General features: G+C 67.6%; 54 protein-coding genes (2 of these 54 cut by a window edge). 25 read left to right on the plus strand and 29 right to left on the minus strand.

Annotation, left to right across the window (positions count from 1 at the left end; translation table 11 throughout):
* Both ACLJPD_RS15655 and ACLJPD_RS15660 read right to left on the minus strand, forming a co-directional pair.
* Nucleotides 1-815 carry the 5' portion of an acyl-CoA dehydrogenase family protein gene (locus ACLJPD_RS15655; protein ID WP_410873425.1) on the minus strand. 415 nt of this gene lie to the left of the window's left edge, so the window shows 815 of its 1,230 coding nt (coding positions 1-815); its start codon is at nt 813-815; the stop codon falls past the left edge of the window.
* A 29-nt stretch (nt 816-844) separates the two neighbouring features.
* Entirely contained in the window at nt 845-1,981 is a 1,137-nt protein-coding gene (locus tag ACLJPD_RS15660; protein ID WP_410872845.1) for an acyl-CoA dehydrogenase family protein, read from the minus strand.
* A gap of 142 nt (nt 1,982-2,123) precedes the next feature.
* Between ACLJPD_RS15660 and ACLJPD_RS15665 the strand changes: the two genes are divergently transcribed.
* A complete protein-coding gene (locus ACLJPD_RS15665; RefSeq protein ID WP_410872846.1) occupies nt 2,124-3,419 on the plus strand; it encodes a cytochrome P450 in 1,296 nt (431 codons plus the stop codon).
* Nucleotides 3,416-3,604, plus strand: coding sequence for a ferredoxin (locus ACLJPD_RS15670; RefSeq protein WP_410872847.1), 189 nt, complete (start codon nt 3,416-3,418; stop codon nt 3,602-3,604). The genes ACLJPD_RS15665 and ACLJPD_RS15670 overlap by 4 nt, the downstream gene beginning before the upstream one ends.
* Nucleotides 3,605-3,724: 120 nt before the next feature.
* On the opposite strand, the gene ACLJPD_RS15675 is transcribed toward ACLJPD_RS15670, so the two are convergent.
* From ACLJPD_RS15675 to ACLJPD_RS15715, 9 genes are read right to left on the minus strand one after another with little or no spacing between them, the layout of a single operon-like run.
* Nucleotides 3,725-4,546 (minus strand): NAD(P)-dependent oxidoreductase, encoded by an 822-nt coding sequence (locus tag ACLJPD_RS15675; RefSeq protein WP_410872848.1) that lies wholly within the window; start codon nt 4,544-4,546, stop codon nt 3,725-3,727.
* An 8-nt stretch (nt 4,547-4,554) separates the two neighbouring features.
* Nucleotides 4,555-5,391 (minus strand): NAD(P)-dependent oxidoreductase, encoded by an 837-nt coding sequence (locus ACLJPD_RS15680; protein ID WP_410872849.1) that lies wholly within the window; start codon nt 5,389-5,391, stop codon nt 4,555-4,557.
* Entirely contained in the window at nt 5,391-5,906 is a 516-nt protein-coding gene (locus ACLJPD_RS15685) for a DoxX family protein (protein WP_410872850.1), read from the minus strand. The genes ACLJPD_RS15680 and ACLJPD_RS15685 overlap by 1 nt, the downstream gene beginning before the upstream one ends.
* Before the next feature lie 5 nt (nt 5,907-5,911).
* A complete protein-coding gene (locus ACLJPD_RS15690; protein WP_410872851.1) occupies nt 5,912-6,889 on the minus strand; it encodes an alpha/beta hydrolase in 978 nt (325 codons plus the stop codon).
* Entirely contained in the window at nt 6,889-8,586 is a 1,698-nt protein-coding gene (locus tag ACLJPD_RS15695; protein WP_410872852.1) for a thiolase C-terminal domain-containing protein, read from the minus strand. The genes ACLJPD_RS15690 and ACLJPD_RS15695 overlap by 1 nt, the downstream gene beginning before the upstream one ends.
* A 37-nt stretch (nt 8,587-8,623) precedes the next feature.
* Entirely contained in the window at nt 8,624-9,985 is a 1,362-nt protein-coding gene (locus ACLJPD_RS15700; protein WP_410872853.1) for a cytochrome P450, read from the minus strand.
* Between the two features lie 11 nt (nt 9,986-9,996).
* Complete coding sequence (locus ACLJPD_RS15705) at nt 9,997-10,191, minus strand: ferredoxin (protein WP_410872854.1); 195 nt, start codon at nt 10,189-10,191, stop codon at nt 9,997-9,999.
* A gap of 11 nt (nt 10,192-10,202) precedes the next feature.
* On the minus strand, nt 10,203-11,063 hold the full coding sequence (locus tag ACLJPD_RS15710) for a mycofactocin-coupled SDR family oxidoreductase (RefSeq protein ID WP_410872855.1): 861 nt from the start codon (nt 11,061-11,063) through the stop codon (nt 10,203-10,205).
* A 31-nt stretch (nt 11,064-11,094) separates the two neighbouring features.
* Complete coding sequence (locus ACLJPD_RS15715; RefSeq protein WP_410872856.1) at nt 11,095-11,802, minus strand: SDR family NAD(P)-dependent oxidoreductase; 708 nt, start codon at nt 11,800-11,802, stop codon at nt 11,095-11,097.
* Between the two features lie 261 nt (nt 11,803-12,063).
* Here ACLJPD_RS15715 and ACLJPD_RS15720 point away from each other — a divergent pair, with 261 nt between their 5' ends.
* The 4 genes from ACLJPD_RS15720 to ACLJPD_RS15735 are packed head-to-tail and all read left to right on the plus strand — an operon-like array spanning nt 12,064 to nt 17,099.
* Nucleotides 12,064-13,530: an aldehyde dehydrogenase family protein gene (locus ACLJPD_RS15720; protein ID WP_410872857.1), complete on the plus strand. Its 1,467-nt coding sequence runs from the start codon at nt 12,064-12,066 to the stop codon at nt 13,528-13,530.
* Nucleotides 13,527-14,735 carry a CaiB/BaiF CoA transferase family protein gene (locus tag ACLJPD_RS15725; protein ID WP_410872858.1) on the plus strand — a complete coding sequence of 403 codons (1,209 nt, stop codon included), beginning with the start codon at nt 13,527-13,529 and terminating at the stop codon, nt 14,733-14,735. The genes ACLJPD_RS15720 and ACLJPD_RS15725 overlap by 4 nt, the downstream gene beginning before the upstream one ends.
* 19 nt (nt 14,736-14,754) lie before the next feature.
* Nucleotides 14,755-15,948 (plus strand): OB-fold domain-containing protein, encoded by a 1,194-nt coding sequence (locus ACLJPD_RS15730; protein WP_410872859.1) that lies wholly within the window; start codon nt 14,755-14,757, stop codon nt 15,946-15,948.
* A complete protein-coding gene (locus tag ACLJPD_RS15735; RefSeq protein ID WP_410872860.1) occupies nt 15,945-17,099 on the plus strand; it encodes a thiolase C-terminal domain-containing protein in 1,155 nt (384 codons plus the stop codon). The genes ACLJPD_RS15730 and ACLJPD_RS15735 overlap by 4 nt, the downstream gene beginning before the upstream one ends.
* A 51-nt stretch (nt 17,100-17,150) precedes the next feature.
* Here ACLJPD_RS15735 and ACLJPD_RS15740 read toward each other — a convergent pair whose 3' ends face one another.
* The 5 genes from ACLJPD_RS15740 to ACLJPD_RS15760 all read right to left on the minus strand — a co-directional run bounded on the left by ACLJPD_RS15740 (nt 17,151) and on the right by ACLJPD_RS15760 (nt 23,017).
* Nucleotides 17,151-17,453 carry a hypothetical protein gene (locus ACLJPD_RS15740; protein ID WP_410872861.1) on the minus strand — a complete coding sequence of 101 codons (303 nt, stop codon included), beginning with the start codon at nt 17,451-17,453 and terminating at the stop codon, nt 17,151-17,153.
* 15 nt (nt 17,454-17,468) lie between these two features.
* On the minus strand, nt 17,469-18,716 hold the full coding sequence (locus ACLJPD_RS15745) for an amidohydrolase family protein (protein WP_410872862.1): 1,248 nt from the start codon (nt 18,714-18,716) through the stop codon (nt 17,469-17,471).
* Between the two features lie 85 nt (nt 18,717-18,801).
* Complete coding sequence (locus ACLJPD_RS15750; protein ID WP_410872863.1) at nt 18,802-20,229, minus strand: FadD3 family acyl-CoA ligase; 1,428 nt, start codon at nt 20,227-20,229, stop codon at nt 18,802-18,804.
* A complete protein-coding gene (locus tag ACLJPD_RS15755) occupies nt 20,226-21,422 on the minus strand; it encodes an amidohydrolase family protein (protein WP_410872864.1) in 1,197 nt (398 codons plus the stop codon). The genes ACLJPD_RS15750 and ACLJPD_RS15755 overlap by 4 nt, the downstream gene beginning before the upstream one ends.
* Nucleotides 21,419-23,017: an AMP-binding protein gene (locus ACLJPD_RS15760; protein ID WP_410872865.1), complete on the minus strand. Its 1,599-nt coding sequence runs from the start codon at nt 23,015-23,017 to the stop codon at nt 21,419-21,421. The genes ACLJPD_RS15755 and ACLJPD_RS15760 overlap by 4 nt, the downstream gene beginning before the upstream one ends.
* Nucleotides 23,018-23,336: 319 nt before the next feature.
* Here ACLJPD_RS15760 and ACLJPD_RS15765 point away from each other — a divergent pair, with 319 nt between their 5' ends.
* The 14 genes from ACLJPD_RS15765 (at nt 23,337) to ACLJPD_RS15830 (ending at nt 38,000) form a co-directional block, all read left to right on the plus strand.
* Complete coding sequence (locus tag ACLJPD_RS15765) at nt 23,337-23,948, plus strand: hypothetical protein (protein ID WP_410872866.1); 612 nt, start codon at nt 23,337-23,339, stop codon at nt 23,946-23,948.
* Nucleotides 23,949-24,276: 328 nt separating this feature from the next.
* The gene (locus ACLJPD_RS15770; protein ID WP_410872867.1) at nt 24,277-25,170 is read left to right on the plus strand and encodes an MlaE family ABC transporter permease; all 894 of its coding nucleotides are present in this window, start codon (nt 24,277-24,279) and stop codon (nt 25,168-25,170) included.
* Entirely contained in the window at nt 25,170-26,024 is an 855-nt protein-coding gene (locus tag ACLJPD_RS15775; protein ID WP_410872868.1) for an ABC transporter permease, read from the plus strand. The genes ACLJPD_RS15770 and ACLJPD_RS15775 overlap by 1 nt, the downstream gene beginning before the upstream one ends.
* A gap of 4 nt (nt 26,025-26,028) precedes the next feature.
* Nucleotides 26,029-27,306, plus strand: coding sequence for an MlaD family protein (locus ACLJPD_RS15780; protein ID WP_410872869.1), 1,278 nt, complete (start codon nt 26,029-26,031; stop codon nt 27,304-27,306).
* On the plus strand, nt 27,303-28,340 hold the full coding sequence (locus tag ACLJPD_RS15785) for an MCE family protein (RefSeq protein WP_410872870.1): 1,038 nt from the start codon (nt 27,303-27,305) through the stop codon (nt 28,338-28,340). Before ACLJPD_RS15780 ends, ACLJPD_RS15785 begins: the two co-directional genes overlap by 4 nt.
* A gap of 7 nt (nt 28,341-28,347) precedes the next feature.
* A complete protein-coding gene (locus tag ACLJPD_RS15790) occupies nt 28,348-29,397 on the plus strand; it encodes an MCE family protein (RefSeq protein WP_410872871.1) in 1,050 nt (349 codons plus the stop codon).
* Nucleotides 29,394-30,497, plus strand: a complete 1,104-nt coding sequence (locus ACLJPD_RS15795; RefSeq protein WP_410872872.1) for an MCE family protein — start codon at nt 29,394-29,396, stop codon at nt 30,495-30,497. The genes ACLJPD_RS15790 and ACLJPD_RS15795 overlap by 4 nt, the downstream gene beginning before the upstream one ends.
* Entirely contained in the window at nt 30,494-31,600 is a 1,107-nt protein-coding gene (locus ACLJPD_RS15800; RefSeq protein ID WP_410872873.1) for an MlaD family protein, read from the plus strand. Before ACLJPD_RS15795 ends, ACLJPD_RS15800 begins: the two co-directional genes overlap by 4 nt.
* Complete coding sequence (locus ACLJPD_RS15805; RefSeq protein ID WP_410872874.1) at nt 31,597-32,877, plus strand: MlaD family protein; 1,281 nt, start codon at nt 31,597-31,599, stop codon at nt 32,875-32,877. Before ACLJPD_RS15800 ends, ACLJPD_RS15805 begins: the two co-directional genes overlap by 4 nt.
* A gap of 48 nt (nt 32,878-32,925) precedes the next feature.
* The gene (locus ACLJPD_RS15810; RefSeq protein WP_410872875.1) at nt 32,926-33,597 is read left to right on the plus strand and encodes a hypothetical protein; all 672 of its coding nucleotides are present in this window, start codon (nt 32,926-32,928) and stop codon (nt 33,595-33,597) included.
* A gap of 93 nt (nt 33,598-33,690) precedes the next feature.
* Nucleotides 33,691-34,968, plus strand: a complete 1,278-nt coding sequence (locus ACLJPD_RS15815) for a cytochrome P450 (RefSeq protein ID WP_410872876.1) — start codon at nt 33,691-33,693, stop codon at nt 34,966-34,968.
* Between the two features lie 27 nt (nt 34,969-34,995).
* Nucleotides 34,996-35,829: a mycofactocin-coupled SDR family oxidoreductase gene (locus ACLJPD_RS15820; RefSeq protein WP_410872877.1), complete on the plus strand. Its 834-nt coding sequence runs from the start codon at nt 34,996-34,998 to the stop codon at nt 35,827-35,829.
* Nucleotides 35,830-35,842: 13 nt separating this feature from the next.
* A complete protein-coding gene (locus ACLJPD_RS15825; protein WP_410872878.1) occupies nt 35,843-36,841 on the plus strand; it encodes an acyl-CoA dehydrogenase family protein in 999 nt (332 codons plus the stop codon).
* Nucleotides 36,825-38,000 carry an acyl-CoA dehydrogenase family protein gene (locus tag ACLJPD_RS15830; RefSeq protein ID WP_410872879.1) on the plus strand — a complete coding sequence of 392 codons (1,176 nt, stop codon included), beginning with the start codon at nt 36,825-36,827 and terminating at the stop codon, nt 37,998-38,000. The genes ACLJPD_RS15825 and ACLJPD_RS15830 overlap by 17 nt, the downstream gene beginning before the upstream one ends.
* A gap of 77 nt (nt 38,001-38,077) precedes the next feature.
* Here ACLJPD_RS15830 and ACLJPD_RS15835 read toward each other — a convergent pair whose 3' ends face one another.
* The 3 genes from ACLJPD_RS15835 to ACLJPD_RS15845 form a co-directional block, all read right to left on the minus strand.
* Nucleotides 38,078-38,626 carry a carboxymuconolactone decarboxylase family protein gene (locus ACLJPD_RS15835; protein WP_410872880.1) on the minus strand — a complete coding sequence of 183 codons (549 nt, stop codon included), beginning with the start codon at nt 38,624-38,626 and terminating at the stop codon, nt 38,078-38,080.
* Between the two features lie 151 nt (nt 38,627-38,777).
* Nucleotides 38,778-39,947 (minus strand): CoA transferase, encoded by a 1,170-nt coding sequence (locus tag ACLJPD_RS15840; protein WP_410872881.1) that lies wholly within the window; start codon nt 39,945-39,947, stop codon nt 38,778-38,780.
* Nucleotides 39,944-40,945: an enoyl-CoA hydratase/isomerase family protein gene (locus ACLJPD_RS15845; RefSeq protein WP_410872882.1), complete on the minus strand. Its 1,002-nt coding sequence runs from the start codon at nt 40,943-40,945 to the stop codon at nt 39,944-39,946. Before ACLJPD_RS15845 ends, ACLJPD_RS15840 begins: the two co-directional genes overlap by 4 nt.
* A gap of 138 nt (nt 40,946-41,083) precedes the next feature.
* Here ACLJPD_RS15845 and ACLJPD_RS15850 point away from each other — a divergent pair, with 138 nt between their 5' ends.
* Nucleotides 41,084-42,610, plus strand: a complete 1,527-nt coding sequence (locus ACLJPD_RS15850) for a class I adenylate-forming enzyme family protein (protein ID WP_410872883.1) — start codon at nt 41,084-41,086, stop codon at nt 42,608-42,610.
* Between the two features lie 21 nt (nt 42,611-42,631).
* A complete protein-coding gene (locus ACLJPD_RS15855; RefSeq protein WP_410872885.1) occupies nt 42,632-42,931 on the plus strand; it encodes a hypothetical protein in 300 nt (99 codons plus the stop codon).
* A 66-nt stretch (nt 42,932-42,997) separates the two neighbouring features.
* On the opposite strand, the gene ACLJPD_RS15860 is transcribed toward ACLJPD_RS15855, so the two are convergent.
* Complete coding sequence (locus ACLJPD_RS15860; RefSeq protein ID WP_410872886.1) at nt 42,998-43,804, minus strand: acyl-CoA thioesterase; 807 nt, start codon at nt 43,802-43,804, stop codon at nt 42,998-43,000.
* Between the two features lie 69 nt (nt 43,805-43,873).
* Here ACLJPD_RS15860 and ACLJPD_RS15865 point away from each other — a divergent pair, with 69 nt between their 5' ends.
* The 3 genes from ACLJPD_RS15865 (at nt 43,874) to ACLJPD_RS15875 (ending at nt 46,555) form a co-directional block, all read left to right on the plus strand.
* The gene (locus tag ACLJPD_RS15865; protein ID WP_410872888.1) at nt 43,874-44,755 is read left to right on the plus strand and encodes an acyl-CoA thioesterase; all 882 of its coding nucleotides are present in this window, start codon (nt 43,874-43,876) and stop codon (nt 44,753-44,755) included.
* Nucleotides 44,756-44,768: 13 nt separating this feature from the next.
* A complete protein-coding gene (locus tag ACLJPD_RS15870; RefSeq protein WP_410872890.1) occupies nt 44,769-45,161 on the plus strand; it encodes a DUF427 domain-containing protein in 393 nt (130 codons plus the stop codon).
* A gap of 566 nt (nt 45,162-45,727) precedes the next feature.
* Nucleotides 45,728-46,555, plus strand: a complete 828-nt coding sequence (locus ACLJPD_RS15875) for an HpcH/HpaI aldolase/citrate lyase family protein (protein ID WP_410872892.1) — start codon at nt 45,728-45,730, stop codon at nt 46,553-46,555.
* A gap of 81 nt (nt 46,556-46,636) precedes the next feature.
* On the opposite strand, the gene ACLJPD_RS15880 is transcribed toward ACLJPD_RS15875, so the two are convergent.
* From ACLJPD_RS15880 to ACLJPD_RS15920, 9 genes are all read right to left on the minus strand, one after another.
* The gene (locus tag ACLJPD_RS15880) at nt 46,637-47,269 is read right to left on the minus strand and encodes a DUF305 domain-containing protein (RefSeq protein WP_410872893.1); all 633 of its coding nucleotides are present in this window, start codon (nt 47,267-47,269) and stop codon (nt 46,637-46,639) included.
* Complete coding sequence (locus ACLJPD_RS15885; RefSeq protein WP_410872895.1) at nt 47,266-48,807, minus strand: LVIVD repeat-containing protein; 1,542 nt, start codon at nt 48,805-48,807, stop codon at nt 47,266-47,268. Before ACLJPD_RS15885 ends, ACLJPD_RS15880 begins: the two co-directional genes overlap by 4 nt.
* Nucleotides 48,808-49,008: 201 nt before the next feature.
* Nucleotides 49,009-50,280: an MlaD family protein gene (locus ACLJPD_RS15890; RefSeq protein WP_410872896.1), complete on the minus strand. Its 1,272-nt coding sequence runs from the start codon at nt 50,278-50,280 to the stop codon at nt 49,009-49,011.
* Nucleotides 50,277-51,377 carry an MlaD family protein gene (locus tag ACLJPD_RS15895; RefSeq protein WP_410872897.1) on the minus strand — a complete coding sequence of 367 codons (1,101 nt, stop codon included), beginning with the start codon at nt 51,375-51,377 and terminating at the stop codon, nt 50,277-50,279. The genes ACLJPD_RS15890 and ACLJPD_RS15895 overlap by 4 nt, the downstream gene beginning before the upstream one ends.
* A complete protein-coding gene (locus ACLJPD_RS15900) occupies nt 51,374-52,474 on the minus strand; it encodes an MlaD family protein (protein ID WP_410872898.1) in 1,101 nt (366 codons plus the stop codon). Before ACLJPD_RS15900 ends, ACLJPD_RS15895 begins: the two co-directional genes overlap by 4 nt.
* The gene (locus tag ACLJPD_RS15905; protein ID WP_410872899.1) at nt 52,471-53,535 is read right to left on the minus strand and encodes an MCE family protein; all 1,065 of its coding nucleotides are present in this window, start codon (nt 53,533-53,535) and stop codon (nt 52,471-52,473) included. Before ACLJPD_RS15905 ends, ACLJPD_RS15900 begins: the two co-directional genes overlap by 4 nt.
* A gap of 4 nt (nt 53,536-53,539) precedes the next feature.
* Complete coding sequence (locus tag ACLJPD_RS15910; protein ID WP_410872900.1) at nt 53,540-54,577, minus strand: MCE family protein; 1,038 nt, start codon at nt 54,575-54,577, stop codon at nt 53,540-53,542.
* Nucleotides 54,574-55,809: an MCE family protein gene (locus ACLJPD_RS15915; protein WP_410872901.1), complete on the minus strand. Its 1,236-nt coding sequence runs from the start codon at nt 55,807-55,809 to the stop codon at nt 54,574-54,576. The genes ACLJPD_RS15910 and ACLJPD_RS15915 overlap by 4 nt, the downstream gene beginning before the upstream one ends.
* Nucleotides 55,810-55,813: 4 nt before the next feature.
* A protein-coding gene (locus ACLJPD_RS15920; protein ID WP_410872902.1) for an ABC transporter permease crosses the window boundary here: on the minus strand, nt 55,814-56,410 show its 3' portion. Its footprint extends 258 nt past the window's final position; only the last 597 of its 855 coding nucleotides appear in the window; the start codon falls outside the window, past its right edge — the gene reads right to left on this strand; its stop codon occupies nt 55,814-55,816.

Consider the following 56,410-nt stretch of genomic DNA (forward strand, 5'->3'; position numbering starts at 1 on the left):
AGGCGGAGCAACTGGTCGGCTTCGCCGCCGAGGTGCGGGCGCGCGCCGCTGGTATAGGGCGAGGTGCCGCCGAGTGCCGCCCGTTCGTGGAAGAGCAGGCGCGAGGCGGCTGCCCAGCCCCCGTCGACCTGACCGACCACCGCGTCCGCCGGTAGCTCGACATCGTCGAAGAACTCCTGGCAGAACTCGGTCGATCCGGTGACCTGCTTGATCCGTCGCACCGTAACGCCCTCGGCATGCACCGGTACCAGGAACAGTGTCAGGCCTTGATGTTTGGGCACCGACCAGTCGGTGCGGGCCAGGCACAGGGCGTAGTCGGCGGCGTAGGCGCCCGAACTCCAGATCTTGGAGCCGTTGAGGATCCAGCGATCACCGTCGCGGTCGGCGCGGGAGGTGAGGCCGGCCAGATCCGAACCGCCGCGCGGCTCGGAGAGGAACTGCACCAGGATCTCGTCGCCGCGCAACACGGCAGGCAGATGAGTTCGCTTCTGTTCCTCGGTGCCGAGGTCGAGCAGGCTGGCAGCGCAGATGGCCAGGGTCGGCACATTCAGCAGCACTGGCATCTCGTAGGGGATGGACTCGTCGGTGAACGCGTCCTGATGGTCGGCGGTCAATCCGAGCCCGCCGTACTCGGCGGGGAAGCAGATGCCGGCGAAGCCGCCGTCGTGCAGCATCCGCTGCAACTGGCGCGCGCGATCCCATGCCGCCTCGGTGTCGGACGGCGGCGCCACCGACGGTGCCGGGGGCATGTTCGCCCGCAGCCAATCCCGTGCTCTGGTGCGGAATTTCTCGACGGGCTCGATATCGGTGGTCATACTGCTGCCTTCCTCGATGGACGGTGCGGTCATGCCGCGGTGTCGAGCAGATCGGTGATGTGGCGGCGGTGCTCTTCCGGCGTGCCGTACAGCGCGCGACCGAGGGTGATCCGGCGCAAATACAGGTGCAGATCGTGTTCCCAGGTGACGCCGATACCGCCGTGCAACTGCACGCAATCCTGGGCGATCACCGGCGCTTTCGAACCGACATAGGATTTCGCGATGCTGATGTACTCCGCCGTTTCCGGTGCACCGGCGTCCCAGGCGGCCGCGCCGGCGAACGCGGTGGCGCGGCAGGCCTCCAGCCAGGTCTTGTTGTCGGCCATCCGGTGCTTGAGCGCCTGGTACGAGGCCAGCGGTCTGCCGAAGGTGTAGCGCTCGAACAGCCAAGTCAGCGTGCTGGCCAGCGCTCGGTCGGCGGCACCGGCCGATTCCGCCGCGGTGAGCAGCGCGGCGACTCCCGCTTGGGCGCCTACGGCGGTGACGGCCTCGGTTCCGGTGTGGGTCACCGCCCCGGCTCCGACGACGACGTCGTCGAAGGCGACCCGGGCGGTGCGCCGGGTGAGATCCACGGTCCAGCTGGGGCTGACGGTCACACCCGGCGCATCGGCGGGCACCAGCAGCTGTACCGGGCCGTCATCGCTGGTGGCCGTGACCAGGAACAGGTCCGCCTGATCGGCCGCCTCCACTCGATCCTTCACGCCGGTCACCCGAAAGCCGTCACCGGAGGCCACCGCACGGGTGCCAGTGCCGGTGCCGGTGAGCGGGGCGAAACCCATCCCCGGCTCGTAGATAGCCCAGGTCGCGATGGTTTCGCCGGCCACGATGGTGCGCACGGTCTCGGCGAAGCGATCGTCGGCACCGGCCAGCCCGGCGAGAACCGCGCTGGTGGTGACGAACGGTCCGGGCGCCGCGCCGCGGCCGAGTTCCGCTGCCACCAGGGCGAGTTCGGTCATCGGGTGGCCCGACACCGAGCCGCCGCCGAGACTCTCGGGCGCGAGCATGGCGGTCCAGCCCAGCTCGGCGCCGCGCCGCCACCAGTCCCGGCCGAAGCCGGTACCGGCTTCGGCGAGTGCGCGCACGGTGGCGATGGGAACCGTTTCGGCGAGGAAATCGCGGGTGGTCATCTGGAAAAACCGCTGGTCCGCGGTGGGATCGTGGGGCATGGGGTCGGTCCTCCGGTTGACGCGAAGCTGCCATTGTGGAAATCTCATACTCACATGTGAGAGGCTTATTCTCAATCACGGAAGTCAACCGGCACTGACAGCCTCTGGGTGGCGTCGGCCGGAATCTCGAAGGGACCGTCGCGTGGTGCAAAACTTCCAGGATCTGGACTTCTTCCTCGGACAGGAATTGGTCACAGATCCCTACCCCTACTTCGATTCGCTGCGGGAGCAGTGCCCGGTGATGCGGGAGCCCCATCACGAAGTGATGATGGTGACCGGCTACGACGAGGCGCTCGAGGTCTACAACGACGTCGAACGGTTCTCCTCCTGCAACGCTGTCACGGGTCCGTTTCCCGGGTTCCCTGTCCCGCTGGACGAGAACAGCGATGTCGCCGCGCTGATCGCCGAACATCGCGACAGTCTCCCGATGAGCGATCAGCTGCCGACGATGGATCCGCCGATGCACTCCGAGCACCGGGCGCTGCTCATGCGGCTGATCACCCCGAAGCGGCTCAAGGAGAACGAGGAGGCGATGTGGTCGATGGCCGACCGCATGCTCGATCACTACCTGGCCAACGGCGGTGACTACATGCGGGAGTTCGCCGGTCCCTTCACGCTGTACGTGATCGCGGATCTGCTCGGTGTGCCCGCCGACGACCAGGAGGAGTTCCTGCACGCGCTACAGCGCGACCCCCATCGTGAAGGTGGCAGTGTCGGCAGCACCGAGGGGGAGGGCATGTCCCACAACCCGATCGAGTTCCTGTACGGCAGGTTCTCGGCCTATATCGAGGATCGCCGACGTAACCCGCGCAACGACGTGCTCACCAGCCTGGCCACCGCGACGTTCCCGGATGGTTCTCAGCCGGAGGTCCTCGATGTCGTGCGGGTGGCCGCCAACGTCTTCTCGGCCGGCCAGGAGACCACGGTCCGATTGCTGAGTGCGGCAATGAAATTGATCGCCGAACGCCCTGACATCCAGGCGCACCTGCGCGAGGACAAGAGCCGCATCCACAATTTCATCGAGGAGGCGTTGCGGATGGAGAGCCCGATCAAGGGCGACTTCCGGCTCGCGAAGTCGACCACGACGGTCGGTGGCACCGACGTGCCGGTGGGGACGGTGCTCATGGTCGTCAACGGAGCCGCCAACCGTGACCCGCGTCGCTTCGATGACCCCTCGACCTTCGATCCGGCGCGGTCGAATGCCCGCCAGCACATCGCGTTCGGGCGGGGGGTGCACACCTGCCCCGGCGCGCCGCTGGCTCGCGCGGAGGCCAGGATCGCCATCGAGCGACTGCTGGATCGCACCACCGACCTGCGGATCGATGAGAGCGTGCACGGACCGGTGGATGCGCGCGAATATCAGTATCTGCCCACCTACATCCTCCGGGGGCTCATGTCCTTGCATCTGGAAGTGGACGTGGTCGAGGACGCCCGATGAAGGTGACTGTCGACGCGGATCGCTGCCGTGGCCACGGTGCCTGTCTGGGGTTGTGCCCGGAAGTCTTCACCCTGACCGACAGCGGATACGCCGAAGCTGTCGCGGGCGCGGTGCCCGAACATCTGGAGGACGCGGTGGCCGATGCCGTCTCCGCCTGTCCGGAGAGTGCGATCGTCGTCGAGTGAGCGATCACCACCAAGGGCCGGGTGGATCATGCTGTAGCGCAGCGTGATCCACCCGGCCCGATCCGTTCGTAGGCTGAGTGGGTTGATCGCCAGGCGGTGATGTTCTGAGCGGTTCGGCGACTACGCGGTCGGAGCCTCGGGTGCACTCGGCGCGACCCCTGCCCGGATCGCCGGTCCCAGCAAGCCGAGGTCCGCACCGAGTGCCGCGACGAGATCGTGCGCTACCGCGATGTCCTTGCGCAGGAATTCACCGACGGTGGAACGGAATTCATCGACCGATCCGCGGGACGCGACGCTCGCGATCGCCCGCCCGCCACTGCTGGCATGGGGGAGCGCGGCGAGCAGAGCGGGCTCGGGCAGGCCGAGCTGCGCGCCCAGGCGCACTGCCTCGGCGACCAAGCCGATCTGTGCCGCGAACAAGATGTTGTTCACCAGTTTGACGCGCTGCCCGGCCCCGAGTGCTCCGACGTGCAGCACCGGATCGGCATACGCGCGCACCACTGCCCTGGCAGTGGCGACATCGGGGTCGGCGCCACCGAGGAAGACGGTCAGCGTGCCCGCGGCGATATCGTGCGGGCCGCCGCTGACCGGGGCATCGACCACGCCGATACCCCACTCGTGCGCCGTGGCGGCGACGACAGCGGCAGTGGCGGGGCTGCCGGTGGTGTGGACGACGATCAGCGCACCGCGCGGCAGTTCCGCGAGAAGTGGTCCGTCCAGACATATCTCACGAACCTGCTCGTCGGTGAACACGCAGACGAGCACCACCTCCGAGGCCCACGCCAACTCGATCACCGAGGTCGTGGTGATGGCACCGATCGCCGCCAACTCCTCGCGCGCCCGGTCCGTGCGGGCGAGGGCGCACACCGTGTGTCCGGCCTCGACCAGTCGTGCGACCATCGGGCGGCCCATCCGCCCGGCACCGATGAATCCCACGCGCATGTCGACTCCTACCGGCTCGGCAGTGTCGCGCGCTCGCGCTTCATCAGTGTCAGCGCGGCGTCGGCGGCACCGAGTTCGATGCCCGGTGCGGCGCCCGCCGCGTCGGCCAGCTCGGCGATCAAGCCGATATCTTTGCGCAGCAGGTCGCCGGCGTGGGCGGCCAGCGCGTCGAGGGTGCCGCCCGCGGCGACGACTCGGCCCAACGCGAAACTGTGGGCGGTTCCGTGGGTGATGACTTCCCCGAGCCGTCCAGGGTCGACGCCGAGTTCGGCGCCGAGACGCAAAGTCCCGTGCGCGGTAGCCAGATTCGCGGTGAAGAGCAGGTTGTTCAGCAGCTTGGCGAACTGTCCGGCACCCACCTCGCCCAGATGCACGATCGGATCGGCGTAGGTCGCGAAGACCGGCCTGGCAGCCTCGACCGCTTCGACCGCACCGCCGACCATCACCAACAACCTGCCATCGGCGGCCGCGGGCCCACCACCGCTCACCGGTGCGTCCAGCACCGAGATGCCGAGGGGTGCGGCGATTTCCGCCAGCTCCCGGCAGGTGTTCGGGTGCACCGTCGAGTGGATGGACAGCACCGTTCCGGGTGCCATCGCGGCGAGTACCCCCTTGTCGCCGGTCACGACCTCGCGGACATCGGCGTCGCCGACCACGCAGACACACACCAGGTCGCTGACCGCGGCCAGCTCGGCCGGGGAGTGCGCGGTACCTGCCGCGGTATCGGCGTAAGGCTCGAGCGTGGCAGCCCGGCGCGCCCACAGCGTGGTCGTGAACCCGGCGTCGATGATGCGGCGGGCCATCGGCCCGCCCTGACTGCCCAATCCGATGAATCCGACGCGCATCAGTGCGCCTCCTGTCCAGTGGTGTGTGTCGCCGGGCGATAGAAGGCCGCGAGCAGAGCGGCTGTGGAGGCGATCCCCAGTCCGAGGGCGACCGCGCCGCCCACCCACCCGGTGACCGTGATGTCGAGGGCGTGATCGAGCGAGATCCGGCCGGGGCCGAGAATGCCGAGGGCGACCGCGGCGACCGCGAGCACGAGGACGTACTCGTAGCCCTCCTTGAACACGAAGAATCCGTGCGTGCGGTGCGCGAGCAGCCCGGCGACGAGCATCACGCCCACCACCGCGCCGGCACCCAGCGGCGTGCACAGGCCGAGGACCAGCAGTGCGCCTGCCCCGATCTCGGTGATCACACTCAGCCACGCCTGCAGCAGGCCGTTGCGCAGGCCGAGTCCGGTGAACCAGCCGGCGGTGCCGACTATTCCGCCGCCACCGAGCCAATGGTTGACTCCGTGCGCGATCATGGTGCCGCCGAGGACTACTCGCAGCAGCAACAGTGCGACATCGGTCGCGTCCATGGCATTCACTTCCCTGGCGACACTGAGCCGCCGTCGAATTGTGTAGTGGGACCGGTAAATTCACCGTATTCTGCGGCTACTATGCACTCCTCGGCGAAGGCGAGCATGCCCAGGTGATAGGCAATGGCGGTATGGCCCACGCTGATGTTGTGTGCGGTATTGGGCTGGCTGTTGAGCACGACGCGAGGTGCGGCCGTGAACATCGCCCCCACCTCCGCCAGCGCCGCCGCGTCGTTGCACCAGACCCGCTCGTGATCGCCCGCGGTGAAGCGCACCGGCACCCGAATCCCGGCCGCCAGCTCGGGAAAGACCTTCGAACCCCAATCGGCGACGGCCTCGGTTTCGGACGGCGGGGCAGGCACCGCGATCGACGCGCCACGGTGGGTGCCCGACGGATAGAGTCGCGCCGGATTCCAGATGAGGTCACCGACGCCGGGCGGTCGTGGGCTGTCGGGGCCGACGGTGCGCAGGATGCCCGCGCCGTCCGGGTGGTAACGACAGCCGGTACCGGCCAGTTCCACGCCGAGCAGGTCGGCGAACCGCGGATCGCCCGCCATCCGCATCGCGAGTTCGGACCCCGCCGAGTGGGCGGTGAGGAAGACGCCGGCGCCGCGCGGGCGGTCACGCAGGAACGCGCTGATCGCCTCGAACATCAGGTCAACGCGAACATCCGCCGGAACGAGACGATCGGCATACGGTGCCGAGCTGCCGTACCCGGGTCGGTCCGGTGCGAGCACCGTGTAGCCGAGCCGGTGCGCCAGGCGGACCAGCGACAGCTCCGGATGGCCGGGGCAGTCGAAGTACGCCGAGGTGGTCGAGCCGCCGTGCAGCGCGACGAGCACCGCGCGCGGCGACGGTGTCTCGGCCAGCAGCCCGGAGACGGGGACCCCGCCGACCTCGGTGACCACGGCCTCCGGGGCATCGTCATCGACGTCGCGGAGTTCGGAATGGATGAGCGTCACGGTGTCTCGCTTTCTGGCCATCACGATTCGGTGCGCAGCAGCATCGCGCCGCCGGGGGTGAGCCCGCCGCTGGAAACCACCGCGACCCTGGCACCGGCCACCTGTCGCGGCCCGGCCTCCCCGCGCAATTGCGTCACCGCTTCGTGGATCAGTCCCATGCCATGGGTGCGGCCGTGGGAGAGCTGTCCGCCGTGGGTGTTCACCGGGATCAGCCCGTCGCGGGCGATGTTCTTGCCGCCGTCGAGAAAGTCCTTGGCCTCACCGATTCCGCAGAATCCGAGAGCCTCGATCCAGGACAGGCAGTTGAAGGTGAAACCGTCGTAGAGTTCGGCCACGTCCACGTCGCGTGGACGCAGATCGGTGCGGGTCCACAGATGCGCGGCCGGGCCGAGGACCTGCGGTTCGTGGGTGAGTGTGCTCTGGTCCCATTCGATGCGCTCGAGGATCTGGGTGCCGACCGCTTCGACGAACACCGGCGTGCTCGGCAGGTCGGCGACCGTGTCGGCGGCGGACACGATGACGGCGACCGCGCCGTCACACGGCACGTCGCAGTCGTAGAGCCCGAACGGGCTGGTGACGGGGCGCGCGTTCAGATAGTCGTCCATGGTCATCGGATCGCGATAGACCGCGCTGGGGTCGAGTGCGGCGTTGGCGCGCTGGTTCAGCGCGATCCAGCCGAGCGTCTCCCTGGTGGTGCCGTACTCGTGAAAGTGCCGCTGCGCCTTCTGCGCGAGGGTGTGCGCCGCCGAGGTGGCGCCGAACGGAGTCAGCCAACTGGTGGTCCGCCCACCGGTGGGGCTGATCCGGCCCGCTTTCATCAGCTCGCTGAAGGTGGATTCCCACACCGTGCGAAAGCACAGGACGTGTCGGGCCAGCCCGGCGGCCACCGCGGTCATGGCGGCGATCACGGCGCCGCCGGGGCCGAAGGTTTCGATTCCGCCGTTGTGCCAGGTCGGCCGGATGCCGAGGGCGGCCTCGAGCGCCGTCACGCCGCCCTCGGCGAAACCGCCGAGATTGCCGCCACCGGGATAGGACGACAGGCCGTCGATATCGTCGAAGGTGAGTCCGGCGTCGGCCACCGCGCGCTCGCAGGCCGCCACGGTCAGTGACAGGGCGGGCACCATGAGTCGGCGGCCGATCTGCGACATCCCGATGCCGGTGAGCGCGACCTCGTCCTCGAACTTGTTGCCGCGCAGCATCGGCCGCACGCGCTGGGCGAAGGTGTCGGGCGCGATCTCGTCGGTGGGCAGCTCGGCCGGTTCCGGCTGGTCGGCGACCGGCCGGAACAGGGGCAGCCACACATCGCCGTCCTGGTGGAAGACCACCTCGACCCGCATCCCGAGCTCGAGTGTGTCCGGGTCGGCCTCGATGATGTTGGTGGTCAACCGGACCCGCGGATCCTCGGTCAGCGCGACGGTGGCCACCACATATGGCGGATCGAGGCCGGGGACGGCGAATCGGTGGTTCACGGTGAAGCCGATGAGCGTCGCGAGGCCGGACACCGCGCGGACGCCGAGCTCGTGACCGCGACAGTAGCGGCACAGTGGCTGCGGGGGATGCACCAGCGCGGCGCAGCCGAGGCACTCCTGGATCCGCAGGACGCCATCGGCTCCCGCGGTCCAGAAGAATTCGGTGTCCAAGCCGAGCAGGGGTAGGGGCCGCCCGGACGCGGGTGCGGCCGTGGCTTTCCCGCGTTCTCCGGTGCTGTCCGCCGCCACGGGCGCCTCCTTCGTCTTCGCCGCGCGAGCGGGATGGTCAGATTTGCGCGCTGGCGCGATTGACTGTCACCGGCTCGGCGAGCCGCTGTTCGTCGACGACCTTCTGCAACTTCGCCAGCGTCTCGTCCAGGCCGGGCCCCAGCCGCTTGCCTGGCGTGAACGTGGCAGGCAGATGCCGCATGCCCTGGATCACCGCGATGGTGTCGTAGTGGACGGTCTCCGCCGCGACAGCCTGGTAGTCGGGCATCCGGTCGAGTACCGCGACGAGCATCCGCTTGAACACCACGCGCGCCACATTGGAGCCGATGCAACGGTGAACGCCGAGCCCGAAACTGTAGTGCCGGTTGCCTTTCCGATCGAGCACAACTTTCTCGGGGTCCTCGAACACGGCGGGGTCGCGGTTGGCCATCGCCCACGACAGCCACAGTCGATCGCCTTCCTTGAACGACGCGCCCGCCACGTCACAGTCGGCTGCGACGGTGCGCCCGTCGCCCGGTGCCGGCGTGTAGTAGCGAAGGAATTCCTCGGTCGCCGGGTCGAGCAGCACATCGCGTTCGCGGCTGAGCATCTCGCGCTCGGTCGGATTCTCCGAGAGCCATTCCAGCGCATGGGCGGTGAGCGCGGTGGTCGTGTCGAACCCGCCACCGATGAGCAGACTGAGCATGCCCAGGCTCTCCATGTCCGGCAGCGGCTCACCGTTGAGCGTGGCACCGAGCACCGCATGGATCAGGCCGGGACGTGGGGTGGCCCGGATCTCGGCCATATTGGTGAGCAGGTCGATGCCCAGTGTCCGGTGCATTTCCGCGACACGCGGGTAGTCCGGGGAATCCGGTGGGGTGTACACCGCCGCGTGCACCGGCTCGTTGTAGATGGTCCACTTGGCCAGCGGAATGCCGAGCATGCCGAGGGTGAGCACGGCGGGCACGACATTGGCCAGGTCGTCGACGAAATCGATACGCCCGCTCTCGATGTGCTCGTCGATCGCGGCCCGCACGACCTCGTCCACGAACGGCACCCACCGCTTGACGGCGGCGGGGGACAGATAGGGGTTGAGCACCGAACGCAACTCCCGATGCTCGGGCTCGTCCATTTCGAGGATGCCGCCGCGAATACCCCTGGCGCGCGGCGCGGGTGGGATCGAGATACCGCGGTAGCCCTTGCGGACGCCCTGGGTGTCGTGGTCGTTGGACACGTGCGGGCAGCGGGCGAGTTCGAAGACCTCGCGATTGCCCGCGGCGACCCAGTGGCCGTCGTAGGTGTCGGTCCAGGCGAGCGGGCACTCGCGCTGCATCGTCTCGGTGATCTCGGAGAACTCTTCGCGATACTCCGGTGCGTATCGGTCGAAGTGGAACGTGGGCTGTTTACGCTCGGCGTCGTGGCCGAGGTCGTCGACGGTCATGTCATGTACCTCTATTCCGCCAGGGTGATCGCGCGCTCGGGGCACGAGTGCACGGCCTCGCGCACCTGTTCCTGCTGATCCGACGGCACGGCCTCGCCCAGCGGCGAGGAGTGGCCGTCGATGTCACTGAGTTCGAACGACTGCGGCGCGATCATGGCGCACAATGTGTGCCCCTGGCAGCGCTGCTGATCGACGTGGACCTTCACAGTGATTCCTCTCAGATGTGGTATTCGTGCCACTTCAGATAGCCGCCGCCGTCGACGCGCAGCTGCGTTCCGGTGATGAAGCGCGACTCGTCGGAGGACAGGAACAGCACGGCCTCGCTGATGTCACGGGGGTCGATGAAGGGGATCGGCATGGCCTGCTGGACACCGAACACCGGCTCGGCGTCGGCGCGGGTCGGATGCTCGAGGTCGGGGCGAAACGATCGGTACATCGGCTCGCTCTGCAGCATCGGAGTGTCGCAGTTGGTCGGGTGGATCACGTTGGCGCGGATCTTTTGTGGCGCGATGTGCAAGGCCAGGTGGTGCACATACTCGGACAGGCCGCGCTTGGCCACCACGTAGGCCACGCCGCCGGGGTCGCGGCCCGGCTGATCCACCTTGGCGATGTCCATCAGCGCCGCGACCGAACCGGTGGCGATGATGGACGCGCCCGCCTTCAGGTGCGGCAGTGACACCTGGATGGTGTTGATGACGCCGATCAGGTTGGTGTCGATCACGTCCGACCACGCCTGCCACTGCGGCGTGCCCTTCATCCCGGCGATGCCGGCCTGGGCGATGACGACATCGAGGCGACCGAATTCGGCCACACCCCGGTCCAGGACCGCCCGCAGCTGGGCCACGTCGCGCACGTCGGCCTGCTCGGCCACGATGCGACGCCCTGTCTTCTCGACCAGCCGTGCCGTCTCTTCGAGGTCCTCGGGCCGCGACAGCGCGTAGCCGATGGTCTCGATATCGCGGCAGATGTCCACAGCGATGATGTCGGCGCCTTCTTCGGCCAGCCGGACAGCGTGACTGCGGCCTTGGCCGCGTGCCGCTCCGGTGACGAAGGCGACCTTGCCCTCTACGCGTCCCACGGGTCTTCCTCTCGTTCAAGGTGATCGGTGCTCATGTGTTGCGGCCGCCGTTGACACCGAAGATCTGTCCGGTGATGTAGGCGGCTTCGTCGGAGATCAGGAAGGCGCACATGGCGGCGATATCGGCCGGGGTGCCGATCCGGCGCACGGGCGTGCGCTGGATGTGGTCCTCGACCGTCCCGCCGAGCCGGCCTGCCTGTTCGTTCTTGCGCAGCATCGGGGTGTCGATGAAACCGGGGGGCACCGCGTTCACGGTGATGCCGGACGGGCCGAGCTCCAGCGCAAGCGCTTTGGTGAGTCCGTTGACAGCCGACTTGGCCGCGACATAGTGCGCCATGAACGGCTGGCCCGAATGCGTGCTCGACGAGGAGATGTTGACGATGCGGCCCCAGCCCGCGTCGAGCATGTCGGGCAGCACGGCCTGGATCGTGTGGAAGACGCCGTGCAGGTTCACGTCGATGACCCGCTGCCACTGCTCGAACGACATCTTCTTGAACCGCTGGAAGCCGTCGAGCCCGGCGGAGTTCACCAGGATCGTGATCGGCCCGAGTTTCGCCCGGACCGCATCGAGGGCCGCCGCGATCTGGATCGGGTCGGTGACGTCGGCGCGATAGGCGAAGTCGTCGTCCTCGGGCGGGGCGAGATCCAGGGTGGCGACATGGAATCCGCCGCTGCGTAGGCGTTCGGCGATCCCGAGCCCGATGCCGGATGCGCCTCCGGTGACTACCGCCGTCTTCACGCGCGGCCCTCCGTTCCGGCCTTCGCTACCGGTGTAATGCGGAACACAAGAATCTCCCTTCCGAATGCGAGAACCGTACTCTCGGGAAGTCGTGGTTCGCAAGAGCCGAACAGGATCCGACGTGTGTCAGGCGCGTTCGGAAATCGGGCCCGATCGGGCCATCTCGGTGGATCCTTGCCGCGATCCACTCTGCGGCAGTACCATTCTCACCGCAAGAGAATTGTATTTCCATGGGGAGGCACTCCCCAGCGAGGAGGCGGGATGTCAACGCAGGAAGTGGCGGAGACGGTGACACGTCGATTGCTTGTCGACGGGCAACTCCGGGAGACCGGGCGCACGCTCGCTTCGCTCGATCCGGCGACCGGTGAGGTGTACGGCTACGCGCCGGAAGCCGGCGTCGCCGACGTGGACGAGGCCGTTGCCGCCGCGCGCCGCGCGTTCGACCGAACCACCTGGGCGACCAACCCACGGTTCCGTGCCCGCTGCCTGAAGCAGCTGTATCGCGCACTGCGCGACAATGTCGAGGACCTGCGCGCGCTGACCATCGCCGAAGTGGGTGCCACGCGGGCGCTCACCCAGGGCAACCAGCTCGAGACGCCGTTCGAGATCGTTCGCTACTACGCCGACATGCTCGATGACTACGCGTGGACCGAGGATCTCGGCAACGTGGAGATCCGGGGCCAGCAGCACCACCGATGGGTCGAGAAGGAAGCGGCCGGTGTGGTCGCCGCGATCGCCGCCTACAACTATCCGCACCAGCTCGCGCTGGCCAAGCTGGCGCCCGCACTGGCGGCAGGCTGCACCGTGGTCCTCAAGGGCGCGCCCGACACTCCGCTGTCCACGCTGGCGCTGGGCGAGATCATCGCGAACCACACCGAGATCCCGGCCGGCGTGGTGAACGTACTGGCGTCCTCCGATATCGAGGTGGGCAAGCGGATGACCACCCATCCCGACGTGGACGTGGTCACCTTCACCGGGTCGACGCCGGTGGGCCGCGAGATCATGGCCGCCGCCAGCGCCACCCTCAAGAAGGTGTTCCTCGAACTGGGCGGCAAGTCGGCGATGATCCTGCTCGACGACGCGGACTACACCACGGCGGCGATGTTCGCGGCGTTCAGCGTCGTCACCCACGCCGGACAGGGCTGTGCGCTCACCACCCGGCTGCTTGTCCCCGCGCAGGCCCACGATCAGGTCGCCGAACTGGTCGCGGGGAACCTCGCCCACGTCCGCCACGGTGACCCGAACGACCCGAAAACCTATATGGGACCGCTCATCAGCGAAAAGCAACGCGACAAGGTGGACGCCATGGTGCAGCGCGCGGTCGCCGCCGGCGCCACCCTGGTCACGGGTGGACACAAGCTCGACCCCGGCTTCTTCTATGCCCCCACGCTGCTCGCGAATGTCGACCCCGACAGCGAGATCGCGCAGGAGGAAGTGTTCGGTCCGGTCCTGGCGCTCATTTCCTACACCGATGACGATGACGCGGTCCGCATCGCCAACAACTCGATCTACGGGCTGTCCGGTGCTGTGTTCAGCGCCGACGCGGATCGGGCCAAGGCCGTGGCGCGTCGGGTGCGCACCGGAACCTTCAGCATCAACGGCGGCAACTACTTCCACCCGGATGCTCCGTTCGGCGGGTACAAGCAATCGGGGATCGGCCGGGAGATGGGCAAGGACGGGTTCGAGGAGTTCCTCGAGCGCAAAACCCTCGCGGAAGTCGTCGCGTGAGCGGGCCGTTGGCGGGCATCAAGGTGCTCGAGGTCGCGATGTACGGATTCGTGCCCTCGGCCGGTGCGGTGCTGTCGGACTGGGGTGCCGACGTGGTGAAGGTGGAACACGCGAGTGGGGGAGATCCGCAGCGCGGGTTGCGCCGGGTCGGCAACTTCACCGTCGAGGGCGACCCGAATCCGAATGTGGAGCACGCGAACCGGGGCAAGCGCAGTATCGGCATCGACATGTCGGTGCCGGAGGGACGCGAGGTGGTCCAGTCGCTTGCCCGTGACGCGGACGTGTTCCTCACCAGCTTCCTGCCGTCGGCTCGGGCCAAGTTCGGCATCGACGTCGATGACATCCGTGCGGTCAATCCCGGCATCGTCTACGCCCGCGGTAGCGCACTCGGTCCACGCGGTGCCGAGTCCGGGCGCGGCGGTTACGACATGACCGCCTTCTGGTGCCGGGCGGGGATCGCCGCGAGCATCACCCCGGCCGGGGTGGAGGGGTTGATCCCGCCGCCCGGTCCGGCGTTCGGCGACACCATCTCCGGCACCAATCTGGCGGGTGGTATCGCCGCCGCGCTGCTGAAACGGGAACGCACCGGGGAAACCTCGGTCGTCGACGTGTCACTGCTCGGCAGCGGGCTGTGGGCACTGGGCCACACCATCGCGCTGTCGGCACATCAGCAGCAGCCGATGGTGGCGCCCCCATCGGGCGTGCACGGCGCGCCGACGAATCCGCTGTCGGGCCTCTACGCCACCTCCGACGACCGGTACCTGTCGTTCGTGATGCTGCAGCCCGCCAAGTTCTGGGCTGATGTGTGCCGCCATATCGACCGTCCGGAACTGGCGCAGGACCCTCGATTTCGCGATGCGGCCTCGATCGCCGAACACACCGCGGCGGCGGTGGCGATCCTGCGCGGGGTGATCGGTGGACGCACGCTGGCCGAGTGGACGCAGCGATTCGCGACACTGGCCGGTCCATGGGCGCCGGTGCAGGATTCGCTGCAGCTGCTCTCCGACGCGCAGATCAGAGCGAACGACTACGTGCTGCCCGCGGGCGAGCTCGAGCTGGTCGCCAGCCCGGTGCAGTTCGACGTCGAACCGCCGCGGGTGCGGCCGGGACCGGAGTTCGCCGCACAGACCGAAGAGATCCTGCTCGAGCTCGGACTCGACTGGGATCAGATCATCACGCTCAAGACCGCCGGTGCGGTCACCTGAGCGTCCGGAAGGAGCGCACATGCCGCATGTCGCATCGATAGGGACGTATCTGCCGTGCTGGGGAGACCAGCACCGGCGGGTCGTCGGCGGCGACGAGGACGCGGTCACCCTCGCGGTGGCGGCAGGTCGTTCCGCGCTCGCCGAGGGCGAGACGGTGGAGCGGGTGGTGGTGGTCAGCCGCGATCTGCCCCTGGTGGAGAGCAGCAACACCGCGGTCCTGCTCGCCGGGCTCGGCCTCGACCCCGAACTCGAAGTGATCGAGCGCCTCGGCGGTGCCCCCGCCACGCTGGACGCGCTGAGTTCGGCCCGCCCACGCACCCTGGTGATCGGCGTGGACGTCGAGCCCGCGGGCGCCGCGGCCGCCTGGATCTCCGACCACGGTGGTGCGCAGATCCGTACCACAGCGAGGGTGGCGCGCAGCCTGCCGGTGCGCACGCGAAACGCCAACGGGGTCAACGACTATGGAGATCCCCGCCTGCTGCGTGAGCGGGGGGTGGTTGCGTCGCTGTCGGCGGCCTGGCTCGACACCCCGGTCGCGGTGGCGGGGGTGGACCACAAGCAAGCTGTCGCGTTGTGCCAGGCGCCGCCACGGCTGCCGACCACGGGGGCGTCCTCGGCGCTGTTCGCGCTGGCCGCCATGGCCGAATCGGCCGCCGCCGGGCTGCTGGTGGGTGTGGAGCAGGCCGGCCTGTCGGGTGTCGCTGTCGTGTCGGGACCGGTGTCGCTGCGGCGCAACGAGCCGTCGGCGCGCCCGCCGCTCGACGGTGTCGTCGAACCCGCGACCGATCGACCGATCTCGCTGGCCGCCTACGAGCGGGCATTCGAGGCCAAGGTGCGCTGGGAAGCGGGTCGCTTCGACGGCAGCGACACGCTGGACTTCCCTCCGCGCTACCGGCTCGGCGAGGACGGAACACTGGCCACCGACTACACCCTGGTGCCGTTGCCGCGCACCGGAACCGTCTATGCCGAGACCACCGTGCGCATGCCGGTGGCCGGCCTCGAGTGCCCGTACTCGCTGGTCATCGTCGAACTCGACGAGGTCGGGGTGCGTGCGCTGGCCAAGGTGACCGGTGGTGATGCCGGAACCGTGGGCATCGGCGTGCGCGGCCGAATGGTGTTGCGCCGGATGGCGACCCGCTCGGGCGTCCCGGACTACGGATACGCGTTCGAACCCGAGACCGTTCGCGCCCGGCAGGAAAGGGAATTGCCATGAGAAGAGTCGCTGTCGTCGGCGCGGGGATGACCCCCTTCGCCGAACACTTCGCCTTGGGCATCGGTGACCTGCTGCCGATGGCCTTCGCCGAATGCGCCGCCTCGGTCGACAAGGGGCTGCGGGTGGCCGACATCGACGCGGCGTGGTTCGGCGCGCTCCGGACCACCGACGGGTCCGGGATACTCGCGGAATCGCTGGGGCTTGCCGAGTTGCCGGTCACCCACATCGAGAATTCCTGTGCCACCGGCAACGACGCGGTACGTAATGCGTTGTACGCCATCGCTTCCGGTGCGGTGGATGTGGCGTTGGTGATCGGTGCGGACAAACTGCGCGAGACCGCCCAGAAGGACATGCTGCGCGAATGGGAGTCGATGACCAGGCACCGAGCCTGGGACTACGAGCTCGGCCTGTTCGCGCCCGCCGGTTACGCACTGCACGTGAACCGCTACCTGCACGAGTCGCACGCCACGCGGGAGCACCTGGCGATGGTGGCGGTGAAGAACCATCGGCACGGTGCGCGAAATCCGAAGGTGCGGTTGCCTTTCGAGATCACCATGGAACAAGCGCTGCAAGCCCCGATGGTCGCCGACCCGTTCCGGGTGTACGACTGCGCACCCCAGAGCGACGGGGCCGCCGCACTGGTGCTCGCCGCCGAGGAAGTGGTGGACCGCTACACCGACGCCCCGGTCTGGGTGCGCGGGGTCGGGCTGGGACTGGACTCGGTCATGCTCCAGCACCGGCCGGATCTGACCACCTTCCCGGCGACCGTGCGGGCGGCGCGGCGCGCTTTCACGATGGCAGGTCTCGGCCCTGGCGACATCGACGTGGCCGAGGTACACGACTACTTCACCGGCATCGAGCTGATGAGCTATGAGGATCTCGGGTTCGCCGAACGATTCGAGGGCTACAAGCTCCTCGAGACCGGGGCGACCGCGGTCGGGGGTGCGCTGCCGGTCAATCCCAGTGGTGGCCTCAAGACCAAGGGGCATCCGCCGGGGGCCACCGGCATCGCCCAGTGCGTCGAGCTGTTCGAGCAGTTGCGCGGCACCGCGGTGAATCAGGTCGACGGCGCGCGGATCGGTTTGGCGCACAATCTGGGTGGGCCGACCTCCGTCTCCGCGATCACCATCCTCGAGGGCCCCGGCCGCTGAGCACGTGCGAGAGCCCGGTACCTGATCAGGTACCGGGCTCTGTGTCGTGCGTCAGAGGGAACTCCACACAGTGACTCTGGTTCGCGCGGGGTCCGACGCCGTCGACATCGTCATGCGGCCGTCCATCGACCGTGCGCGCAGCTCGGCGAGGATGGTTGCCGGGTCATCGTCGAGGTCGAACACGGCCAGGTACTGCAGTTCGTCCGGTCCGCCGCGTTCGAGCCGGTGCCGTTCGCACGACACCACCCCGGGGATGGTGAGGACCTCCGGGATGTGCACATCGGTGTACCAGCGGTTGTATTCCTCGTCCATCCCGTCGTGCGGGGTGGCGAAAACCATGAGTCGAGCTGTCATCGTCGATCAGACTTCCTATCGGGTGTAAGCGGCCGCGTAGTCGGCCCTGGATCGGGTGGAGATGTCCACGTCGGTGGCGGTGGCACGGAGCGCGCCGACCGTCGCCTGCGCGCGGGGGATCTGCTGGAACGGATCCCAGCCGAAGTGCCTGCAGGCGTTCTCCCACGTGATCTTGTGGATGTCGGCGTCGGAGGCGCCCGCGGATTCGAGTTCCTCGAGCACGAACTCGGGGGCATTGGGCCAGATCGAGTCCGAGTGCGGGTAGTCGCATTCCCACGCGATGTTGTCGATGCCGATGTCGTGGCGCAGTTTCAGCGAGGTCCGGTCGGTCACGTAGCACGCGAGCACGTGCTCCCGGAAGACCTCGCTTGGCAGCTTGCCGCCGAAGTCGCGGCGCAGCCAGCGCTGGTTGGTGTAGTGCCGGTCCGAGCGGTCGAGGAAGAACGGGATCCATCCCACACCGCCCTCGGACAAGGCGACCTTCAATCCGGGGAAGCGCCGGAATGCCGGTCCCCACAACAGGTCCTGGGCCGCGATCAGCGAAATGCTCGGCGCGAGCACCATGAGATTGTCGATCGGCGCGTTCGGCGCGAGCCGCAGCACGCCGAAGCCCTGCCCGATGTGCAGGTTCATCACCATCTCGTTGTCCTGCAGCGACTGGAAAACCGGGGCCCAGTGGTCGATGTCGTGATAGCTGGGCAGTCCGTCGATGTGCGGCAGTTCCGGCATGGTCACCGAGTGGCAGCCGCGGGCGGCCAGCCGCTCGATCTCGGCCACCGCCAGCTGTGGATCCCACATGGGCAGGATGCCGATCGGGATGAAGCGGCCGGGGTAGGCACCCGCCCAGTCCTCGATGTGCCAGTCGTTGTACGCCGCGATCATGGCGACGGTGATCTCGTCCTGACCGCCGCGGCTCAGATGCCCCGCGCTGAAGCCGGTGAAGGTGGGAAAGCACATGGACGCGAGCACGCCGTTGACGTTCATATCGCGGATGCGCTCGTGCACGTTGTAGACCGCCGGGCGCATCTCCGCGTAGCCGGCCGGGTCACGGCCCCATTCCTCCGCGGGCCAGGTGACCACGGCGTTGAGTCCGGCGACACCGGTCGGCCGGTCGCGGTAGATCCAGTGGTCGACGCCCTTCTCGTCGGCGACCACCTTGGGCGCGTAGTCGGCCCACTTGCGCGGGACGTGCTGGTCGAACATGTCGAGTGGCTCGACCACGTGGTCGTCGATGCTCACGAGTATCAGGTCGTCGGTCTTCACTGGACTCCTCGGTCTGTCATGTGCTGCGCGGCGGCCGCACGATCTCGCCGCGCCCTGACTGAGCACGGCGCGGGGCCGGAATGGATCAGGGCAGTTGGTCTTTCATCACCTTGCCGGTCGCGTTGAGCGGCAAGGTGTCAAGGAAGCGCACCGATCGGGGCACCTTGAATCCCGCCATCCGAGCACGACTCCACTCGATGAGTTCAGCCTCGGTGACTTCGGCCTTGACCACCACGTACGCCCGGCCGACCTGGCCGAGTCGCTCGTCCGGCACGCCGACGACCGCGGCCTGGGTCACGGCGGGATGTTCGAGCAGGAAGCCCTCGATCTCCGCCGGGTAGGCGTTGAATCCGCCGACGATGAACATGTCCTTCTTGCGTCCGACGATGCGCAGCCTGCCTTCGGGGTCCAGCTCGCCGAGATCGCCTGTCCGCAGCCATCCGTCGGGACCGATCGCGGCGGCTGTCGCGTCGGGGTCGTCGAGATAGCCCAGCATGACCGAGTAGCCGCGGACCAGCACCTCGCCGTCGTCGGCGATGCTGACCTCGACCCCCGCGCACGGGCTACCCACGGTGGTCGCGATCTGTTCGAAACTGTCGCCGGGCCGCGAGGCGGTGACCGTGCCCGCTTCCGAGAGGCCGTAGCCGGTCATGATCGACTGGAACGGTAGCTCTTCGGTGATTCGGCGGATCAGTTCCACCGGGATGTCGGCGGAACCGGTGACCGCCGCCCGCAGCGAGGACAGATCCCGGGTGCCCTTGGCCTCCAGTAGCGAGTGGTACAGCGTGGGTGGCCCCGGCAGCATCGTCACGCGCTCGCGTTCCACGATGTCCATGACCGCGTCGGCATCGAAGACCGCGACCGGGAGGATGGTCGCACCGCGGATGAGCGAGGCCACCAGCCCCGCCTTGTACCCGAAGATGTGAAAAAAGGGATTGACGATCAGATAGCGGTCGCCCTCGCGCAGATCCGCCAGGTCGCACCACTCCGTGTACAGCCGCAGCGTCTGCTGGTGGTTCATCATGACGCCCTTGGGGCGCCCGGTCGTACCCGAGGTGAAGACGATGTCTGCGATGTCGGTGCCGGCGACCCGGCGTTCGAGCGGCTGCCCGCTGTCGAGGAAACCGGACTTCAGGTCGATCATCGGTACGTCGGTGACGCCGGTGTAGTCGGTGCCGAGGAAGCCCTGCTCCACGACCACCGCCGCGGCACCACTGCGGGCGATGATGTCGCGGGCTTCCTCGGCCTTGAACCGGGTGTTCACCGGAACCAGCACGCCGCCCGCGGTGAGCAGGCCGAAGGCCGCGATGATCCACTCCGCGGAGTTGGGCGCCCACAGCGCGACCCGGTCACCCCTGTCGATGCCCGCCTCGGCGAACGCCCCCGCGGCCCGGCGAATCCGGGCCGCGAGTTCGGTGAAGCTCAACCGCAGATCGCCGTCGACGACCGCTTCGGCATCACCGAAGCGATCCGCCGCGCTCAGGACCATCTGCGGGATGGATTCCCAGTTCATACCTTGAGCAGCCGCGCCAGGTTGCCGCCCATGATCTTGGCCTGGTTGGCCAGCGGCATGTCCTTGATCTCGTGGATGTAGCGCGCGGGCTCGGCCAGACCCTCCGGGTGCGGCCAGTCGGAACCGAACAGCACATGATCGACGCCGATGACGTCGGAGAGGCGTTGCAGATCCTCCTCCCAGAACGGGCTGACGTAGAGACTCTGCTTGATGGCCTCGATCGGGTTGCGGAAACCGAAGCCCTCCGGTGCCTTCTTGTAGACGTCGGTCAACTGCTGCAGCAGGGGCTCCAGCCAGGCGGAGCCGTTCTCGATGACCGCGATCTTCAGATCCGGGAAGCGGTTGAGCGCGCCGTGGCACACCCAGGAGGCGACCGCGTCGGTGACGGGGCGCCACTGGTTCGTCATGGCGAAGGCGTTGGTCTTGAACGGCAGCATCTCCAGACTGCTGCCTTCCCACTCGGCATCGAAGCGCGAGTAGCCGCTGTCGGAAGAGTGCATGGTGACCAGCACATCGAGTTCGACGACCCGCTTCCAGAACGGATCGAACTCGGGCAGCGCGAACGAGCGCATCCCCTTGAATCCGGGTACCGGGGCGGGGCGGATCAGGATCGCCTTCGCGCCGTGCTCCACGACCGCCCAGTTCAGTTCCTCGATCGCCTTCTCGACGATCGGCAGGGTGATCACCGGAATGGTGAAGATCCGGTCGGAGTGGACGAAGTTGCCGTCCTGGCCCCACTCCTCGAGCATCCACTGATTCAGCGAGTGGACCACCGCGTGGATCAGCTCGGGATGGTGACGCAGTCGTTCCTCGACCAGGCTGGCCAGCGTCGGGAACATCAGCGCGCGTTCCAACTGGAGCTCGTCCATGGCCTGCAGACGCGCTTGCGGGTTGCGGAAGGCGTCGATGGCCTTCATCGACTTGCCGAAGATCTCGCGCTTGCTCTTGCCCTCGGGATTGCCGTTCTTGAAGTAGTCCTCCATGGCTCCGGGGCGGGCCACCACGTCGAAGGTGGGATTGGGGATGTACTCGCTGATCTGGCCGAGCACCGCGATCTTGGTGCGGCCGTTGAGCTCCACGTACTGGATGGCTCCCGCGTACTCCTTGGGCAGATGCCTGGTGAGCGCTTCCTTGGTCTCGTAGAGATGGTTGTCGGCATCGAAAAGCTGGTACGGCAGCTCGATCTTCGTCATGAAATCCTCCTTGTCACTGTGCGAGAATCGTATTCTCTTTCAGGGGTAATCGCAATGCTGTCCGTGCGTGCGGCGAGGTCGGCGCGCACCACGAACTTCTGGATCTTGCCGCTGGCGGTGCGCGGGAAATCGGCGACGGCGTGCACCTGTTCGGGCCACTTCTGCTTGGCCATGCCCGCGGTGGTGAAGTGCGCGCGCAGTTCGTCGAGCGTGGGTACGGCATGTCCGGGCAGCAGGCGCAGCACCGCGGCGGTTCGCTCGCCGAAGCGTGGATCGGGCACCGCGACCGCGACCGCTTCGGCCACCCCCGGCACCGTCAGCAATATCTCCTCGACCTCGAGCGCGCTGATGTTCTCGCCACCGCGGATGATCATGTCCGACTTGCGATCGGTGATCGTCAGGTAGCCGTCGTCATCGAGGACGCCGATGTCGCCGGTGTGGTACCAGCCGTCGGCGTCGAAGGCCGCGGCGGTGAGCTCGGGGTCGGTGTAGCCCAGGCACAGATCCGGTCCGCGGCTCAGGATCTCGCCGTCCTCGGCCAGTCGGATCTGCACGCCGGGTAGTGCCTCGCCATCGGTGAAAAGACGCTTGTCCCGCGGGGCGGTGTGGCGAGAGCCGGTGATCGACGGATGCTCGGTGCTGCCGTAGGAGCGGTAGACGGTGATACCGGTGTCGGCCAGGCGGGTGGTGAGGGCGGCGGGCACGGAGGCACCCCCGAGTCCGGCATAGCGCAGGTACGGCAGGTGCGCGTCGGTCCAGTCGGGATGGTCGAGCAGGGTGGTGACGTAATACGGAACGCCGCCACCGACGGAGAGGCCCTCGGCCCTCATCAGGCGCAGGATGCCGGCCGGATCCCACACGTCGACCAGGTTGATCGGCTGTCCATCGAGCACCGGGATCAGAAAGGCGTTGATCATGCCGATGAAATGTCCGACCGGGGCGGCGGTGACCTGGTCTCCGCGATCGGCGGGGTAGATCCCGGCCAGCTGACGCGTCTCGTGTCCGAGGGTGTGATGGCTGTGCACGACACCCTTCGGGGCCCGTGTGGTGCCGGAGGTGAACGCGATCAGCGCCGCGCGGTCCGGTTCCACCGGCAACGTGCCGGGCAGTGGTTCGTCGTCGAGCAGCTCGTCGAAGTCGCGGCCGACGACGCCGACGATGGGGACGTCGCGATAGACCTCGGCGGGGAAATCCAGGCTGCCGAACCGGTCGGCGGTGACGAAGACCTTGGGTTGGACGGTCTCGAGAATGTGGGTCAGTTCTCGCCTGCCGTAGAAGTGGACCACCGGCACCACGGTGGCGCCGAGGAACGCCGAGGCCCAGAAGGTCGCCGCGGCTTCCATCCAGTTCGGCAGCTGGAAGGCGACGACATCGCCGGGCTCGACGCCACGGCGGTGCAGGCCTGCCGCGAGCCGGCGGGCGGTCTGTTCGACGTCGGCGAATGTGCCCGACCATGGTCGCGTCGAGGAGTGCACTCGGAAAGCGGCATCGGGGGCGGTGCGGAGTCCGCTCGTCAGCAGGTCGCCGAGTGTCTCCGAGGTCCACCAGCCCTGTTCCCGGTAGTGACGGACCAGGTCTGGCGGAATCGTGCGCATCGTCGAACTCCATCTCCGGCAGGTTGAATCAACTGGATGATTCCAGCATTCTCCCAAACAGAGAAGCATATTTCCGTACCGCGAACAAGGTCCGAAAGCGCGGCGCCGGAGTGGCGAAACTTCCGCTGGAGTCATGTGATCTGGCTCACTTTTTGGCGTAATCTGAGAATGTCCATCGCGCCGGGGAGAATCGAATTACTGTGGGCAGCAGTTGCGTTCCGCGAGACCGGTAGTGCTGTGTCACAACAGGCGGGCGCTGCCAGGTCGCTCGTAAGGCGACCGTTTCAGCTTTCCGTATGCGATAACGGGGATGGAAGATATGGCTACACGATCCGTCGAATCCGTTGACCACGGTCGTCGCGGTGTCGATTCCGCGACCCGGTGGCGCGAACACGCGCACCGGCATCCGCTCCGTCACCGTTTGGCGGTCGTGGGGCCCGACGCCGCCGATGTCGTTCGGCACGCAGGTGGCTGGCTGTTCGACCGTGCCGCGGCGGGGTGGGAGGTCACCGTTCTCGTCTCCGACCTCGACAATGTGGGCGCGCTGCAGATTCTCGGCGCCACCGTGCTGGAACTGCGACCGTCGCTGGCGCATCCGAAGCACGACCTGTGGCCCACCGCTGTCGCGGTGTCCGTGCGGAGTTACCTGACCGAACGCGAGGTGCGCGCCGGAGTGCTCGACTGCCTGGACAACGGTTTGACCGAGGTCGCGATCTGGGGTGAGGGCCTGCCGGACGAACTGGAAGCGCGGGTGGGCGCGTCCTGTCACCGGGTGAGTGTGGCCGCGCAGGCCTTCAAGTCGTGCGCGCTGGCCGCCGCCGGGTTCCCCGGCGAGGCGAGGTCACCGATCGAGTCCTTCCGGTCCGGTGCCCTGCTTCCGCCCTCGTTCCGGGAGACGATGCGCGACCTCGTGCCTCCCTCAGGGCGATAGTTCTGCCGCCGAGTCCCTTGGCGACTCGGCCTGTGATCACCGCCGTCGACTGGTTCCGGCGGGAGTTGTCTCTGCCGTGTCGAAAAGTGCGGCAATGCTTGGTAATTCGCGTATTCCCATGCGTGGGTTCGGCGCTGGAGGCTGACCGTTGGCGGCGACGCTTGCCGCAGTGAGAATGGCATTCTCTTCTGGCTTGGCCATGACTCTTGACGTGAACCATCAATGATGACCACAATGGAGAAGCACGTTTCCGGGTAGTGGTGCAGCGAATGTCCGCTCCTTCTCGCCGCGCTGTGTCGCGCGGCCCGATCGACCCGAAAGACCAGCGATGACGATCCACCGCGAAGCCGCGGCCCGGGAAACCCCGGACGGCGATGCCCGGACCCCGCAGGCCGAGCCCGCGACCCGGGCGATCGTCGCTTGGTGGCACGGCTACCTGAGGCGTCACCCGGGCGCCGCGCTGGCGACGGTGGGTGGGCAATTCGTTCTCGGTGTCCGCGCTCTCCAGTACCTCGTCACCGATATCGTCACCGGACGTTTCGCGTTCGGGGAGTTCGTCCGGCAGTCGGCGTTCATGTCCTCGGCGGCGGTGTTGCCGACCATTTTCGTCTCACTGCCCATCGGGGTGACCCTGTCCATCCAGTTCGGCCTGCTGGCCGGTCAGGTCGGCGCGACCTCGCTGGCCGGTGCTGCCAGCGGGCTCGCGGTGATCCGCCAGGGCGCGCCCATGGTGGCCGCGCTGCTGATGGCGTCCGCGGTGGGCTCGGCGATCTGTGCCGACCTGGGCTCACGCAAGATCCGTGACGAGTTGGACGCGATGGAAGTCATGGGCGTCTCGATCGTGCGGCGCCTCGTCGTGCCGCGCGTGGCGGCGGCCGTGCTGGTCGGTATCTCGCTCACCGGTGTGGTGTGCTTCGTGGGATTCCTGGCCGGCTACCTGTTCAACGTCTTCGCGCAAAACGGTGCCCCGGGCAGTTTCGTCACCACGTTCGCCTCGTTCGCCACCGTGGGCGATCTGTGGTTGACCCTGGTCAAAGCCGTGATCTACGGAATGATCGTCGCCGTCGTCGCCTGCGAGAAGGGCCTGCACACCGAAGGTGGGCCCGCCGGCGTCGCGAATTCCGTCAACTCGACGGTGGTCTCCTCGATCCTGTTGCTGATGCTGGTGAACGTCGTGTTCACCCAGCTGGCGATGATTCTGTTCCCGCGACAGGGACTGTGATGGCGACCCCGTACCGTCCGCGCGGCACGCGCACCATCATCCGGGTCTCACGGCATGCCGGTATATCCATCATGCGCATCGGGCACATGTTCTCCTTCCTGTTCCGTGCGCTGTACTCGATCCCGGTGATGCTGCGGCACTATCGCGGCGAATTCCTGCGCATCCTGTCCGACATCACCTGGGGCAACGGCTCGATCGTGGTGGGCGGTGGGACCGCGGGGGTGATCATCGTGCTCGGCGCGGCAGGCGGGGCCATTGTCGGTTTGGAGGGCTACAACGCCCTGCACCTGCTCGGGATGGAACCGACCATCGGCCTGATCGCCTCGACCGCCTCGACCAGGGAACTGGCGCCGATCATGGCCTCGCTGGCGTTCGCGGCGCAGGCCGGCTGCCGGTTCACCGCCCAGCTGGGAGCCATGGGGATCGCCGAGGAGATCGACGCCATGGAATCGATGGCCATTCGTTCGGTGCCCTACCTCGTGAGCACCAGATTGCTGGCCTCGATCGTGGCGATGGTCCCGCTCTATCTCGTCTGCCTTGCCGCCAACTACCTGGCGGTCGAGGCGGTCGTCGGGCTGTCGGGCGGACTTTCCGCGGGCACCTACCAGCACTATTTCCAACTGGTACTCAACGGGCCGGACATCGCGTATTCGCTGGGCAAGGCTGTTCTCTTCGTGATCATCACCTCGACCGTGCAGTGCTATTACGGCTACTACGCCGCGGGTGGGCCCCAGGGCGTCGGCATCGCCGCCGGGCGCGCGATGCGCGCGGCGATCTCGCTGATGATCGTGGTCAATCTGCTGCTCACCATCGCGCTCTGGGGCATCGGCGCCAGTGCCAGGCTGGGGGGCTGAGCTCATGTCTGTGCTCTTCGAGAAGGACGGCCGTGGGCCCGCCGGATGGATATTGCTCCTGCGCGGCGTCGTGGTGATCGTGGTGGTGACGCTGGGGCTCACCCTGCTGTTGCTGAAGTCGACCGGGCGATTCGATGAGAAAGTCGAGGTGACAGCGGTTCTGGAACAACTCGGCGACGGCCTGCCCACCCGCTCCGACGTGAAGTTCCGTGGAATGCTGGTCGGCATCGTCGCCGGAGTGTCCCCGGCCGGTGGGGGTTCGGCGAACCGGGTTCGGCTGATGCTCGATCCGGTTGTCGCCGAACGTATTCCGCGCACGGTCACGGCGCGGGTGGTCCCCAGCAATGTGTTCGCGGTCTCGTCGGTGCAGTTGGTCGACAACGGTCCAGGCCCCGCGCTCACGGCGAACTCCGAGATCCGGCAGGACACCAGCCTGTCCACGGTGCAGCTGCAGACCGCGCTGACGAAGCTGCGCGAGATCATCGCCGCGACAGCGCGGATCGGGTCCGCAGGCACGGTGGGTGTGCTCGCCGCGGTGGCCGAGGCGACCGACCGGCGCGGAACAGATCTGGTCGGCGCGGGTGCTCGGCTCGAGCGCATCACCGCGGAATTCGACGCGCTGCTCACCCCCGACGGCGGCCCACCCACCCTGACCATGCTCGCCGAGTCGGTCCGCGGCCTGACCGCCGCGGCCCCCGAACTGCTCGACGCACTGCACCATTCAGTGCTGCCGATGCGAACCTTCGCCGAACAGAACGACCAGCTGGCGGGGCTGCTCACCGCGGGCGGCACCACGATCGGCACGGTCGGCACCACGCTGGACCGCCGAACCGACCAGGTCGTCGACATCACGAACAACATGGGTCCGGTTCTCGACGTGTTCGCCGAGGGCTCACCGGCTTTCAGCCAGATCGTGGTGAGTATCCGGAAGCTGTCGGATCTGTGGTACCAGGAGTTCTGGAATGCCGACAGCCCACGCGGGCGCGGCAAGTTCCAGTTCCGGCTGACCCCGCACACGCCCTACACCCGCGCCGACTGCCCGCGCTACGGCGAGCTGGCAGGCCCGAGTTGCTCGACGGCACCCACCTCGGTGCCGATCGAGGAGTTGCCGCCGGTCATGGACCCGCGGACGCACCCGTCGGACCCCGGGGTCGCCGCCGGTTTGCCGCCCGAGATCACCGCACTGATCGAGCGAGCACTACTCGGCAACCAGAACGGTGCCGAATCCGTGCTGGTGCCGCTGCTGGCCGACGGTCCGTTTCCCATGGGGGGTACGAGATGAGCTATCGCCGCCCGCTGATCGGGGTCTGTCTGTTCGTGACGGTCGCGATGGCGCTGATCTGGATGACCTACGTGACCCTCGACCGAGACATCAACGGGCAGACGGAGCAATATTCGGCGGTTTTCACCGATGTCAGCGGTTTGCGGGTCGGCGATGACGTGCGGATGGCCGGGGTCAGGGTCGGGCGGGTGGACGGCATCGAACTGGCCGGAATCCAGGCCAGGGTGCGGTTCCGGGTGCAGGACGATCAAGTGCTCTACGGCGATACCAAAGCCTCGATCACCTACCAGAATGTCATCGGGCAGCGCTACCTCGGTCTCGCGCTGGCCGAGTTCGGTGCTCGGACGCCACTGGCGGCAGGCGCCGAGATTCCGGTGGAACACACCGAACCATCCTTCGATATCTCCGCGCTGCTCAACGGTTTCGAGCCGTTGTTCGGTGGCCTCGATCCCGCCCAGGTGGACAACGTCACCGGCGCGTTGATCAAGGCGCTGCAAGGTGATCAGACCTCGTTGGTGCTGCTGATCGAGCAGGTATCGGAACTGGCACAGTCGCTGGCCGGACCCGACCAGGTGCTCGGCGCGGTGATCGGGAATCTGAACCTGGTGGTCGGCGACCTGGCGCGCCACAGCGGTGAGGTGAGCGGACTCATCACCCAGTCGCGCGTCATCATCGGCGGGCTGGCCGCGCACCGCGACGAACTGCTGGCAACGCTGGACTCGACGGCGCTGGTCACCAACCGGATGGCCGGCTTGCTCCGCGATGTGGAACCGGAGCTGAACGCCATGCTCTACCGCGAACCCGGCTTCACCCGCCATTTCGAGGAGAACAAGGAGAACTTCGCCTACCTCGGCTTCAACCTGCCCGCGCTGATGAAGGGGCTGGCCAGGGTCAGCCAAGAAGGCGCGTACCTGAACACCTATCTGTGCAATTTCAACATCACCCTGCTGCCGTCGCTGACGGCGCTGGTGCCGACCGTTGTCGGCCTCGCCACGCCGAGCGGGCAACCCGAGTATTCCCCGATCTGCCGGTGAGGCGACGATGAAACAACCTGTACGACAGTGGATTCGGCTGGCGCAGCGGCCGATCGAGGATCATCCACGTGGCCTGCTCGGACTGATCGCGGTCGTGGTCCTGCTCGCCGTGACCGTCGGTGCCGTCGGCGTCAGCTCCTTCGGCGTCGGCACGGTGCGCTACGAGGCGGAGTTCGCCCAGGCGGCCGGGATCAGCAGCGGGGACTCGGTGACGATCGCGGGGGTCGCGGTCGGCACGGTCAGTGGGTCGCGGCTGGTCGGCGATCGAGTGCTGGTCTCGCTGAACATCGATTCCGCGGTGCCGCTCGGTGCCGGGACCGGGGCGGCGATCAAACTGACCACCCTGCTCGGTGCCCGGTATGTCGAGATCCGGCCCGCGGGCGATGGCGCGCTACCCGACCGGCGAATCACCTTGGAGCACACCGAGGTTCCCTACGACCTGCAGACCGCGCTGGACAACGCCACCGTCACCTTCGACCGGATCGACACCGCCCAGATCGGCGACTCGCTGACCACCCTGGCCGGGCAGTTGGAGGGAATGCCGTCGGTACTGCCCGCCATGCTGGCCAATGTGCGCGCACTGGCCGCCGTCATCGGTGAGCGGCGCGGGGAGACCAGCGCGCTGCTGGCCAGTACGGCGACACTCACCTCGGTGATCCACGGCCAGCAAGCCGATCTCGCGGCCGTGATGACCCAGGGCAGCGACCTGCTCAACGAGATCGTGGTGCGCCGCGACGCGGTGGTGCGCCTGATGAACGCGACCCGCGACCTGGCCGATCAGGTGCGCACCCTGGTGGTGCACGACCGCCCGGCCGTCGACAACCTGCTGAGCGGTCTCGAAGGGCTACTCGGCAGTCTCGCGCGCAACGACGCGCTCTTGCGTAGCACGCTCGAGATCCTGCCGATCCCGGTGCGCAACTTCGCCAATGCCTCCGGCACCGCCAACGAAGTCGACTTCACCGCGCCCGCCGGGCCGATGATCGATTCGTGGATGTGCGCGCTGGGTGGGCGTGCGGAGATGGCGAACCTGCCCCCCTACTTCGAGGATTGTCGATGAGAGCCGGACGTGCGCTGTTGAGCGTCGCTGTGGTGTTGGGGATCGGCGTCGCGGCCGGATTCGCGGACAGTCCGATCCGGGGCGAGCGCAGGGCCACCGTCACCGCGATGTTCGACAATGCCGCCGGCCTGTATGTGGGCAATGCCGTTGCCGTGCTCGGCATGCCGGTGGGGGAGGTCACCGCGGTCGAGCCGCGCGGCTCCCAGGTGCAGGTCACCTTGGCCGTCGACCGTGCGGTCTCGATTCCCGCCGATGTCAGGGCGGTCACCCTGTCGACATCGGTGCTCACCGACCGTCATGTGGAACTCACCCCCGTCTACCGGGGTGGGCCCACGCTGCCCGACGGTGCGCGCCTCGGCCTCGACCGCACCCGCACACCGGTGGAGTTCGACCGGCTGCTCGGTGCCGCCGATCGAATGGCGGGCGAACTCGAAGGTGAGCGGCCCGGTGACGGCCCGGTCGCACGGTTGCTCACCGCGTCGTCGGCGATCGCCACCGGCAGCGGTGCGCCACTGCGCGAGACCCTCGATCAGCTCGCGGTGGCGCTGAAGCTCGGCGAAGACGGTGGGGACGCCACGCGCGAGACGATCACCCAGTTGGTGAACCAACTCGCCGAACTGCTGCGCGCCGCCGCCGACAACGACCGCGTGATTCGCGAATTCGGCACCGCGACAGGGCAACTCGGCGATGTGGTGGCCGATCTCGGCATCGGCACCGGCGACACGGGCGCCCAGATCGTCGAGATCATGGGCCAGACCGACTCCCTGCTCACCGCCAACGCGGGCACCCTGGCGGCCACGCTGTCCAACGGCGCCACCGTGACCAAGGCGATGGCCGACTATCGCAGCGAGCTCGCCGAGTTCATCGACGTCACACCGCTGCTGCTGAACAACGCCTACAACGCTGTCGACTTCGACTACCGCGGTGTCCGGGTGCACGCGCTGCTGGACAAGGTCTTCTTCGGCGGTCAGCTGGTCAAGGAATTCTGCAATATCCTCGGGCTGCGCCAACTCGGTTGTGCGACAGGGACATTGCAGGATTTCGGTCCCGACTTCGGGATCACCGACATGCTCGAGGCGATGTCGAGGTTGCCGCGATGAGCGCCTGGCGTCTGTCGCGTGTCGCAGCGCTCGCGCTCGCGGCGCTGGTCTGCGGGACCGGCTGCGCGGTCGGGCTCGGCGACCTGCCACTGCCCGCTCCCGGCGGCAGCGGCGAAAGCTACACGGTGCACGCCGAATTCGAGAACGCGCTGAACCTGCCCGCCAAAGCCAAGGTGCGGTTGGCCGGCGCCGATGTCGGCGAAGTGACCGAGATGGTGGTGCGCGACTACACCGCTGTGGTGACGTTGCGCATCCGTCGTGAGGTTCGGCTGCCGTTGGGTTCCACCGCCGAACTACGCTCGGCCACCCCACTCGGCGACATCTTCGTCTCGCTGACCGCGCCCGCCGAGGCCACTCCCGCCACGCCTGCCCTGGCCGACGGCGACCGCATCGCCCGCGAGCGCACCTCCGCCGCGGCGACCGTCGAGGAACTGCTCACCACGGCATCGCTGCTGGTGAACGGCGGTGCCCTGCGCAATCTCACGACGATTGTCAACGGTCTCGGCCGCGCGGTCGGTGACCGCGGTGATCGCATGGCCGAGCTGATCGCGCAGTCGACGCGGGTGGTGCAGGCGCTGGCCGCCCGCTCGGCCGACATCCGCGCCACCTTGGCGGAGGTCGATCAACTCGCTCGCACAGTGAACGAACAATCCGGCACCATCGACGAGGTCCTCGCCGCTGCCGGCCCCGCGTTGACGACCCTGCGCGCCAACTCCGACCAGGCGCTGTCCCTGGTCGGTGAGGTCGATCAGATCTCCCAGCAGCTCGCACGGTTTCCCGGTCTCGACGGCACCGAGACCACCGGCATGATCGCCGACATCAATCGGATCGCCGAGCAGCTCAACGCCGCAGCGACCGATCCGAATGCCAGTGTGGCGGCGATGAATTCGATGCTCGGCCCGGTCATCGCGGTCACCACCAGCACCTCGGCCAGCACCGACGCGGATTTTCAGGACCTGGCACTCGGTGTGCTGCCCGATGTGAACCACCCCGGCGATCCGGAGAGCAGGCTGCCAGATGCCCGGGATTGGACGAACTTCATCGGCACGCTCACCTACACCTTGCTTCGACTGCAGGGCCGGATCGCCGGAGCCGGCCGATGACGGGCGGGGTCGGCGAGACATCGGCGCGCTTGCTGGTGAACGTGGTGGGCGCGGTCCGTGCGCGGCGGGCAGCGGCCTCGGCGGTGTCGCTGGTGCTCACGCTGGTGATCGGTGTCGGCTATCTGACTTTCGGTGCGCTGGGGGTGAATCCCACCGCGTCGACCTATCGGGTTCGCGTCCATCTCGCCGATTCGGGCGGGCTGCTGACCGGCCGGACCGTGGCGCTGCGAGGGGTGCCGGTCGGCACCGTGGAGTCGGTGGAACTCACCGGATCCGGGCTGGTCGCGGTCGCGGCGATCGACTCGCGCACTGCGGTTCCCGCCGACGGCGAGGTCCGGGTGGCGAGCCTGTCGCTGGCGGGGGAGCAGTACCTGGACTTCCGGCCCACCGGGGACGACGGCCCCTACCTGACCGACGGCGCGGAGATCGCGGTGGAACGCACCAGCACGCCGACTCCGCTGTGGCAAACCCTGAGTCAGCTGGATTCCACGCTGGCTCAGGTGGATCCGGCTCAGCTCGCGGCGGTCGTCGACGGGTTCGGGGTGGGACCGCGGGGACCGGAGAAGTTGGCCGACATCATCGACGGCGGAGTCTTCCTGATCTCCACCCTCGACGCGGTGCTGCCACAGCTGGTCGGCCTGCTCCGGGACAGCAGGCAGGTGCTCGGGACCGTGCGTGACTTCGGCCCCGGTCTCGACGGATTCGCCACCGACATGAACGAGGTGATGGCCGGGGTGAGTGCGAAATCCGGTGGCTACGCGGCCCTGCTCGACGCGACGCCGGGAACGTTGCGTGCGCTGGACGCGGTGCTCGTCCAGAACGCCGACGGCGGCGGGAAGCTGCTCGACAACCTGGGTGTCGTCGCCGATGTCACCGGCGCCCGAGTGCCGGCGTTCCAGGAATTCTTCTTCCCGACCGAGCGCGGCGGATCCACCCTCGACGCGATCGCGGTCGCCTTCCACGACGGTGGCGTCTGGGGCCTGGTGAACCTGTATCCCCGCTACTCCTGTGACTACGACCTGCCTCGCAGATCGCCGTCGCTGCCCGATTTTCCCGAGCCGTACCGATACACCTACTGCCCCAACACCGATCCTTCGGTGCTGATCCGTGGTGCTGCCAACGCTCCGCGCCCGACCGGCGCCGCGATCCCCGGCCCGCCGCCGCCCGGCGAGCCCACTGTCCGCCAGACGATGCAGACACCGGTCGGACCGCTGTCGCTGCCGCTGACCTTCGCCGGCCCGCCGTTGCCGGACCCGCCTCCCGCTCCGCACCGATGACCGGACCACAGCCGACCCAGCCCGATCTCTACCGCGAGGAACGACACCATGAGTGATACCGACATTGCCGTAGCCGACCTGTCGACCGACGAGGTGAAAGAGACTGCCGAGAAGCATGATTCGCCCTCGCCTGCGCGGTCCGACGAATCCACGGCCGCTGAATCGGACGCGGCTGCCACAGAGTCGGGGTCCGACGATCCGCCGTCGACCGAAGGAAAGGACCGGGTCAGGCGCCTGGCGAGTGTCGCGCGTCGCGCGGCCGTTCCCGCGCTCGCGCTCATCGCGGTCGCCGCGCTCGTCGGCGCGGGCGTGTTGGGCTGGCAGCTGCGCGAGGAGCGGGCGGTGGACAGCGCGGCCGAGGCGGCACTGCAGGCGGCCCGGGCTTATGCGGTGACCCTGACCAGCGTCGATTCGAGCAACCTCGATCGCGACTTCACCGCGGTGCTGGACGGGTCGACCGGCGAGTTCCGGGACATGTACACCCGCTCGAGCGGTCAGTTGCGCCAGCTGCTGCAGGAGAACAAGGCAACCGGCAAAGGCGCGGTCCTGGACGCGGCGGTGAAGTCGGCGACCGAGACCGAAGTCGAGGTGCTGCTGTTCATCGACCAGACGGTCACCAACGCCGCCTCCGCCGATCCGCGCGTCGATCGCAGCCGCGTGTTGATGACGATGCAACTCGTCGACGGGCGTTGGTTGGCGAGCCGGGTCTACCTGCCCTGAATTCGTCAGCATTCATTTCGCCCGCACTCTCTTATTGCCGTAAGAGAATGCTATTCTCACTTGAAGATAATGCAGTTTCCGAGGAGGATCCGAATGACCGATTTCGACACCGTCGACTACTTCGCCGATCCAGCGCTGGTGCCGGATCCGCACCCCTATTTCGACCACCTGCGCGCGCAGTGCCCAGTCAAGAAGGAATCGCACTACGGGGTCTACGCGGTGACCGGCTACGACGAGTCGGTGGAGGTTCTTCGCGACGCGAACCTGTTCTCCTCGGCGGTCGCCGTCGGCGGCCCGTTCCCGCCGTTGCCCTTCGCGGTCGAGGGTGACGACATCACCGATCTCATCGAGGCGCATCGCGCGCAACTACCGATGTTCGAGCACATGGTGACCATGGACCCGCCGCGACACACCTTCGCGCGGTCCGTACTGAACCGGCTGCTCACGCCGGCGCGGCTGAAGGAGAACGAGGACTTCATGTGGCGGCTGGCCGACCGCCAGCTCGACGAGTTCCTCGCGGCGGGCAAGTCGGAATTCCTGGCCGAGTACGCCAAGCCGTTCTCGCTGCTGGTGGTGGCCGACATGCTCGGCGTGCCCGAGGAAGACCACCAGCAGTTCAGAATCGCGCTCGGTGCGGCGCAACCCGGCCAGCGAGTCGGCGCGCTCGACAGCGAATCCCTCGCCACCAACCCCCTGGCATGGCTCGACGACAAGTTCGTCGGCTACATCTCCGAACGCCGCGACAATCCGCGCGATGACGTGCTCACCTCACTCGCGCTGGCGAAATACCCGGACGGTTCCACCCCCGAGGTGATCGACGTAGTGCGTTCGGCCACCTTCCTTTTCGCCGCCGGGCAGGAGACCACGGCCAAACTGCTCAGCGCCGCGATGCGGATCCTCGCCGACCATCCCGAAGTGCAACAGGCGCTGCGCGATGACCGCAGCCTGATCCCCACCTTCATCGAAGAGACGCTGCGGATGGACTCGCCGGTGAAGTCCGGATTCCGGCTCGCCACGCGCGCCACCACCGTCGGTGAGGTGGACATCCCGGTCGGCTCGACGGTGATGTTCTGCCCCGGTGCGGCGAACCGCGACCCCCGCCGATTCGAGGATCCGCACGAATTCCGCCTCGACCGCGCCAACTTCCGCGAGCACATGGCGTTCGGGCGCGGCGTGCACTCCTGCCCCGGCGGCCCGCTGGCCCGCGTCGAGGGCCGGGTGTCGATCGAGCGGATTCTGGACCGGATGCTCGACATCGGCATCGACGAAGCCCATCACGGCGCGCCCGATGACCGGACCTACCGCTACGAGCCGACATTCATTCTGCGCGGCCTCAGCGATCTGCACATCACCTTCACTCCCAATCCCTGAATTCCCCTGAACGAGAAGAGGTTCACCATGACCGGACGGGTCGACGGCAAAGTCGCCTTCATCACCGGCGCGGCACGCGGCCAGGGTCGCAGCCACGCGGTGCGGCTGGCCCAGGAAGGCGCCGACATCATCGCCATCGATGTCTGCAAGCAGCTCGACAACGTTCCCTTTCCGATGTCCACCCCCGAGGACCTGGCCGAGACCGCGGAACTGGTGAAGGCCGAGGGCCGCCGGGTGGTGACCGCCGAGGTCGACGTGCGCGACTACGACGCGCTCAAGCAGGCCGTGGACAGCGGTGTGGAGCAGCTGGGCAAACTCGACATCATCGTCGCGAACGCCGGTATCGGCAACGAGGGCGGTCCGCTGGCCGACCTCGACGAGACGCTGTGGGACGACATGATCGCCGTCAATCTCGGCGGCGTCTGGAAGACCGTGAAAGCCGGTGTGCCGCATCTGATCGCCGCCGGTGGCGGCGCCGTCGTGTTGACCGGTTCGGTCGGCGCGCTCAAGGCCTACCCCAACGTCGGGCACTATGTCGCTGCCAAGCACGCGGTGGTGGGCTTGATGCGCACGTTCGCCGTGGAGCACGGCCACCAGTCCATCCGGGTGAACTCGGTGCACCCCACGCACGTGAGCACCTCCATGTTGCTCAACGAGGGCACCTACAAGCTGTTCCGCCCCGACCTGGAGAACCCGGGGCCGGCCGACCTCGAGCCGATCTGCCGGATGTTCCATACCCTGCCCACACCGTGGGTGGATCCGGCGGATGTCAGCAATGCCGTGCTCTACCTGGTTTCCGACGAGGCCCGGTTCGTCACCGGCGTATCGCTGCCGGTCGACGCCGGCAGCATGCTCAAGTAGCGCGGAGGCATCGATGCTGTTCGAGTTCGACTCCGATCAGCGGTTGTTGCGCGAGATCGTCCGTGACGTCACGGCGAAAGAGTGCCCACCACCGCTGATCAGGGACGTCGTCGACAAGGGCGCCGATCCCGCCGCGCTGTGGCAGACCTATGTCGGCCTCGGCTGGACCGAACTCGCCGATCCCGCCGCGGCGGTCGAGCTCGGCATCGTGTTCGAGGAACTGGGCAGGGCGACCGACCCCACCCCGTTCCTGGCGACGATGTCGCAGTTCGCCCCGCTGGTACCGGAAGCGGGACGGATCGATCGCCCGGGGGCCGCGGTGTACGGCGGGATCTCCGCCGTCCACGACGGTGCGGGCTATCGCCTGCACGGCACCGCGCACCACGTGCTCGACGGCGACCGAGCAGCGCGACTCGCCGTGGTCACCGACGCCGGTGTGTTCGTGGTCGACGCCGACGCGGTTAGTACCCGCCGCATACCGGCTTTCGACCCGGTATTGCACCTGGCCGACGTGACATTCGATGCCGTCGCGGTGGCCGCCTCGGACCGGGTCGACGTCGATGTGGTGCGCGCCCGCCAGTGCGCGATCACCGGCATGGCGCTGACCACCGTCGGCGCCTGTCGGCGGATCCTCGACCTGGCGCTCGAGCACGTACGCGGCCGCAGCCAGTTCGGGGTACCGATCGGCTCGTTCCAGGCGGTGCAGCACAAGGCGGCCGATATGCACGTCGCGATCGAACGGGCGCGAGCGCTCGGCTTCTTCGCCGCGCTGTGTCTGGCCGCCGACGACCCCCGCCGACAGCTGGCCGCGTCCATGGCCAAAGCCGCTGCGGGAGAGTGCCAGTCGCTGGTCTTCAAGCACGGTGTGCAGCTGTTCGGGGCCATGGGTTTCACCTGGGAGAACGACCTACAATTCGCGCTCAAACGCGCCAAGGCCGGCGAACTGCTGCTCGGCGGCGCGGCCGAGCACCGGGCCATCGTGGCGGAGGAATACCGTGCAACTCACCTTTGATCCTGATGTCGAGGAATTCCGCGCCGAGTTCGTCGGGTTCCTCACCGAACACCTGCCGAGCGAGGCGGAGGCGATCCAGCGGTCCGAATCCAGCGCGCACGTCCCGGAGTGGGCGCGGCGCTGGCAACGACTGCTGTTCGACAGCGGTTGGCTGCTGCCGACCAACACACCGGAGTTCGGTGGCCGCAATGCCTCGGTCCTGCAGCAGTACGTCTATCTCGAGGAACTCTCCAAGCGGCGGATCTACCACAGTTTCAACCCACAGGGCGTCGGGATCATCGCCGCCTCGCTCCTGTCGTTCGGCACCGAGGAACAGCAGCGCGACTGGGCCGTGCCGATCCTGCGCGCCGAGATCACCGCGGCGCTGGGGATGAGCGAACCCGGTGCGGGGTCCGATCTCGCCGGGCTGCGCACCCGGGCGGTACGCGACGGGGACCACTATGTCGTAGACGGCCAGAAGGTCTGGACCTCCGGTGCCCACGATGCCGACGTGCTGCTCACCTTCGTGCGCACCGATCCGAACGCGCCCAAACACAAGGGGATCAGCGTTCTGTTGATCCCGACCGACACCCCGGGCGTGACGGTGCGGCCGTTCGCGTCGGCGTGCGCCGCCGATGACCTGGATTTCAACGAGGTCTACTTCGAAGGCGTCCGGGTGCCGGTGGCCAACCGGGTAGGGCTGGAGAACGAGGGCTGGTCGGTGGCCACCGGTTCGCTCGGCCACGAGCGCACGCTGCTCTGGCTCAGTTTCGCCAACCGCCTCGAAGACATGCTCGTCGACTTCCGCCCGCGCACCGCACTCGACAGCGACGGCTACGCCCGACTGGTGATGGACAGTTTCGCGCTACGGCTGCTCGGCTCGGCCGCCCTCGGCAGGGAATCACGCGGCGAGCAGGATGTGGCGACCCTGTCCGTACTCAAGGTGCTCGGTTCCGAGGCAGTGCAGTCGGCGGCCGAACGGGCCCTGGACAACATCGGCCCAGCCGGTCTCGCGCATCCCGCGGTGAGCGCACCACCGAACCCGCTGAATCTGGAGTGCTTCACCAGCAGCTGGTTCGAGCGATACCTCCGCAGTTTCGCCGGCACCATCGCCGGCGGCACCTCGGAGATCCAGCGCAACATCATCGCCCAACGGGTACTCGGCCTGCCACGGGCCTGACCAGGACAAGGCCACGGCCGAGTGGATTCGTCAGACCTCGAAGCGTCCGACGAATCCACTCGGTGGCGCGTCCGCACTCAGTGTTGCGGGTAGCCGGCGGTCGCGTCCGGTGTGATACCGAAGGTGTTGAACGCCATGGCCAAAGTGGCATAGCAGCCGACGGTGAAGACCAGGTCCATGCGCTGGCGGTCGTCGAGTCGGACGCCGAGAGCTGTCCACGTCTCGTCGGACAACGCGGATTTCTCGTCGAGTTCGTCCACCGCGTCCAGTACCAGGCGATCGAATTCGTCGGCCGCGGTGCCGTTGCGCCGTGCCGCTTCGATATCGGCCTCGGTGAGTCCGGCATCGCGACCCATCGCGGCGTGGTGCTGCCATTCGTAGTCGCAGTCGCGGCGGTGTGCCACGCGCAGGACGGCCAGCTCGCGTAACCGGGGTTCGAGGGTGGAGCTGAACTGCAGGTGCACGTTGAAGCCGAGGAACGCGCGAGTCAGTTGTGGGTGGCGGACCAGGACCGACAGCGCGTTCCCGGCCCCGGCTGGATTGCGCCGCTCCGGTGGCAGCATTCGCGCCAGTGCCTTGTCGACCTCGTCATCCCACTGGTCCTCGGGAAGCGGGGAAAGGCCCATGATGGCCTCCTGCCCGGCGCGTGGAGATCAACCAGGCGCCACTCGAAATGGATACACTCTTCACCGAAGAGAATACACTTCTCCAATAACGAGAGCGATATTCGGGCACTCAAAGCTTCGCTCTGCCTCCACTGAGCAACCGGTATCGGTTTCACTGAGTGCGCGCAACCGATGCGAGTGCGTGGACCGCGTCCCGGTCCGCGCCCAGTGCCGACGCTCGCCCGGCGATCCTGGGAGATGCAGGCCGGGCAGCGACCTGGCGGGGGAGTGCGGGAGTCGTTGGAAGCGCGGCATATTCGGCCGCGACCGCACTCAACGACACCTCGATCAGTTCACCACCGCCGCGGGCCAGCGCCTCGGAGACCGACCGTGCCGCTTCCAGTCCGGTGAGCGGGTCGGCGATCGCGTCCGCGCAGAAATAAGGACCGCCCTCGGCGATGCCGACCAGTCCACCCGCGACCGCGGCGTCATCGCCGAATCCGGCCCGGTTCGCACCGATTCCGCTGCCGTGGGCGGTGATCCGCGCCCACACCCGGCCGGGTCGGGCCGGCAGGTCGGGGCCGAGTCCACGCCGGGTCAATGCCGAAGGGCGCGAGGACTCCAGGACCACGTCGGCACGAGCGAGCAGGGTGCGCAACGTCTCGGGTTCATCGAAATCGATGGAACAGCAGAGCTTTCCGGCGTTCATCCAGTCGAAGAATCGCGGTGTGCGGCGGGTGCCGTCCGGGCGTGACGGGCTTTCGACCTTGATGACGGTGGCGCCCGCTTGCCTCAACAGCCTGCCGCACAAGGGACCGGCCCACATCGAGGACAGGTCGACCACCAGGCAACCGGATGGGCTCCGCGGTGGTCCGACGGGCCCGATCCGCCGAACGACCGGCGCGGCGGGTGCCTGCTCGCCGAGTGCCGCCACGGGCAGCCCGAGCAGGCGGGCTCGCGCCGTGACTTCCGCCGCCGGAATGTTCGTGGCCCACTCGGTGATCGCTGCCCAGTGGTCCGACACAGTGGCGGTTTCGAGCAGCGCGGGAATCGCCTCCCGGTCGACATCTCGGGCCAGGGTGAGCGCGCACCACCCGTCCCGGGTCGCGATCAGTCGCGTTGCCCCGCCCGCGGAGATCCGACCTCGGCGCGACAGCCCGAGTAACGCGGCCCGCCCGGTCAGTTCGACACCCACATCGATCGCAATCCCGGTGCGCGCGGTGAATCCGTCGGCGACCGCGCGGGCGCGGGGCAGAATCGCGGCTCGGCTCTGATCCGGAGCGCCGTCCGGGTCACCGGTGAGCCACAGTGCCCCGCAGGTGGCCCAATCGGTGGCTGTCACAGTGTTGCGGTGGAGTGCGCCGTCGATGGTGGCGTGGCGTCGTCAGGTCCGACGATCTCGTCCACCAGCCCCCAGTCCAGCGCGGTGGGTGCGTCGATCACGCTCCCGCTGAGCACCATGTACGCGGTGCGCCAGCGACCGATTCGGCGTGGCACGCTCACTGTTCCGCCCGCGCCGGGAATCAACCCGAGCCGCAGTTCGGGCAGCCCGACGACGGCGTCGGGGTGGGCGCTCACCGTGCCGCAGAAGGCGGCCATCTCGAGTCCGCTACCCGTTGTGCGGCCGTGGATGTGGGCCCGAAGGTTCGGCCCGAGACGCTGTGCGAGCGCGTGGAGCGCACGCGCCGGGCTGTATCTGGTGCGAGCCAGGTGGGCGCTCGCCACATCGGTGAAGGTCCCGAATTCGGCCAGATCGCCACCGCTGCAGAACGTGGGACCGTTGCCGGTGAGTTCGACCGCGCGGATCGAATCGTCCCAGCGGGCAATGGCCAGCGCGTCGAGCAGCGCGGCGCGCGTCCGATCGTCGAAAGCGTTGTGCCGGTGCGGGCGATCGAAGCAGATGTGCAGCGTCTGCCCGTCGCGGCGGATCACGAGTGGGTCGCCGAACTCGGGTGTGCGGCTCTTCGTCACGCGGTCGCGCAGCCAGGCGGCGAACTCCGGCCCGCCCTGCAGGGTGGAGTACGCCAGAGATTCGATGAGCAGCCCCTGGTCGAAACCCGTTCCTGGCTGACCGGCGCGCAGCACGTCGTCGCAGACGGTCGCGGCCAATGGACTACTGGTGCAGTGACTGTCGAGACGATCGAGCGCGTCGGCGACCGACGGCACGGTCACCACCCGTGGGTCGACCGATGCCGTCGCGGTCAGGGTCAGGGTGGCGTGCTCGAGCCAGTAGGCGCCCGCGGCGGCTGCGGGATCGTCGGCCACCGCGATGACAACTCCGGGAGGTGTCGCCGCGGCATCGAAATCTGGATCGGCTAGCGCATCGACTACACGGATCACGGTTTGCCCGCCTCTTCAGCTCGCAGTCACTGTGAGTGAATATGCTATTCTCTTCTACGGAGAATGCAATATCACGGCACTTGATGTACGGACGGCCCTCAGCGTGCCGTCGAGCGGTGCGGGCGGAGAGGGCGCGACATGAGCATTTCGCTGCTGCTGGAAATGGCGGCGTCGAGCAACCCCGATCGGCAGGCGGTGGCCTGCGGGCAGGTGCACTGGACCGTGGCGCGACTGCGGGAGCTGGCACAGGGAGGGGCCGGTGTGGTGGCCGACTCCGGCGCTCGCAGCCTCGTCTATGTCGGGACCGGCGGGCATCTGCTACCGCTGTTGCTGTTCACCGCCGCTGACGCTTCGGTGCCCTTCACGCCACTGAACTACCGGCTCGGTGCCGATGCCCTCGGTGCGCTGATCGCACGACTCGACACCCCGCTGCTCGTCTGCGATGACGAGTTCCACGAGATCGTCGCGCGCGAGGTATCGGGTTCCGGTGTGGCCGTTGTGCGTTCGGCGCGGTTCCTGGAACAGGCTGCTGTGGCCGCGCCGGTCTCGGTGGCGGCGGATCCCGAACAGGTCGCGGTCGTGCTGTTCACCTCCGGCACCACCTCGACCCCGAAAGCGGTCGAACTCACGCACAACAACCTGGTCAGCTATATCACCGGCACGATCGAATTCGATTGCGCCACAGCGCAGGACGTGGCGTTGGTGTGCGTACCGCCTTATCATATCGCCGGTATCGGTGCGGCGATGTCACACCTGTACGCCGGACGAAAAGTGGTGTACCTGCGCGCGTTCGACGCGGCCGAATGGATCGCCGCGGTCAATCGCGAGGCGGTCACCACGGCAACCGTCGTGCCGACGATGCTCGCCCGCATCGTCGCCGAGCTGCAACGCACCGGCGCGACGCTGCCGTCGCTACGGACCCTCGCCTACGGTGGCTCCAAGGTCGCCCTGCCGCTGTTGCGGTCAGCACTGAACCTGCTGCCCGAGGTCGGTTTCGTCAACGCCTACGGCCTGACCGAAACCAGTTCCACCATCGCTGTTCTCGGGCCGGATGAGCACCGCGCCGCCCTGACCTCGGACGATCCGGCGGTGGCGCGCAGGCTCAGTTCGGTCGGCACCCCGGTCCCCGGTATCGAGCTGCAGATCCGCGACGCGAGCGGTGCCGTGCTGCCCGCGGGCCGGACGGGTGAGCTCTACGTGCGCGGGCCCCAGGTATCGGGTCGCTACACCGGGATCGGCTCGGTCCTCGATGCGTTCGGCTGGTTCGCGACCAAGGATGTGGCCGAACTCGACGTCGACGGATTCCTGTATATCGGTGGACGTTCCGACGACACCATCATCCGCGGCGGGGAGAACATCGCCCCGGCCGAAATCGAAGACGTGCTGGTAGAGCACCCCCGGGTGCGCGAGGTCGTCGTCATCGGGATCGATGATCCGCAGTGGGGTCAGATCATCGTCGCGGTGGTGGTACCGGACGGGGACCGCGAGCCGGACCCGCAGGAGTTGCGTGAGTTCGTCCGCGCGAGCCTGCGCGGCTCGCGAACCCCGGACCGGGTCGTTTTCCGGAACACGCTGCCCGCGACGCCGACCGGGAAGATCCTGCGGCGCGACCTGGTCGCGGAGTACAGCTCGCAACCGGTGCCCGGCGGCACCGCGGGTAGATAGTCACAGAAGGAGAAAGTGCCAATGGTCAACAACGGTGCGCGACTGCGCAGCCAGGTGTGTGACACCGAAGTCATCGTGGTGAAAGCGGGCAGCAGTCTCGACGATCTGCGGGCCGGGGGAGTGCCGATGATTCCACTCGAGAATGCGCGGGCCGACGGTGAGCCCGACGTGAAATTCGCTGACGGGAATGTGCTGGGAAAGCGCTACGTCGACGAGTCCGGCGCCGAGGTTCTCGTGACCAAGGCGGGTGCGGGCACGCTCAGCATTGGCACCGAGCCGCTGGCCGTGAAAGGTGCTGCGCCGCTTCCGGCAAGCGACTGACCTGCAAGGGCGACCGGGCCGCCGACACAATGGTGTCGACGGCCCGGTCCGCTATGTGCACGTGTTTCACGGGCGCGTGCGGAACATCGCCTCCTGGGCGTAGGAGGCCACCAACTCGCCGTTCTCGGTGAGCACGTCGCCGCGGCCGAAGATGCGGCCTTCGGCCAGGATCGGGCTGTGCTGGCGCAGCACCTGCCAGGCGTCGCTGCGGACCGGCCGATGGAACCACAGCGTGTGGGAGGTGACCGCGGACAGGAATTGCGTGCCGTTGCCGGTGTGGCTTATCCCGTCCTCGGGTCGCAGTGCCGTCCCGATCAGGGTCAGGTCGGTGGCATAGGCGGTCAACGGGGCACTCAGTTCCGGTGCGACCGGTGGGGTGCGCATCCACATCGTGTACGTGGGCGGACCGGCCGCGGTGCTGTCGAGGTCGTCGGTGGAGCGGGCCTCCCACGGCAGCAAGGGAAACGCCACCTCGTGCTCCGGGCCGAGCGGTTCGTCGACGGCCGGCAGGGTCTGGCGCCCAGGGCCGTCCTCGGGAGTGTGGAGCGAGGCCACGGACGTCGCGATCACCTGATCGCCCTGGTAGGCGAGGAGGGTGGCGGTGGCGAAGGAACGGCCTTCGTGCTGGATGGTCGCCTCGTACCGGATCGGTGTGTCCGACCGTCCCTCTCGGGTGAAGACCGTGTGCAGCGACTTCACGCTCTTGTCCGGGACGGCGAGCCGGGCGGCCACCACGAGCTGTCCCAGGATCTGACCGCCGAAGACTCGGTGGTAGGGCAGGGTCTGGTTCACGGCCTCGTAGGCGATGGTGTCGGTGCTCGCCGCCGGTTTCAATTCCAGGCACGCGAGCAGGTCGTTCCACATGTCGGGCATGCAATCAGTGTAATATACATTCTCATTGGAAGAGAATGCCCTTCTCGGCATTGGTGCGACGGAGGTCGAATGGCGATCACACCGGATCAGCAGACGTCGGCGATGTCGTCCGTCTCGGAGATGCTGCGGATCTTCGACGTCGAGCCCGACGGTCCGAGCAGCTTCGTCGGCGCCAGCGATGGCGGCGCGCGACAGGTGGTCGACGGTACCCAGTTGCTGGCACAATCTTTGGTCGCCACCGCGAAGACGTTGCCGGACAAGGTTGTTCGGTCGGCGCACGCGGTGTTCAGTCGCGCGGTCGACGCTGCGGTGCCGGTGCGGTTCACCGTGGATGTGACGCACTGCGGCCGTTCCATGGCGAGCACCGTGGTCGCTGTCGAGCAGGCAGGCCGACGGTGTGCCACCGTATCGGTGCTGGCCGATACGCCGACCGAAGACGTTGTGCGCCATCATGTGCCGCGCCCCGCGGTGCCGGGGCCAACGGTCGCGCTGCCCGCGAATATGCCCATGATCGGCCGGAATCTGCGCGTCGTCGGAGTCGCCGATGTGAACGACCCCGACGAAGTGGGCCCGCCGGAACTGCACGCATGGCTGCACTACGACCCGGTTCCCGAACGCGACGATCTGGGCAAGGCGCTGTTGGCCCACTTCACCGGGCACTTGTCGGTGTCGACCACCCTGCGAGCGCACCCCGGGATCGGCACCGCGCAGGCGCACCACGGCCTGTCCACCGCGGTCATGACCGTCTCGGTGCGGTTCCATGAGCCGGTCGAGTGGGCGGGATGGTTGCTGTACTCCCATGAGAGCATCCAGATCGGCGCCGGAATGTCGTGCGTGCGTGGACTGGTGCACACTGAAAGCGGCCGATTGCTCGCCTCGTTCACCCAGGAAGCGATGATCCGCAGGCCGCGTGTCGACGAGGCGACAGTGCCCGCGCGCGCGAGGCTGTGACAGGAGGATTTCGATGACCGATCACCCCGGGTTCGTGACCCGCCCCGACTACCGGATAGACATCCACGCCCGCCGCAACCGGGTCACCGTCCACGTGGGCGGGCTGCTGGTCGCGGAATCGGTGCGGGCGCTGCTGGTCGACGAGCAGGATCACGGAGTCGTCTTCTATCTGCCCCGCGAGGATGTCGGCGTCTCGCTGCGCAGAGTCCCCGATTACCGCACTACGTGCCCGTTCAAGGGCGAAGCCACCTACTGGCGCTTCGACGGCGACGGCGACGAGCCGCTGGTGTGGAGCTACGAGGACCCGGCCCCGCAGGTCGCGCGGCTGCGCGGACACGTGGCGTTCTACCAGGATCGGGTGACACTGCGCGTCGGTGCCGCGACGCCTGCTGTCAGCGGTCGCTGAGCGGTCGGCGCCGGGAGGACCTGTCCCAGCGCTGACGGGCTCATCGGCCGCGGTTCTCGCGCGGGGCTCCCCGCCATCCGCACGGGAGCCCGCAGGTCGGCTGCAGTGTCGTGTCCGTGCGTCCGTCGGCGAAAATGCGCAGCGTTTCGGTGGCCTCGGCGGGATAGCCGCAGTCCGGGCATTTCTCGAAGAAGTCGAGTGCCTGGTGGACCGCCTGCGACTGGGGCTTCTCCTGGGGGGCGGGTAGATTCGGGCGCGGCGACGCAACGACGACATCGGGCCGCCGCCGCCGGACATCCGCGGTTCGAGGTGCACCTTTGCGTGCTGCGGCGCTGCCGGTGGTGTGTGTTCCCATGATGTCCGTTTTCTGTGTGATCAGTCTGCGTCGCAGGTGCGGAGAATCGCATTTTCATCCTATCTGGTACCAGTGGATCTGTGACGGCCAATTGCGGCGAAATATGTTGAACTACAAGCGAGAATGACGTTATCGTTGATGCCATGAACTGGTACGTCGATGGACGAAGTGAACAGGGCTGCCGCACGGTGACGGCGAGTGGAGCCGTTCGATGAGCGGGGAACCGATCGGCCCGGTGTGGATGTTCTGTCCGGCGGACCGCGCCGAGCGGTTCGCCAAGGCGGCGGCGTGCGCGGACACGGTGATCCTGGACCTGGAGGACGGTGTCGGTGCGGACGCGAAAGTCGCTGCGCGCGAGGCGATCCGGGGATGTGAACTGGATCCGGCGCGGACCATCATCCGGATCAACCCGCTGGGTTCGGCGCATTTCGCGCTCGACATCGGCGTCATCGAGCGCACGCCCTACCGCCGACTCATGCTCCCGAAAGCCGAAACCGGCGACATCCCGTCGGTATTGGGCGGCTACGACATCGTCGCACTGGTGGAGACCCCGGCCGGTGTTCGGCAGCTCGACGACATCGCCCGGTCGCCCACGGTGATCGCCGTGATGTGGGGTGCCGAAGACCTCGTCGCCGCCCTGGGCGGAAGCTCGTCCCGGCACGCGAACGGCACCTATCGCGATGTCGCCAAGCACCTGCGCTCGGCCACGCTGCTCGCGGCGAAAGCCCACGGCAAGCTCGCTGTCGACGGGGTCTATCTCGACATCCCCGATCTCGACGGACTGGCCGCGGAATCCGTCGACGCCGTCGCTTCCGGATTCGACATCAAGGTGGCCCTGCATCCCACGCAGGTCGCGGTCATTGCCGATGCGTACCGCCCCGAGGCCGGCGAACTCGACTGGGCGCGGCGCGTCCTGGCCGCGGCGCAGCACTCGCGGGGAGTCTTCGCCGTCGACGGTGCGATGGTGGACGCGCCGATCCTGACCCATGCTCGCCGGATCGCCGCACGCGCGGATGGTGCGTACACCGACCGGCGGTAGCGAATGGTGTCGACGACTCAGATCGCGGACCGGGCCATATTCGTGCCGCCGAGTCAGGGTCGACGCGGTGTGGCGGCGGGTTCAACCGCCACGTCGAGCGAGTAGTAGGTCGAGCAGACCGGCCTCGCGCCCCTGCTCGGTCACCATGCCGCGCGCTGTGCGCTCGACTTCGCCGCCGGCGAGCAGTGCGTCGGCGGCGGCGGCCATCTGGATTCCCCCGTAGTGGTGGCGGCGCATGAGCTGGAGGAACAACACCGCCGCCTGCTCGCCGCGGGCGGCGCCGAGCTGGTCGAGTTCGGCGGTGCTCGCCATTCCCGGCATCGCCGGGCTGCCCGGCGTCGGGGCCGTAGCGCTGTGCCTGTGTGCCTCGGACTGCTGCATCCAGGCCATGGGATGCGCGGCGGTGACCGGTGCGTCGACCAACCGCAACCAGCCGAGCAGCATTCCCAGTTCGGTGCGCTGGGTGTCGGCTATCTGGTCGGCCAACGTCGTCACCGATGGCTCCACACCGGGATCGAGTCGCTGCACCAGCATCAATGCCTGAGTGTGATGGGCGACCATGTCCTGCGCGAAGCCGATTTCGGTCGCGTTCAACACCGGCCGTCGCGTGGGTTCATCCGAGATCAGCACCGGCCGCATCGCCATGCCCATCGACAGCAGCAACACGGCGAGACCCGCCATAGTCACCACACGGAAAAGGCTGTGCTGGTTCATGATCCGGTGATCGATGCCTGATCGGCGGGCGGGGTGTACACCGTGGGTGCGAGCTCGAGCGCGAGAAATCCGTTGTCCGCGCAAGTGGTCCACAGCTGGTTCCCACGCCACTCGGGCGGCGAGAAGCACCAGTCCGTGGACAGGTCACCGGAAGTCAGCATGCCGGTGCGCGAACTGAGTGCCTGCTGCGGATCGAACTGTCCCTGCAGTATCGCCTGAACCACGCTCGGCGCCGCGAGCAACGGTGGCCCGATGATCGAGGTGCGCGCGTGCAGCGAGTTCGACAGCTCGGCGTTCTCGTCGATGCGCGCGGGCGGGTTGAAGTAGGCGATCTCACGAATCGCCGCAGGATCGCGCACGTCGAACACGCGGATGCCGGAGGAAGTCCAGCTGCAGGCCAGCGCGGTGGGGTCGGTCGGTCGGTCGGCGGCGCAGTAGTGCGCGTCGTAGGCGAACAGTGAGCCGCCCGAGGCCGAGGCGATCAGGCTGTCCTGGTTCTCCGCCAGGTTGATCGCGAGTTTGATCGACTGCGCCAACCGGGGTCGGCGATCGTCGCTGACATCGATGAGCTTGACCCCACCAGAACCCGCCTCGTCGACGGCGAACACATAGGGCACCCCCTGGTAGGTCACGGGAACGGCATGCTGGGTCGCCCAGCCGTCGGACCATGGCATATCGGCCAGTTCCAGCACGCGCGGTTCGGCGTCACGACGCTGCACCGTGCTGATGTCGAGGACCTTGAGACCACCGGTGTTGTTGGCCAGATACATTCGGTTGCCATCGGGTGAGATGCCGAATCCGTGCATCGACAACCCGGCCAGGCCCTGCCAGATCACGTGTGGGTTCGCCGGATCAGTGAGATCGACGGCGCTGAGTAGCCCGGGCGCGGTTCCCGATGCCCAGTAGGTCCGCCCGTCCGGGGAGAAGCCGCCCTCGTGAGCGGTGATCGGTATCGGCTGCGCCAGGTCGGTTCCAGGGCCCGGATTGAGCAGACGCGGGTGCGCGCAGTCCGAGATGTCATAGACCGACAGCAGCCCCGCACCGGTCAGTGCGGGAACGCCTGCCCCGACCAACAGTTTTCGCGCCGCGTTGACCTTGAGGGTTTCCCAGGTCCCCGCGAGCATGGCGGGTTCGGTGAGAGTCGCGGTGTGTACCGCCGCGGTCGGGTCGGCGACATCGAGCACGCGCACGCCTGCGTCGGGGCCGAACGGATCTCCGGCGAAGATGCTGCCGATATAGGCGCAGTGGTCGTAGGTCACCGAGGTGACACCGCCACCGCGGGCCGCCGAGCTGCCGAGCAGGCGCATATTGCATCGGAAGCCGTCACGGCTGCGGCCGCTGTCACGGTCGACGGCGGGAACATCGCCCTGCAGTCCGGTTTCCGGGAGGGATCCGGGCGAACAGTCGGCCGGGCTCACCGCCTGCCCCGTCGGTGCACCGGTGGCCGGCTGGATGGATGCCGCGCCGAGCGGCATCAGCAGCGTTACCGCCGCGACGGCGGCGCAGCGTCGCGCCGTCCGTGTGTACAAGGAGGTCATGGGTTGGAATCGGCCCCGAGAATGGGGTCGCCTTTCATGGAAGCTGTTGGCGGCTGCAGCATTCAGATGCAGCCGTCGTCTGCCACATCCATGAGTAACCGTGTTACTGATTGCGCGACGCTACCACTGGAGGACGATGGAGAGAGCTGAATCGGCAGTATTCGCACACGCCGTCGGGTGTAGTGCCCGCGAAGTCTGTCGTCAGCGCGGGACCGGGGCGTAGGGGCCGCCGTAAGGAGTCGGAATGGTCAGCGGTCCGGTCGGCGCTGGGCCGGCGGTCTGATAGGGGTCACCGACCGGGGGAGGCCGCACGGGGTCGTCGGTGGGGCGGGGAGCGTTGCGCGCGCCGCGCGGCATCAGGGTCGGGTCGGGGTCGGTACAGTCCGCGTTCACGTACGGATCGGCGTAGTCGGGAGTGGAGCCGGCCCGCCGCGGCACGTTGTAGTCGCAGGCGTAGCGGGGATAGATGCTGGCCAGTGCCCACACGCCCCCGTCATGGAATGCCGAGGTCACCGCATCGAGGGCCGAGCCGGCGCGTTGCCGGGGGAAGAAGAATTCGTTGAGGGCCGGGATTCGGGAGTAGGCGACCTGGGAGACAGTGACGAGGTTGCCCAGCAGTTGGACCATCGTCGGTGAGTTCTGCGCGAGGATGATGTCGAGGGTGGAGAGCAGCGGTGGTGTCTGTGCGACGAGCTGTTCGAATCCACCGGTCATCGAGGACACGCCGCCGAGCGTGGTGGACAGGTTCGTCGAGGTGGACCGCAACGCGTCCTGACCGTCGTGCAGCGTGGTCAGCACGACTCTGCTGTTGCGCAGCAGGTTCACCGTCTGGGGCAATGTCGTGTCCAGGGTCGAGATGAGGAACGTCCCACCGTCGATGATCGCCGCGAGCTTGTCGGGGCCCGTCTGGCCGACACCCAGTTCCGCGGAGATCGCCGCGAGCCGGGCCGGATCGATCTGAGACAGTGTGCCGCTGAGGCTTTCGAGCATGTCCGACATCGGCACCGGCGTGGACGTGCGATCGGCGGTGATCAGCGCACCGTCGGTCAGATAAGGTCCGTCGTCACCGGCCGGGACGAAATCGAGGTACTGCTCGCCTGCCGCGGACAGGGCCGCGGCACGGACTTTGCCGGAGGTGGGAATGCGAACATGCTCGTCGATCGCGGCGACGACGACCACAGCCTCGCCGGCGACCGCGACGGAATCGATGCGCCCCACGCGAACCCCGCGCAAGGTGACCTCCTGTCCGGGCAGTAGTCCGCCGGATCGGTCCAGTTCGACGCGGACCTGATACGGCCGACTCAACGGATCGATGCCGAGGGTGTTGAAGATCAGATGTCCACAGGCGCCACCGAGAATGGCGAACAGGCCCAGTAACGAGACCACCACCCGATAGCGGTGTGCGCGGCGGACTCCGCCGACGAGCAGGGCGGCGGGCCCTTCCCACACACTGCGGCGCGAGGTCTCGGTCATCGTGGCCCGCCTTCCAGACGGTTGCCCAGTCGGGCGAGCATGTACTGGAGCGAGCCGACGAAGGCCGTCCAGTCGGTGAGATCGGGAGGTCGGGCACCGGAGGTGGCGGGGTATGCGGGATCGGGGATCGCGATGCCGGTCACGTCGGCTTTGACGTGACCGTTGGGGCCACTGATCATTTTGATGACGATGCCCAGCATGGTGTTGATCTCGCCGAGGTCGGCCTCGGGGTTGATGGCCGCGGCGTTGAGACCGGCGGCGAGCCGGTTGATATTGGCGGCCATGCTCGTGGTGTTGGTGCCCTGGACGCTGGGGAACCGGGCGAGCTGGGTGGCGAAGGTGTCGATTCGCTCCACCAGCGTGACGATCGAACCGGTGTTCTCGGCCAGCACCTGCATCGCCGGTCCGGCCGCGGCGACGGTATCGGACAGGGTGCCCTGCTGGGCGGCGACGGTCGCACTGAGATCGGCGGCGGAGTGCAGGAGTTCGTTGATCTGTCCCGACCGGGCCGAGAGTGAGCCCAGCAGTGTGCGGGTCTCGGTGAGCAGTTCGGCGAGTCGCTCACCGCGACCGCCGACGTGCTCGCTGAGTGCGGAGATCACTGTGGTGAGATATTCGATGGTGCCGCCGCTGACCAGAAGTGATGCGCGAGTGAGCATTTCCTCGATCGTCGACGCGGCCGAGGTCGATTCCAGCGCGATCGCGCTGCCGTCGTCGAGGGCGGCGGTGCCGGGCTCGATGATCCGAGGTGGTTTCATCGCGACGAAGACATCGCCCATCGGGGTGGCCGAGCGCAGTTCTGCCGACGTGCCGACGGGAAGACGCACGGTCGAGGTGATCCGCAGCGTGACCACCGCGGTGTAGTCGCGCGCCGACATCGAATCGACCTGGCCGATGTCGGCGCCGTTGAGCTTGACCTTGGCTTTGGTCGGGAGGTTGAGGGCGTTGGAGAATGTCGCGGTGAGGGTGTAGGTGTCACCACTGAGCCCCGGTGCGGGCAGTGGCAGCCGGTCCAGCCCCACGGCGCATCCGGTGGCAGACAAGGCGAGCGTGGCGGTGGCGGCGACGATCCGAATCACCCTGTGGTGGCGTGTCATCGGCCGTTCTTTTCCGCGATGCCCGCCAGGATGGCGGTGATTCCGAAATCCGGGCCCATGTCGCGCATGGTCCCGGTGGCGCAGCCGAGATTCTGCAGCTGCAGCAGGTTGCAGACCTCCTTGACCATCTGGCCGTCGAGCAGTAGCCGGTTGATGTCGACCGAGGCGCGGAGCGCGCCGACGTTCTGATCGACGGCGTGGTAGGCGTTGTCGACCACCATGGGAAACACGTCGAGGAACGCGGCGAGGTTGTAGTCGTAGGCGGCCAGGGAACCGGTCAGGGTGTTGGCGTCGGTCGTCAAGCCGGCGATGGTGCCCTGGTGGCGTCGGACCAGGTCGGTCACAGCCACGATGATTCTGTTCATCGCGGCCCCGGTCGCGCCGGTACCCAGTTGCTGTTCGGCCAGAAAATCAGTGAGTTGCGCTACGGCACCGCCGAATTCACGCAGTGTCACATCATTGCGCGCGGCTGCGGCGGTCAGTGCGTCGAGGTCGGTGACGACGGTGGTGATCGCGTCGCGGGTGGCGGCACCGTGATCCTCACCCAGTTGCAGCGCGCGGGAAAGTTCGCCGAGCGCGGCCCGCATGTCCGCACCGTTGCCACTGGTCGCCGCGGATCCCAGAGTCATCAGGTCCGCGACCGGCCCCGAGCCGTTGCCGTCGCCGCCGAGCGAGCCCGACAGTTGCTGGGCCATCGACAACAGGGCGTCGAACTCGACCGGAGATTTCGTGTGGGCCGTGTCCAGTACCGCACCCGTGCGCAAAGTGGGCCCGCCTCGGTAGACCGGGGTGAGTTCGACGTGGCGGTCGGTGAGGATCGAGTCCGAGATCGTGACCGCCTGCACGTCGGCGGGCAGCCGAATGCCGCCGTCGATGCGCATCTGGACTTCGACCGCGGTGCCGTGGGCTCGGATGCGCACGATCCGGCCCACGCGCATCCCGAGAACCGAGACTGCGTTGCCCTCGTAGAGGCCGTTGGCGTTGGCGAATTGGGCGGTGATGGTGGTGGAAGTGTCCGCGCCGGACGAGCATCCGGCCAGACACGCCGCGGTCAGGCTGACGATGGCCAGTTTGAAGGTGGACAGGGTGACGCTCATCGGCAGTCCTGGAGGTAGGGGGCTCGGCCCGCGGCGACAGCGGTGGTGCTCAGCGCGCACATCCAGGAGTCGATGAAAGCTCCGTCGGGGGCGTTGGCGTTCAGTTCCGCGCCGGTGCCCGTGGCGTTGGCGAACATTCGCCATGGCACCGGCAGGATTTGCAGGATGTTGCGGAGTAGGTCGTCGTGGCTGCTGAGCATCGCGGTCATCTCGCGCAGGTCGGTCAGCAGTTGTTCGATCTCGGCCGCCTCGCCGACCACGAGCGGTTCGAGTCGCCGGACCAGGGTGGTGACCGCGTCGAGCAGTCGGCGCAGCGCTTCCTGTCGGGTGACGATGTGGCCGAGCACGGTGCTGCCCTGAGCGATGACCGCGCCGATCTCGCCCTGTTGAGCAGTGATGACGCTGCTGACCTGACTGGTTGTGGTGAGCAGGTCGCCGATCTGCTGGCGGCGGGTGGCGATGACGGTCGACAGGGATCGCACGTCTCGCAGAATGGCGGGGATCAGGGCGGGTACGCCGTCGAGTCCGTGCGAGAGCGCCGTCATCGACTGGGCGATCTGGTCGGCGTCGAGTTGATCGAAGGTGGTGGTGGCGTCCTGGAGCGCGGTCTCGAGGTCGTACGGGACCGCGGTGTGCGACAACGGAATTCGATTTCCGGGCAGCGTGCCGACGCCGTTCGAGCGCAGTTCCACATAACGCGAGCCCAGCAGCGTGGTCAACTTGATCGCGGCCGCGGTGTCTGCCCCCAGGGTGACCTCTTCGTCGATCTTCATGGTCACCTCCACGCGGTCACCGACCAGCGCTGTGCCGGTCACCGTGCCCACCGGGATGCCGGCCCAGGTCACCGAATCGCCCGCGGCGATCCCGGCGGCCTGCGCGAATTCCGCGCGCCAGGTCCGCGACCCGAGCTGGAGCGAATTGACGGTGACCATCGTGACCAGCAACAGCACCATCGTGAGGACGGCGATGAGTCCGATGCGCAGCGACTGATCCGTGTCGGAGACGCCTGCCGTGCCGGGACGCGGCAGCCGACGGACGAGGGCACGCAGTGTCTTCATCATGGTCCTACCTACAGATCGGGGAGTACTGGGGACGGCCGGTCGGGGAGGCGCCCGCCAGGATCTGCGAGATCACCGGATCGATCCCCGGAACAATGCTGAACGCGATGTCACAGACATAGGCGTTGACGAACGCGCCGCTGTCGGTCGCCCGGACCATCGACTCGAACAGCTGCGGAAGATTGAAACCGAGATAGGCGAAACGCTCTTTGCCGTCGACGAAATGGCTCGCGAAGCCGGGTTCGCGACGCATGAACTCGGTCAGCGACGGGCTGGCGCCGTTGACGACGGTCGCGGCGTCGGAGAGCACGGTGGCGATCCGGCCGGTCTGGTCCATCAGTGCCTCACGCTTGCCCTCGAGCCCGTCGAAGATCTTGCGAGTCTGGGCGATCGTGGTCTGCATTCCGGCGCTCTGCCCGGCCAGTGTGGTCATGACCACCGTGAGATTGTCGATGAGTGCGCCGAGAATCTGGTCCGGCCCGGCGAAAGACTCTGCCAGCGTGGCGGTTTCGGTGATCAACGCGGCGACCGCGCCGTCGTCGCCCTGCAGTGCGCGGATCAGCGCGGAGGTCAGATTGTCGACATCGGCGGGGTCGAGAGTGCTGAACAACGGCTGAAAACCGTTGAGCAACCCCGAAAGATCGAAGGATGGCTCGGTGTGTTCGAGCGGGATCACCGCGCCGGGAGCCAGCCGAGCAGGGTCGCCGAAATCGGCCATGCTGAGCCCCAGGTAGCGCTGGCCGATCAAATTCTGGTAGATGATGCCTGCGCGGGTGTTGCCGTAGACCGGTTGATCCTGGTGCAGCCGGAAGGTGACCTTCGCGTGCGGTCCGTGGACGGCGATGGTGTCGACTCGACCCACCTGCACCCCGGCGACCCGGACGTCGTCACCGACACGCAGTCCCGAGACATCGCTGAACACAGCGGAATAGGCATGGGTGTCACCGGCGACATCGCGTTGCAGGGTCACCCTGACCATCCACATCAAGAGCGCGGCCACGAGCAGGAACGCGGTCAGGCCTGCGAGTTCACGTTTGCGTTTCACCGTGGTTCTCCCACCGTCGGTGCCGCCAGGCCGAACAGTTCGGCGAGGCCGACGGATTCCAGCGGCAGGCCGAGGCGTTCGGCGATGTCTTCGCGGGGCTCGAGTTGCGTGACGACCTGGTCGGCGTCGCCGATGACGGGTGCGCCCGCCACCGGGCCGTTGTGGCAACTCGGCCCCGCGAGTTCGCCGTAGCGAGGGCAGTCGGTCCGGGTGTAGTACTTGTGCGGGGTGAGTTCGACGATGACCTTGGCGGTGCCGCTCTGCGTATCGACCTGCCAGAAGTCGTTGGCGAACACGCTCGCGATCCGGGTCTGCGAAGTCGTCATCTGCACGAAGTTGTCGCTGCCCGCGGCGAGCACCTGCAGGACCGGACCCAGTCGGGAGTTGAGGCCGATCAGTGTGTCCGTCCGATTGGTCATCGCCGTACCGACTGTTTCGGAGGTCGTGACCGCGCCGGTCAGCAACTGCGCCAAGCGATCTCGTTGTTCGGCGATGCTGCGCATCGGCCCTACCGCGGCGTGCAGCGCGGCGAGCAGGTCGGGGGCGGACTGCTGCAACCCCTGAACGCCTTCGGACAGCCCCGTAATGAGGGGAAGCTCGCCGTCGGAGGCCGCTTCGGCGTTGTAGGCGCGCACGATTCGCTCGAGTTGGGAGGCGGCCGCCAGCGCGTCGTCGCCGCGGCCGCTGGTGGCTCGCTCGACGGTCTCGAGAATCCCGACGGTGGGATCGGTGCCGGGTCGGGCGACCGCGGCGGCGATCCGGCTCAACGCCGTCAGCGAGGTCTGCAGCTGCACGCTGGCACGGCTGTGATCCTCGGGAATCGACGCGCCCGCCGACAGGACCGGCCCTGGACCGTTGTCGATGAGCTGGATCGAGGGCACCGCGAACACATTGCTCGGGACCACACGGGCGGTCACGGTGGCCGGGATGCCCGCCGCGTGCTCGGGAACCAGGTCGATGCGAATCCTGTTGGCTCCGCCGCCGGCGGCGGGAACCACTTCCGCCACGCTGCCGACCAGCACACCACGGTATTTGACGTCGGAACGTTTCGGGAGGCCGTCGCCGACGTCGACCAGCATCGCGGTGACCTCGACGGTCTGCGCGAACGCGCCTTCGGATCGGGCGATCATCGCCGTGACCGCGGCGGCGACGACTGCCAGCGCGGCCACCCCCCGCACGAACAGCTTCGGGTTCGTCAGGCGCCGGTCATCGGATTCGAACACTATCGCCATCGCACTACCCGCTGATCCTGGAACCGGCGTCGAAACCCCACAGCGCCAACGTCATCAACAGATTCACCGAGATCATCACAGTGATGCTCGCGCGCATCGCGCGGCCGGCCGCGACACCGACTCCCTGTGGTCCGCCGCTGGCGTAATAGCCGTAGTAGCACTGGATCGTCGTGGTGATGGTGACGAACACGATCGCCTTCAGCAGTGAGAACACGATGTCGGTACCGCCGAGAACCAGGTCGAAATAGTGCGCGTAGGTCCCGAACGATTGACCGCCGACCAATCCGACGAACAACTCGACGGCGAGGTAGTCCGCGGCCAGCGCGGCCAGGTACAGCGGAATCACCGCCACGATCGCGGCGATCAGCCGCGTCGAGACGAGGAAGGGGACAGGGCGGATCGCGATGGCGTCGAGGGCGTCGATCTCCTCGGCGATCCGCATCGCGCCCAGTTGCGCGGTGAACCGGCACCCCGCCTGCGCGGCGAAGGCGATCGAGGCCATGATCGGGGCCAGTTCACGGGTGGCGGCGGTCGCGGCGATCATCCCGGTCGCGGGCTCCATGCCGAGCAGCTTCAACGCGTTGAAGCCCTCGATACCGAC

The sequence above is a fragment of the Nocardia sp. A7 genome, assembly GCF_046549215.1.
GTDB lineage: Bacteria > Actinomycetota > Actinomycetes > Mycobacteriales > Mycobacteriaceae > Nocardia.

Excerpts from the sequence above, each read along its gene's own strand:
- ACLJPD_RS15860 (WP_410872886.1), bottom strand. The coding sequence starts at position 43,804 with ATGCCCGACATGTGGAACGACCTGCTCGCGTGCCTGGAATTGAAACCG.
- ACLJPD_RS15675 (WP_410872848.1), bottom strand. The coding sequence starts at position 4,546 with ATGCGCGTGGGATTCATCGGTGCCGGGCGGATGGGCCGCCCGATGGTC.
- ACLJPD_RS15755 (WP_410872864.1), bottom strand. The coding sequence starts at position 21,422 with ATGACGAAGATCGAGCTGCCGTACCAGCTTTTCGATGCCGACAACCAT.
- ACLJPD_RS15795 (WP_410872872.1), top strand. The coding sequence starts at position 29,394 with ATGAGAGCCGGACGTGCGCTGTTGAGCGTCGCTGTGGTGTTGGGGATC.
- ACLJPD_RS15740 (WP_410872861.1), bottom strand. The coding sequence starts at position 17,453 with ATGACAGCTCGACTCATGGTTTTCGCCACCCCGCACGACGGGATGGAC.
- ACLJPD_RS15760 (WP_410872865.1), bottom strand. The coding sequence starts at position 23,017 with ATGCGCACGATTCCGCCAGACCTGGTCCGTCACTACCGGGAACAGGGC.
- ACLJPD_RS15790 (WP_410872871.1), top strand. The coding sequence starts at position 28,348 with ATGAAACAACCTGTACGACAGTGGATTCGGCTGGCGCAGCGGCCGATC.
- ACLJPD_RS15775 (WP_410872868.1), top strand. The coding sequence starts at position 25,170 with ATGGCGACCCCGTACCGTCCGCGCGGCACGCGCACCATCATCCGGGTC.
- ACLJPD_RS15855 (WP_410872885.1), top strand. The coding sequence starts at position 42,632 with ATGGTCAACAACGGTGCGCGACTGCGCAGCCAGGTGTGTGACACCGAA.
- ACLJPD_RS15905 (WP_410872899.1), bottom strand. The coding sequence starts at position 53,535 with ATGATGAAGACACTGCGTGCCCTCGTCCGTCGGCTGCCGCGTCCCGGC.
- ACLJPD_RS15730 (WP_410872859.1), top strand. The coding sequence starts at position 14,755 with ATGCCGCATGTCGCATCGATAGGGACGTATCTGCCGTGCTGGGGAGAC.
- ACLJPD_RS15805 (WP_410872874.1), top strand. The coding sequence starts at position 31,597 with ATGACGGGCGGGGTCGGCGAGACATCGGCGCGCTTGCTGGTGAACGTG.
- ACLJPD_RS15720 (WP_410872857.1), top strand. The coding sequence starts at position 12,064 with ATGTCAACGCAGGAAGTGGCGGAGACGGTGACACGTCGATTGCTTGTC.
- ACLJPD_RS15670 (WP_410872847.1), top strand. The coding sequence starts at position 3,416 with ATGAAGGTGACTGTCGACGCGGATCGCTGCCGTGGCCACGGTGCCTGT.
- ACLJPD_RS15735 (WP_410872860.1), top strand. The coding sequence starts at position 15,945 with ATGAGAAGAGTCGCTGTCGTCGGCGCGGGGATGACCCCCTTCGCCGAA.
- ACLJPD_RS15820 (WP_410872877.1), top strand. The coding sequence starts at position 34,996 with ATGACCGGACGGGTCGACGGCAAAGTCGCCTTCATCACCGGCGCGGCA.
- ACLJPD_RS15885 (WP_410872895.1), bottom strand. The coding sequence starts at position 48,807 with ATGACCTCCTTGTACACACGGACGGCGCGACGCTGCGCCGCCGTCGCG.
- ACLJPD_RS15815 (WP_410872876.1), top strand. The coding sequence starts at position 33,691 with ATGACCGATTTCGACACCGTCGACTACTTCGCCGATCCAGCGCTGGTG.
- ACLJPD_RS15765 (WP_410872866.1), top strand. The coding sequence starts at position 23,337 with ATGGCTACACGATCCGTCGAATCCGTTGACCACGGTCGTCGCGGTGTC.
- ACLJPD_RS15690 (WP_410872851.1), bottom strand. The coding sequence starts at position 6,889 with ATGGCCAGAAAGCGAGACACCGTGACGCTCATCCATTCCGAACTCCGC.
- ACLJPD_RS15680 (WP_410872849.1), bottom strand. The coding sequence starts at position 5,391 with ATGCGCGTCGGATTCATCGGATTGGGCAGTCAGGGCGGGCCGATGGCC.
- ACLJPD_RS15865 (WP_410872888.1), top strand. The coding sequence starts at position 43,874 with ATGGCGATCACACCGGATCAGCAGACGTCGGCGATGTCGTCCGTCTCG.
- ACLJPD_RS15700 (WP_410872853.1), bottom strand. The coding sequence starts at position 9,985 with ATGACCGTCGACGACCTCGGCCACGACGCCGAGCGTAAACAGCCCACG.
- ACLJPD_RS15895 (WP_410872897.1), bottom strand. The coding sequence starts at position 51,377 with ATGACACGCCACCACAGGGTGATTCGGATCGTCGCCGCCACCGCCACG.
- ACLJPD_RS15770 (WP_410872867.1), top strand. The coding sequence starts at position 24,277 with ATGACGATCCACCGCGAAGCCGCGGCCCGGGAAACCCCGGACGGCGAT.
- ACLJPD_RS15785 (WP_410872870.1), top strand. The coding sequence starts at position 27,303 with ATGAGCTATCGCCGCCCGCTGATCGGGGTCTGTCTGTTCGTGACGGTC.
- ACLJPD_RS15685 (WP_410872850.1), bottom strand. The coding sequence starts at position 5,906 with ATGGACGCGACCGATGTCGCACTGTTGCTGCTGCGAGTAGTCCTCGGC.
- ACLJPD_RS15890 (WP_410872896.1), bottom strand. The coding sequence starts at position 50,280 with ATGACCGAGACCTCGCGCCGCAGTGTGTGGGAAGGGCCCGCCGCCCTG.
- ACLJPD_RS15800 (WP_410872873.1), top strand. The coding sequence starts at position 30,494 with ATGAGCGCCTGGCGTCTGTCGCGTGTCGCAGCGCTCGCGCTCGCGGCG.
- ACLJPD_RS15850 (WP_410872883.1), top strand. The coding sequence starts at position 41,084 with ATGAGCATTTCGCTGCTGCTGGAAATGGCGGCGTCGAGCAACCCCGAT.
- ACLJPD_RS15835 (WP_410872880.1), bottom strand. The coding sequence starts at position 38,626 with ATGGGCCTTTCCCCGCTTCCCGAGGACCAGTGGGATGACGAGGTCGAC.
- ACLJPD_RS15780 (WP_410872869.1), top strand. The coding sequence starts at position 26,029 with ATGTCTGTGCTCTTCGAGAAGGACGGCCGTGGGCCCGCCGGATGGATA.
- ACLJPD_RS15870 (WP_410872890.1), top strand. The coding sequence starts at position 44,769 with ATGACCGATCACCCCGGGTTCGTGACCCGCCCCGACTACCGGATAGAC.
- ACLJPD_RS15900 (WP_410872898.1), bottom strand. The coding sequence starts at position 52,474 with ATGAGCGTCACCCTGTCCACCTTCAAACTGGCCATCGTCAGCCTGACC.
- ACLJPD_RS15810 (WP_410872875.1), top strand. The coding sequence starts at position 32,926 with ATGAGTGATACCGACATTGCCGTAGCCGACCTGTCGACCGACGAGGTG.
- ACLJPD_RS15915 (WP_410872901.1), bottom strand. The coding sequence starts at position 55,809 with ATGGCGATAGTGTTCGAATCCGATGACCGGCGCCTGACGAACCCGAAG.
- ACLJPD_RS15875 (WP_410872892.1), top strand. The coding sequence starts at position 45,728 with ATGAGCGGGGAACCGATCGGCCCGGTGTGGATGTTCTGTCCGGCGGAC.
- ACLJPD_RS15825 (WP_410872878.1), top strand. The coding sequence starts at position 35,843 with ATGCTGTTCGAGTTCGACTCCGATCAGCGGTTGTTGCGCGAGATCGTC.
- ACLJPD_RS15660 (WP_410872845.1), bottom strand. The coding sequence starts at position 1,981 with ATGCCCCACGATCCCACCGCGGACCAGCGGTTTTTCCAGATGACCACC.
- ACLJPD_RS15750 (WP_410872863.1), bottom strand. The coding sequence starts at position 20,229 with ATGAACTGGGAATCCATCCCGCAGATGGTCCTGAGCGCGGCGGATCGC.
- ACLJPD_RS15880 (WP_410872893.1), bottom strand. The coding sequence starts at position 47,269 with ATGAACCAGCACAGCCTTTTCCGTGTGGTGACTATGGCGGGTCTCGCC.